The organism is Streptomyces sp. NPDC050388 (assembly GCF_040655635.1).
Taxonomy (GTDB): domain Bacteria; phylum Actinomycetota; class Actinomycetes; order Streptomycetales; family Streptomycetaceae; genus Streptomyces.
In genome coordinates this window covers 1-57,671 of the sequence record NZ_JBFAKH010000047.1, presented here as the reverse complement: position 1 = coordinate 57,671, position 57,671 = coordinate 1, and the positions used below count along the sequence as shown (strand labels likewise).

The following is a 57,671-nucleotide window of genomic DNA, read 5'->3' as shown; positions in this document are numbered from 1 at the left end:
AAGCCCGGCCGGGGCCGCGCTGCGGAAGGTCACCGCGAGGGTGTCCACCAGCAGCCCGATCAGCAGGACCCCGCCGATCAGCATCAGCCGGATGCCGTCGGACAACGGCGCCGGTATCGCGTAACGGCCGACGTCGGTGCCGCCCTGTTCGAGCAGCTCGGCGAAGAAGCGGAAGGCGTCAGGCCCCGGAACCAGGCCGGCGAACGCGTGCTCACGCGCGAACACCAGCGTCAGCAGCACGAGCGCGACCAGAGCCTGCACGGCCACGGTCAGCGGGCGGGCCAGCGGCACCCGCCGGGCCAGTGCGCCCGCGCCGGACTGCACGGCCAGGAGAAAGGCCGCCTGCACGATCCAGGAGGCCGGCTTGACCAGGGGCAGCAGCGCGCACGCGGCCAGCAGCGTGGCCGCCCACGAGGCCAGCGTCAGCCGTAGTCGTCCGCTCACCCTGCTCCCTCCCCACCACGCGCCGCCGCCAGACCGAACCGCTCCCGGTCGGCCAGCCGCCACTGCTCCTCCAGGGAGGCGCCCCGCGGCACGCTCACGGCCGTCCAGCCCGCTTCGCGCAGCATCCGCAGCCGCTCCCCGCCCCCCTCCGACGGGTCGTACACGGACGGGTCGTACACGTCCGACGGTTCCCGCAGCCAGGTCCCGCTGTCCAGGACGAAGGCGACGGCGCCCCCGCTGCGCTGCCGCATCCGGGCGAGCACCGCCGCCTGCTCCTCGTCGAGGTCGCCGAGGAAGGCCACCAGCAGCCCCTCGTTCCCCCCGCGGACCATGTCGTACGCCCGGGACAGGCCCGCCCCGTCGGAGTGGTCGACCACGGCGAGGGTGTCCATCATCAGCCCGGCCGCGTCCGCCGACTCCTGGCTCGCGCCCGCGAACCCGTCGGAGCCCTCGCCCGGCACCGAGTTGCCGGTGTCGGTCAGCAGCCGCACCGAGAAGCCCCGCTCCAGCAGGTGCACCAGGACGGAGGCCGCGCCCGACACCGCCCACTCGAACGCCGAGTCGGGCCCCGCGCCGTCGTAGGCGATGGCACGGGTGTCCAGCAGCACCGTGCAGCGGGCCCGTTGCGGCTGCTCCTCGCGGCGCACCATCAGCTCGCCGTAGCGCGCGGTGGAACGCCAGTGCACCCGGCGCAGATCGTCGCCGTAGCGGTAGCCGCGCGGGATCACGTCGTCCTCGCCGGCCAGCGCCAACGAACGCTGCCGTCCGTCGCCGTACCCCTTCGCCTCACCGCTCAGCCGCACCGGCGGCAGCGGCTCCACGCGCGGGATCACCGTCAGCGTGTCGTACGTCGAGAAGGACCGAGTCAGCTCGCACATCCCGAACGGGTCGGACAGGCGCAGCTGCAGCGGGCCGAGCGGATAGCGGCCGCGCAGGTCGGAGCGGACCCGGTAGGACACCTCGCGGCGGCCGCCCGCCTCCACCCGGTCCAGCACGAACCGGGGACGCGGCCCGAGCACGTAGGGCACCCGGTCCTGGAGCATCAGCAGACCCGTGGGCATGCGGGAGACGTTGTCCATCCGCAGATGCACCCGCGCCTCGGAGCCGGCGGGCACCCGCGCGGGGGACAGCCGGCGGCTGCCCGCGACCCGGTAGCGGGTGCGGTAGAGCACGCCCGCGCACATCAGCGGCAGCACCGCCAGCAGCAGCCCGACCCGCAGCAGATCGCTCTGCCCGAGCACGTAGGCGCAGGCCGTGGCGGCCACACCGGCGGCCAGGAAGGAGCGCCCGCGGGTGGTCAACCCGGCCAGAGCCGTGCGCAGGCCGCCCCTGTCACCGCGGTCGCCCTCCGCGCGGGCCGATCCCGCGGTGGTCATCACAGCCTCCGCGGCTGTTGCCGGCCGTACCCGAGACCGCCCCGGCCCAGACCGATGCCGGCCTGCTGCGGGGCGGCGGCGGGCATCGGGGTGCGCTGCAGGATCTCCTGGACCACCTGCTCCGCGGTGCGGCGGTTGAGCTGGGCCTGGGCGGTGGGCAGCAGCCGGTGGGCCAGCACGGCCACGGCGAGCGCCTGCACGTCGTCCGGCAGGGCGTAATCCCGGCCGTTCAGCGCCGCGGACGCCTTCGCCGCGCGCAGCAGGTGCAGTGTCGCGCGCGGCGAGGCGCCGAGTCTGAGGTCGGGGTGCGTGCGGGTGGCGGCGACCAGCTCCACCACGTACCGGCGTATCGGCTCGGCGACATGGACGGCGCGCACCGTCTCGATCAGCTTCAGGATCTCGTGCGCGTGGGCCACCGGCTGGAGGTCCTCCAGCGGGGAGACCCCGCCGTGCACGTCCAGCATCTGCAGTTCGGCCTCCGCGCTCGGGTAGCCGACCGAGACCCGGGCCATGAACCGGTCGCGCTGGGCCTCCGGCAGCGGATAGGTGCCCTCCATCTCGACCGGGTTCTGCGTCGCCACCACCATGAAGGGGCTGGGCAGCTCGTAGGTCCTGCCGTCGATGGTGACCTGGCGCTCCTCCATCGACTCCAGGAGCGCGGACTGCGTCTTCGGCGACGCGCGGTTGATCTCGTCACCGATCACCACCTGCGCGAAGATGGCGCCCGGCTTGAACTCGAAGTCCTGACGCTGCTGGTCCCAGATGGACACACCGGTGATGTCCGACGGCAGCAGGTCCGGTGTGAACTGGATGCGCCGCACCGAGCAGTCGATGGACCGTGCCAGTGCCTTGGACAGCATCGTCTTGCCGACTCCCGGAACGTCCTCGATGAGCAGATGCCCCTCGGCGAGCAGCACGGTCAGCGAGAGCCGTACGACCTCGGGCTTGCCCTCGATCACGCTCTCCACCGAATCCCGCACCCGCTCGGCCACGGCGGTCAGGTCATCCCCCACGCTGGGCCGCGCTCGCGTGGGGGAACCCCCAAGGCTCGCTCGATCGTCATAGGTCGGCACCCGGCCCTCCTCGGCCTTTCCCCCCGCTCCCAAGGAACAAGGGCCCCAAATGTCCGGGCGGCACCTTGCTGTGCGGCCCGGCTCACCCCGAATCACGGACACCGCGCGGGAAAAGTTCCGCGCGGCATCACTCCCGCATTCTTGCCGCCGTTACCGATTCGTGTCACTCGCCTGTGGACAACCGGCGGCGATATGTCAGGTCATGTGACCTTTGTGGGGCCGGAGGTCGGCCGTCCTCGGGGTGGGGCAGCAGGTCAGGCGGGGTCGATCTCGCGCAGCAGGCCGGTCTTCACGTCGAAGACGAACCCGCGTACGTCGTCGGTGTGCAGCAGGAACGGCGAGGTGCGCACCCGCTGCATCGACTGCCGTACGTCCTGGTCGACGTCGCGGAAGGACTCCACGGCCCAGGCCGGACGCTGACCGACCTCCATCTCCAGGTCGTGCCGGAACTCCTCGGTGATGGACTCCAGGCCGCAGTTGGTGTGATGGATGAGCACCACGCTGCGGGTGCCCAGCGCGCGCTGGCTGATGGTCAGCGACCGGATCACGTCGTCGGTGACCACACCGCCCGCGTTGCGGACGGTGTGGCAGTCGCCGAGTTCGAGGCCGAGCGCGGCGTGCAGGTCGAGCCGGGCGTCCATGCAGGCCACCACGGCGACGCGCAGAACGGGGCGGGCGTCCATCCCGGGATCGGTGAAGGCGCCGGCGTACTGCTCGTTGGCGTCGACCAGGCGGTCGGTGACCGTGCCGTGGCCGACCGTCACACTTCCGGAACTCGCGGGAACCGATGCAGAAGTCGTCATAGCCATGACGGTACTGGCCACGTGCTCTCCGGTCCTGCTGTGAGACAGGACAAAGAACGTCATCATGCTTTGGAGTGAGATGACCCACAAGGGTGGCGTGATCCTCCTCGTACGGGTGGTTTCCCTCGACGCGGGGTGTCGTCGGGCCGAGGGCCGCGCCGCACAGGCCGGTTGATTGACCGGGCGAAACCGTGGACTAAAGTGACGCGCAGCGGGGAGGCGAGACTCTCCCCGCTGCACTGATTTCCCCCGGAGACCCGGGCAGCGTCCCGGAGATCTCCCCGCGTGCGCTGCGCGTACGTACGGCTCGGCCCCCTCCCGTTCCCGGCCGGCTGACGCCTCCGGCGCCGGCAGACCGCCCCGTCCACACCGGGGGAGGGGCGGGGACCCGGCGGTGCGTCACGGCCGCGCCGGACCTTGAGAGGGCCCAGATCCAATGGGGCGCGAAGCGTTTGCGAACACGGGCGGGCAGAGTCGGCACGTTCCGGTGATGCTCCAGCGGTGCCTGGACATGCTGGCGCCCGCCCTGGAGCAGCCGGGAGCGGTGGTCGTCGACTGCACCCTCGGTCTCGGCGGCCACAGCGAGGCCCTGCTGACGCGGTTCCCCGAGGTGCGGCTGGTCGCCCTGGACCGGGACAAGGAGGCCCTGCGCCTGTCCGGCGAGCGGCTCGCCCCGTTCGGCGAGCGCGCCACCCTGGTGCACGCCGTCTACGACGAACTCCCCGAGGTGCTCGACCGGCTCGGCATCACGCGCGTGCAAGGCGTCCTGTTCGACCTGGGGGTTTCCTCCATGCAGCTCGACGAGGCCGACCGGGGCTTCGCCTACGCCCAGGACGCCCCGCTCGACATGCGCATGGACCAGACGACCGGCGTCAGCGCCGCCGACGTCCTCAACACCTACCCGCCCGGTGAACTCGTCCGCATCCTGCGCGCCTACGGCGAGGAGAAGCAGGCCAAGCGGATCGTGGCCGCGGTGGTGCGCGAGCGGGAGAAGGAGCCGTTCACCACCAGCGCACGCCTGGTCGAGCTGATCCGGGACGCGCTTCCGCAGGCCGCCAAGCGCACCGGCGGCAATCCGGCGAAGCGCACCTTCCAGGCCCTGCGCATCGAGGTCAACGGCGAACTCTCCGTACTGGAGCGGGCCGTCCCGGCCGCGGTGAAGGCGCTCGACGTCGGTGGCCGGATCGCCGTGCTGTCGTACCACTCCCTGGAGGACCGGCTGGTCAAGCAGGTGTTCGCGGCGGGCGCCGCCACCACCGCGCCCGCCGGGCTGCCCGTCGTCCCCGAGCGCTACCAGCCCCGGCTCAAGCTGCTCACGCGCGGTGCCGAACTTCCCACCGAGGAGGAGATCGCCGAGAACCGGCGGGCCGCACCCGCGCGGCTGCGGGGCGCCCAGCGGATCAGGGAGCACCTTGAATGAGACGTGTGAGGCGGAGGGGGCACGTGAGACGGTCACGACACGTGAGCCTGGCGCCGTGCAGGGCATGCGGGGGCGGAAGGCAGGCGAACCCAGGGGAGCGTGAGTGAGCAGGAAACCCGAACTGAAGGGGAGGGCGGCCCGTCTCGCGAGGCTCCTCCCCACGGGACGGGCCCAGGCGGCCCGCACCCCCTTCGTGCTGCTCGTCGTCCTTCTCCTGGGCGGTGGCCTGATCGGGCTCCTGGTGCTGAACTCGGCCCTCAGCGAGGGCGCGTTCGAACTCGACGACCTCAAGCGGGAGACGAAGAACCTCACCGACGAGGAACAGGCCCTGCAACGGGACATCGACGCCTACTCCGCTCCCGACGCCCTGCAGCGCCGCGCACGCGAACTCGGCATGGTGCCCGGCGGCGACCCCGTCTTCCTGAGCCCCGACGGCAAGGTCAAGGGCGCTCCCGCCCCCGCCCCCGCCTCCGCCGCCCGTGCCCCCCTGGTGATCCCCCCGGAGGCACTGGCCACCGCGACGGCCCCGCCCCCCTACGCGGTACCGAGCATCACAGCCGTTCCCCCGACCACCGCGGTCACGCCCACGCCCGCATCGACTCCCGGCAGGTGACGGAAGTGGCCGACAACCCCGACAACGCCTCCGGACAACCGCCGCGCCGCCGCGTGCCCGGACCCGCCGGGCCCGCCCGCCCGAGCGCCCGGCGGCGCCCCGGGCCCGGCCACCGCCCGGCCCGCCGCCCCGCCCCGCCCCGCCCGGCGGCCCCGAAGGCCCTCCGGCTGGGCAGCCCGCGCCCCCGCCTGCGCCTGGTCGGCCTGGCCCTGACCCTCGTCCTGGGCGTCTTCGTCGTACGCCTGCTCCAGGTGCAGGCCGTCGAGGCCGACACCTATGCGGCGAAGGCCGGACAGAACCTCCAGGTCGGCCAGGTGCTGGACGCCGAGCGCGGCGAGATCACCGACCGCAACGGCGTCGCCCTGGCGACCAGCGAGGACGCCTACGACATCACCGCCGACCCCACGATGTTCGCCCCCGACCAGCTGGAGATCGCCGACGGCCCCGAACAGGCCGCCGCCCTCCTCGCCCCGATCCTCGGCCAGGACCAGGACAAGCTGGTCGAGAAGCTGCGGCCGGACAACAAGGCCCTGCGCTACGTCAAACTCGCGAGCCGGCAGACCCCGCAGGTCTGGAGGCAGATCAAGGACCTGAAGGCCGCGTTGGCGAAGAAGGCGGAGACCGACACCTCCTCCGCCAACGTCCTCGCGGGCGTCCTGTCCGTGCCCACCAGCAAGCGGGTCTACCCGAACAACGAACTCGCCGCCGGGATACTGGGCTGGGTCAACGCCGAGGGCAAGGGCGGCGGCGGCATCGAGCTCCAGCTGGACAAGCGGCTGGCCGGTGAGGACGGCAGCATCCGCTTCGTCCAGTCCGGCGGCCGTCTGGTGCCGACCGCGGGGTCCAGCGAGACACCGGCCGTGCCCGGCAGCGACGTCGAGCTCACCATCGACCGCGACATCCAGTGGGCCGCGCAGAACGCCATCAGCGAGCAGGTCGAGGAGTCCGCGGCCGACCGCGGCTACGTCATCGTCCAGGACACCCGCACCGGTGAGATCCTCGCCATGGCCAACGCGCCCGGGTTCGATCCGGGCGACCTCTCCGAGGCCGATCCGGCGGCGCTCGGCAACGCGGCCCTCCAGGACGCCTTCGAGCCCGGCTCCACCGCCAAGGTCATGTCGATGGCGGCCGTACTGGAGGAGGAGGCGGCCACCCCGCAGACGCACGTCGTCGTGCCCAACCGGCTGCACCGCGGCGACCGGCTGTTCAAGGACGACGTCGACCACCCGACCTGGTACCTGACGCTCAACGGGGTGCTCGCCAAGTCCAGCAACATCGGCACCATCCTGGCCACCGGCCAGCTCGGCAAGACCCAGACCCAGGCCAACAAGGTCCTCTACGACTACCTGCGCAAGTTCGGCCTCGGCAACCACACCGGACTCGGCTTCCCCGGCGAGACCAAGGGCATCCTCGCCCCGCCCGACGCCTGGTCGACCTCGCAGCAGTACACGATTCCTTTCGGCCAGGGCGTGTCCGTCAACGCCATGCAGGCCGCGTCCGTCTACTCGACCATCGCCAACGGCGGCGTACGCATCGAACCCACGCTCGTACGCGGCACCAAGGGACCCGACGGACGCTTCACCCCCGCCCCGGAGCCCGAGAAGTCACGGGTGGTCAGCGAGAAGACGGCGAAGACCCTCGCCCGGATGCTGGAGTCGGTCGTGGACGACGAGGAGGGCACCGGAACCAAGGCGCGCATCCCCGGCTACCGGGTCGCGGGGAAGACGGGGACGGCCAACCGCGTGGATCCGGCCACCGGCAAGTACCACGGCTACACCTCCTCCTTCGCCGGGTTCGCACCCGCCGACAAGCCCCGGATCACCGTCTACTGCGCCATCCAGAACGCCACCGAGGGCAGTTACTTCGGCGGCCAGATCTGCGGACCCGTCTACAAGAAGGTCATGGAGTTCGCCCTCAAGACCCTCCAGGTACCGCCGACCGGTGCCGAACCGGCCAACCTCCCGGTCACCTTCAAACGCTGACCGGCCGCGAACCCCTCGCGTCCGGCCGGCACGGAACCACCCAGGAACAGCCCGTGACAACGATCACCCCCGATCCCGGGAACCGGGACACCCCCCGCCGCGTACCGGACCCCTCGTCCACGCCGCTCCCCCCGTCACCCCCGCCGGACGGGACCGCGGGCGAGCCCCGCTTTGGCTCCGCGACGGGTGCGCCCGGTACGCTCACCGCCGTGCCACACGCTGATCAGTCGCAAACCACTCAGAAGGGTCAACCCGTGACATTTCCCGGGCCGCCCCGGCCGGCGCGGGTGTCCGCCACACCCCTCGCGGAACTCGCCGGTCAACTGGGTGCCACCGCACCGTCCCGGACCGCCGACGTCACGGGCATCACCCATGACTCGCGCGCCGTGCGTCCCGGCGACCTGTACGCCGCCCTCCCCGGCGCCCGCGTGCACGGTGCCGACTTCGTCACCCAGGCCGCGGGCCTCGGCGCGGTCGCCGTGCTCACCGACCCGAGCGGTGCCGAACGCGTCGCCGCGGCCGGGCTGCCCGCGCTGGTGGTCGACGACCCCCGCGGGGAGATGGGCGAACTGGCGGCCACGATCTACGGCCACCCGGGCCGCGAGCTGCTCCAGATCGGCATCACCGGCACCTCCGGCAAGACCACCACCGCCTATCTCGTCGAGGGGGGCCTCAGGTCTGTCCACAGCACGGGGCTGATCGGCACCGTCGAGATGCGCGTGGGGGACGAGCGCATCAAGTCCGAGCGCACCACGCCGGAAGCCACCGACCTCCAGGCCCTGTTCGCCGTCATGCGCGAACGCGGGGTCGACGCGGTCGCCATGGAGGTCTCCAGCCATGCCCTGGTGCTGGGCCGGGTGGACGCCTGTGTCTTCGACATCGCCGTCTTCACCAACCTCAGCCCGGAACACATGGAGTTCCACTCCGACATGGAGGACTACTTCAGGGCCAAGGCACAGCTGTTCACCCCGGAGCGCAGTCGGCTCGCCGTGGTCAACGCCGACGACGAGTACGGCCGCCGCCTCACCAAGGAGGCCGGCGTCCCCGTCATCACCTACTCCGCGGAGGGGCACCCCGACGCCGACTGGCGCGCCGAGGACGTCGAGGTCGGCCCGACCGACTCGACGTTCACCGTGATCGGGCCCGATGACGAGCGGATCACCGCCCGGTCGCCGCTGCCGGGCCCGTTCAACGTGGCCAACACCCTCGCCGCGATCGTCGCCCTCGCCGCCGCCGGACTCGACCCGCAGGCCGCCGCCGACGGTGTCGCCGCCGTCCCCGGCGTGCCCGGCCGGCTGGAGCGGGTGGACGAGGGGCAGCCGTACCTCGCGGTGGTGGACTACGCCCACAAGACCGACGCCGTCGAGTCGGTGCTGCGCGCCCTGCGCAGGGTCACCGAGGGCAAGGTGCACGTGGTGCTCGGCTGCGGCGGCGACCGGGACGTCACCAAGCGTGAGCCGATGGGCGCCGCGGCGGCCCGGCTCGCCGACACCGCCGTACTGACCTCCGACAACCCCCGCTCCGAGGACCCCCTCGCCATCCTCGCCGCCATGCTCCAGGGCGCGGCCTCCGTGCCCGCCCACGAGCGCGGTGAGGTGCAGGTCTTCGAGGACCGGGCTGCGGCGATCGCCGCAGCCGTCGCCCGCGCGCAGCCCGGCGACGCCGTGCTGGTCGCGGGCAAGGGCCACGAGCAGGGGCAGGACATCGCCGGGGTGGTGCGTCCCTTCGACGACCGCCAGGTGCTTCGCGAAGCTATCCAGCAGACCCAGGGATGAACTTGTGATCGCCCTCTCCCTCGCCGAGATCGCCGAAGTCGTCGGCGGGCAGACGCACGACATACCGGATCCGTCCGTCCAGGTCACCGGAGGTGTCGTCCGGGACTCGCGGGAGGCGGGCCCGGGCAGCCTCTTCGTCGCCTTCGTCGGCGAACGCGTGGACGGCCACGACTTCGCGGCCGCGGTCGTCGAGGCGGGCGCGGCCGCCGTGCTCGCCTCCCGCCCCGTGGGCGTGCCCGCGATCGTCGTCGACGACGTCCCAAGAGCGCTGGGCGCCCTCGCCCGGCACGTCGTGCAGCGCCTCGGCGCGACCCTCGTCGCGCTCACCGGCTCGTCCGGCAAGACCAGCACCAAGGACCTCATCGCGCAGGTGCTGCGGCGCAAGGCGCCCACCGTCTTCACCCCCGGATCGCTCAACAACGAGATCGGGCTGCCGCTGACCGCGCTCACCGCCACCGAGGAGACGAAGTTCCTCGTGCTGGAGATGGGCGCCCGCGGGATCGGTCACATCCGGTACCTCGCCGGCCTGACGCCCCCGAAGGTCGGCCTCGTCCTCAATGTCGGCACCTCCCACATCGGCGAGTTCGGCGGCCGGGAGCAGATCGCCCAGGCCAAGGGCGAGATGGTGGAGGCCCTGCCGTCGGCCGAGGAGGGCGGCACCGCGATCCTCAACGCGGACGACCCGCTCGTACGTGCCATGGAGTCCCGTACGAAGGCGAAGGTGCTCCTTTTCGGAGAGACCGACGAAGCGGACGTTCGGGCCGAGAACGTGCGACTCACGGACAGCGGACAGCCCTCGTTCAGGCTTCACACACCCTCCGGTGCAAGCGATGTGACCATGCGCCTGTACGGTGAGCATCACGTGTCGAACGCGCTCGCCGCGGCCGCCGTCGCCCACGAGTTGGGCATGTCCGCAGAAGAGATCGCACTCGCGCTCTCCGAGGCGGGCTCCCTCTCCCGCTGGCGGATGGAGGTCACCGAGCGCCCGGACGGCGTGACGGTCGTCAACGACGCCTACAACGCGAACCCCGAGTCCATGCGAGCCGCCCTGCGCGCGCTCGCGGCCATGGGCAAAGCCTCACAGGCGAAGGGGGGCCGTACGTGGGCGGTGCTCGGCAAGATGGCCGAGCTCGGGGACGAGGCGCTCGCCGAGCACGACGCGGTCGGACGGCTCGCCGTCCGGCTCAACGTCAGCAAGCTCGTCGCGGTCGGGGGCAGGGAAGCCGCCTGGCTGCAACTGGGCGCATATAACGAGGGTTCGTGGGGTGAGGAGTCGGTGCACGTGTCCGACGCACAGGCGGCAGTCGACCTGTTGCGCAGCGAATTGCGCCAGGGAGACGTCGTTCTCGTGAAGGCGTCCCGTTCGGTCGGTCTCGAGAGCGTGGCGCAGGCGCTGCTCGCGACCGGTACCGAGGGTGAGGTCGTCACCCGATGATGAAGCAGATCCTGTTCGCAGGAGTCATTGGCCTCTTCCTGACGCTGGTCGGCACCCCGCTGCTGATCAAGCTGCTCGCACGCAAGGGGTACGGGCAGTACATCCGTGACGACGGCCCGCGCGAGCACGCCAGCAAGCGCGGTACGCCGACCATGGGCGGCATCGCCTTCATCCTGGCGACGGTCGCCGCGTACTTCCTGGCCAAGCTGGTCACGAGCTCCCTGGACCCCGAGGCCGACACGTCGCCGACCTTCTCGGGTCTGCTGGTGCTCGGTCTGATGGTGGGCATGGGCCTGGTCGGCTTCCTGGACGACTACATCAAGATCGTCAAGCGGCGTTCGCTGGGCCTGCGGGCCAAAGCGAAGATGGCCGGCCAGCTGATCGTCGGCATCGCCTTCGCGGTGCTCTCCCTGCAGTTCGCGGACTCCCGCGGCCAGACCCCGGCCTCCACGAAGCTGTCGTTCATCACGGACTTCGGCTGGACCATCGGCCCGGTGCTGTTCGTCGTCTGGGCGCTGTTCATGATCCTCGCGATGTCGAACGGCGTGAACCTGACGGACGGCCTGGACGGTCTGGCCACCGGTGCCTCCGTCCTCGTCTTCGGCGCCTACACCTTCATCGGTGTCTGGCAGTTCCAGGAGTCCTGCGCCAACGCGACGACCCTGACCAACCCGGGCGCCTGCTACGAGGTGAGAGACCCCCTGGACCTCGCGGTGGTCGCCTCCGCGCTGATGGGTTCCTGCCTCGGCTTCCTGTGGTGGAACACCTCGCCGGCCAAGATCTTCATGGGTGACACCGGTTCGCTCGCGCTCGGCGGTGTCCTCGCGGGCCTCGCGATCTGCTCCCGCACCGAGCTGCTGCTCGCCATCCTGGGCGGCCTGTTCGTCCTCATCACCATGTCGGTGGTCATCCAGGTCGGCTCCTTCAAGCTCACCGGGAAGCGCGTCTTCCGGATGGCGCCACTCCAGCACCACTTCGAACTCAAGGGGTGGTCCGAAGTCCTTGTGGTGGTCCGCTTCTGGATCATCCAGGGCATCTGCGTGATCGTCGGACTCGGCATCTTCTACGCGGGATGGGCAGCGGACAAGTGACCGACTGGCAGGGCAAGCACGTCACCGTAGCCGGGCTCGGCGTCTCCGGTGTCCCGGCGGCGAAGGTGCTGCACGGGCTCGGCGCGAGGGTCACCGTCGTCAACGACGGCGACGACGCCCGCGCCCGCGAGCAGGCCGCCGAACTGGAGGCGCTCGGCATCGCCGTGCGCCTCGGTGACGGCGCGACCCTGCCCGACGGCACCGAGCTGATCGTCACCGCCCCCGGATGGAAGCCGGACAAGCCGCTGTTCGCGGCGGCGGAGAAGGCCGGGGTGCCGGTGTGGGGCGACGTCGAACTCGCCTGGCGGCTCAGGAAGCCCGACGCGGCGCCCTGGCTCGCGGTCACCGGCACCAACGGCAAGACCACGACCGTCCAGATGCTCGCGTCGATCCTCCGCGCCGCGGGCCTGCGCACGGCCGCCGTCGGCAACATCGGCGTCTCCCTGCTCGACGTCGTCACCGGCGAGGAGCAGTACGACGTGCTCGCCGTGGAGCTGTCCAGCTACCAGCTCCACTGGGCGCCGTCCCTGCGCGCCCACTCGGCGGCGGTGCTGAACCTCGCCCCCGACCACCTCGACTGGCACGGCTCCATGGAGGCGTACGCCGCCGACAAGGGCCGTGTCTACGAGGGCAATCGGGTCGCCTGCGTCTACAACGCCGACGCCACCGACAAGCCGTCCACCGAGGACCTGGTCCGCGCGGCCGACGTCGAGGAGGGCTGCCGCGCCGTAGGCTTCACCCTCGGCACCCCCGGCCCCTCCCAACTCGGCGTCGTCGAGGGCATCCTGGTCGACCGGGCCTTCGTCGAGGACCGGCACAGGAACGCCCAGGAGCTCGCCGAGGTCACCGACGTCGACCCGCCCGCCCCGCACAACATCGCCAACGCCCTTGCCGCGGCCGCCCTCGCGCGCGCCTTCGGGGTGTCGGCGACGGCCGTACGGGACGGCCTGCGGGCCTTCACCCCGGACGCCCACCGCATCGCGCACGTCGCCGACGTGGACGGGGTCGCCTATGTCGACGACTCCAAGGCGACCAACACCCATGCGGCACAGGCGTCGTTGGCGGCCTACGAGTCGATCGTGTGGATCGCCGGCGGACTCGCCAAGGGCGCCACCTTCGACGAACTGGTCGCGGCGTCGGCGAAGCGGCTCCGCGGCGCCGTCCTGATCGGCCGGGACCGCGAGCTGATCCGCGAAGCCCTGGCGCGACACGCCCCGGAGGTACCCGTGGTCGACCTCGGCCGGACCGACACTGGGGCGATGCTCCAGGCTGTCCAGGAGGCGAAGCGGCTCGCACGGCCCGGCGACACGGTGCTGCTGGCCCCGGCCTGCGCATCGATGGACATGTTCGCCAACTACAACAGGCGCGGTGAGGCGTTCGCACAGGCGGTGCGCGAACTCGGTGCCTGACCCGGCCGCCTGCGCCGGGCGACCTTGGGAGGGACCTGTGGGACCGTCGAGGCACCGTGGGGCGCACAGCGGAGGCCGCCATGCCCAGTAGCCGCACCGGACGGCCGCCCGCGCCACGGGCGCCCCGTCCGCCCGCCGCACCCCGGCCCGCCCGCCGGAACACCGTCCGCACCCTCCACACACGGGTGCGCAGGGCCTGGGACCGGCCGCTGACCGCCTACTACGTGATCCTCGGCGGCAGCGCGCTGATCACCGTGCTCGGCCTGGTGATGGTCTACTCGGCTTCCCAGATCACCGCGCTGCAGATGTCGCTGCCGGGCTCGTACTTCTTCCGCAAGCAGCTCCTGGCCGCCGGCATCGGGGTCGTGCTGCTGCTCGCGGCCGCCCGGATGCCGGTGAAACTGCACCGGGCGCTGGCCTACCCCATCCTCGCGGGCGCCGTCTTCCTGATGGCCCTGGTGCAGGTACCGGGGATAGGGGTGGAGGTCAACGGGAACCAGAACTGGATCGAGCTCGGCGGCTCCTTCCAGATCCAGCCCAGTGAGTTCGGCAAGCTCGCCCTGGTGCTGTGGGGCGCCGATCTGCTCGCCCGCAAGCAGCACAAACGGCTGCTGGCCCAGTGGAAGCACATGCTGGTGCCGCTCGTACCGGCCGCCCTCATGCTGCTCGGACTGATCATGCTGGGCGGCGACATGGGCACGGCGATCATCCTGACGGCGATCCTGTTCGGCCTGCTCTGGCTGGCGGGGGCCCCCACCCGGCTGTTCGCCGGTGTGCTGGCCGTCGCCGCGCTGATCGGCGCGTTCTTCATCAGGAGCAGCCCGAACCGCATGGCGCGGCTCGCCTGCCTCGGCGCCACCGAACCCCAGGAGGGTCCCGTCGACTGCTGGCAGGCCGTGCACGGGATCTACGCCCTCGCGTCCGGTGGGATCTTCGGTTCCGGACTGGGTGCGAGTGTGGAGAAATGGGGTCAACTGCCTGAAGCCCACACCGACTTCATCTTCGCCGTCACCGGTGAGGAACTGGGCCTGGCGGGGACGCTGTCGGTGCTCGCCCTGTTTGCGGCTCTAGGCTATGCGGGTATCCGCGTGGCCGGACGCACGGAGGACCCCTTCGTGAGGTATGCCGCGGGAGGCGTGACCACCTGGATCATGGCGCAGGCCGTGATCAACATCGGTGCGGTCCTCGGACTGCTGCCGATCGCCGGTGTCCCGCTCCCGCTGTTCTCCTACGGGGGATCCGCCCTGTTGCCGACCATGTTCGCCATCGGGCTGCTGATCGCCTTCGCGCGTGACGAACCCGCTGCGCGGGCGGCGCTTGCGATGCGGCAACCTCGCTTTGGTAGAAAGCGGGCCGGGGGTTCTCAGCGGCCCCGGAGATGGAACACGATGCGACGGCGCGCCACGGCGGCACGTTCGTCCGGAGAGCGGTGAATTTCGGTGCATGTCGTACTCGCCGGCGGAGGAACCGCGGGCCACATCGAGCCCGCGCTCGCCCTCGCGGATGCCCTGCGCAGGCAGGATCCGACCGTGGGCATCACGGCCCTGGGCACGGAACGCGGTCTCGAGACACGTCTGGTACCCGAGCGCGGGTACGAACTGGCGCTGATCCCCGCCGTACCGCTGCCGCGCAAGCCCACCCCGGAGCTGATCACCGTCCCGGGCCGGCTGCGCGGCACCATCAAGGCGACGGAGCAGATCCTGGAACGCACCAAGGCGGACGCCGTGGTCGGCTTCGGCGGCTACGTCGCCCTGCCGGGTTACCTCGCCGCCAAGCGGCTCGGTGTGCCGATCGTCGTCCACGAGGCCAACGCCCGTCCCGGCCTGGCCAACAAGATCGGCTCCCGGTACGCGGCCCAGGTCGCCGTCTCCACCCCGGACAGCAAGTTGCGCGACGCCCGCTACATCGGGATCCCGCTGCGCCGCTCCGTGGCCACCCTGGACCGGGCCGCCGTGCGCCCCGAGGCCCGCGCCGCGTTCGGGCTCGACCCCAACCTGCCCACGCTGCTGGTCTCCGGCGGCTCGCAGGGCGCCCGCCGGCTGAACGAGGTCGTCCAGCAGGTAGCGCCGTGGCTGCAGCAGGCCGGGATCCAGATCCTGCACGCGGTCGGCCCGAAGAACGAACTGCCCCAGGTGCAGCAGATGCCGGGAATGCCCCCCTACATCCCGGTAAGTTACCTGGACCGGATGGACCTCGCGTACGCCGCGGCCGACATGATGCTCTGCCGCGCGGGCGCGATGACCGTCGCCGAACTCTCCGCCGTCGGGCTCCCGGCCGCCTACGTTCCGCTGCCGATCGGCAACGGCGAGCAGCGGCTGAACGCCCAGCCGGTGGTCAAGGCCGGCGGTGGCCTGCTGGTCGACGACGCGGAGCTGACGCCGGAGTGGGTGCGGCAGAGCGTGCTGCCGGTGCTGTCCGACCCGCACCGGCTGTACGAGATGTCCCGCGCCGCCGCCGAGTTCGGCCGCCGGGACGCCGACGACCTGCTCGTCAGCATGGTGTACGAGGCGATCGCCGCCCGCGCGCGGCACTAGGACAGGCCCTGGGCGCGTAGGTGAACGCGGATGACGGGAGGCAGGATTCGTGGCCGGAACGACGACCGCCGAGCGCGGTGGACGCCAGCGGGAGTCGTCCGGCCCGCCGCCCGTCAGGGGGTTGAGGCGGCGGCATCTTCGTCTGATCATCATCCTGACGGTCGCCCTGGTGTTCCTCGGGAGCGGGACGTTCTGGCTGCTGTACGGCTCCGATCTGGCCAGGGTGGAGCGGGTCTCCGTGTCGGGGACCCGTGTCCTGACTCCCGGGCAGGTGCGTGAGGTCGCCGACGTTCCCCTCGGGGAGCCGCTGGCCATGGTGGACACCGGGGCGATCGCAACGCGACTCCGCCGGGAAGTGCCCCGAATCGACACGGTTGACGTGATTCGTTCCTGGCCGCACGAAATCAGGTTGGAAATCACCGAGCGCACCCCGGTTCTCCTGATGGAAAAGGGCGGGGAGTTCATCGAGATCGACGCCGAGAGTGTCCGGTACGCCACGGTCTCGAAGGCTCCCCGAGGCGTTCCCCGACTGGAACTGACCGTCCGCCGAAGCGGCGCCACGGCCGCGAGCCTGCGCCGCTTCGGTGAGGCGCGGCTGGTGCGGGAGGCGGTCCGGGTCGTCCGCGAGGTCCCGGACTCCGTCGCCCGGGTCACCCGGAGTGTCAACGTCCGTACCCACGACGACATCTCGCTGAAGTTGACGGACGGCAGGGAGGTCGTCTGGGGAAGCGCCGAGAAGGGTGCCGCGAAGGCCCGCACCCTCACCGCTCTGCTGAAAGTGGCGCCGGACGCACGGCACTTCGACGTGAGTGTTCCCACCGCTCCCGCGTCATCAGGGGGTTGACGTGCATCAGTGCAGGTCAACCCCCTGGTTGGGCGGTGCCACGGCTGATCACATAGGGTGAAAAGAAAAACGGGAGGTTCGGCGTGTTCGTTGAACGCGCGCCACTTGTCGACCTAGTGTCCTGTTCAGAAGACTCCAGAGAGCAGACACACTGGTAACCCTAAACTTCAACGTTAGGGTTCGGGTCGGTGATACGGACCGTCCCCATCGGCATCAGTCGTCGGACCGCGGCAAGGCCGTGAGACGGCGACACGTAACTCGAGGCGAGAGGCCTTCGACGTGGCAGCACCGCAGAACTACCTCGCAGTCATCAAAGTCATCGGTGTCGGCGGCGGTGGTGTCAATGCCATCAACCGGATGATCGAGGTCGGTCTCAAGGGCGTCGAGTTCATCGCCATCAACACCGACGCGCAAGCCCTGTTGATGAGCGACGCCGACGTCAAGCTCGACGTCGGCCGTGAACTCACCCGCGGACTCGGCGCCGGAGCCAACCCGGCTGTCGGCCGCAAGGCGGCCGAGGACCACCGCGAGGAGATCGAGGAGGTCCTCAAGGGGGCCGACATGGTCTTCGTGACGGCCGGTGAAGGCGGCGGCACCGGCACCGGCGGCGCGCCCGTCGTGGCCAACATCGCCCGCTCGCTCGGCGCTCTCACCATCGGTGTGGTCACCCGCCCGTTCACCTTCGAGGGCCGGCGCCGCGCCAACCAGGCGGAAGACGGCATCGCCGAGCTCCGCGAAGAGGTCGACACCCTCATCGTCATCCCCAACGACCGGCTGCTGTCCATCTCGGACCGCCAGGTCTCGGTCCTGGACGCCTTCAAGTCGGCGGACCAGGTCCTGCTCTCCGGTGTCCAGGGCATCACCGACCTCATCACCACGCCCGGTCTGATCAACCTCGACTTCGCCGACGTGAAGTCGGTCATGTCCGAGGCCGGTTCGGCCCTCATGGGCATCGGCTCGGCCCGCGGCGACGACCGCGCGGTGGCGGCGGCCGAGATGGCGATCTCCTCACCGCTGCTGGAAGCCTCCATCGACGGCGCCCGGGGCGTGCTGCTCTCCATCTCCGGCGGCTCCGACCTCGGCCTGTTCGAGATCAACGAGGCCGCTCAGCTGGTCAGCGAGGCCGCCCACCCGGAGGCCAACATCATCTTCGGCGCGGTCATCGACGACGCCCTGGGCGACGAGGTCCGGGTCACCGTGATCGCGGCCGGTTTCGACGGCGGCCAGCCGCCGGCGAAGCGGGACAACGTCCTCGGCTCCTCCTCGGCCAAGCGCGAGGAGCCCGCCCCCGCGCGGCAGCCCGAGAGCCGGCCGTCCTTCGGCTCGCTCGGCAGCGTCACGCCCAAGGAGGAGCCGGAGCCGGCCCCCGAGCCGGTCAGTGACATCCCGGTGGCCCAGCCGCCGGTCCAGCCGACGAGGGCCTACTCGGACAGCGCGGCCGAGGAACTGGACGTCCCGGACTTCCTCAAGTGATAGGGCGGCACGAGAGCGTGCGCGGCGCGCACTTCGCCTTCACCGACCGGTGGGGCGGGGTGAGCGCCGCTCCGTATGCGGAGCTCAACCTCGGCGGAGCGGTCGGCGACGATCCCGGCGCCGTACGCGTCAACCGCGCACTGACCGCGAAGTCCCTGGGTCTCGACCCGGCCCGGGTGGTGTGGATGAACCAGGTGCACGGCGCCGACGCGAAGGTGGTCGACGCGCCGTGGGGCGATCGTCCGGTCCCCGAGGCCGACGCGGTCGTCACCGCGCGGCGGGGTCTCGCCCTCGCCGTGCTCACCGCCGACTGCGTGCCGGTGCTGCTCGCCGACCCCGTCGCCGGCGTGGCCGCGGCGGCCCACGCGGGACGGCCCGGACTGGTCGCGGGGGTGGTCCCCGCCGCCGTGCGGGCCATGACCGAACTCGGCGCCGACCCGGCCCGGATCGTCGCCCGCACCGGGCCCGCCGTCTGCGGCCGGTGCTACGAGGTGCCGAAGGGGATGCGCGCCGACGTGGCCGCCGTAGAACCGGCGGCGCACGCCGAGACGAGCTGGGGTACGCCGGCGGTCGATGTGGCCGGGGGCGTACACGCCCAGCTCGAACGGCTCGGGGTGCGCGACCGCGAGCGGTCGCAGGTGTGCACTCTGGAGTCGGACGATCACTTCTCGTACCGGCGCGACCGCTCCACCGGGCGGCTCGCGGGCTATGTGTGGCTGGACTGATGGGGCATGACGGAACGTAGGGACGAACTCGCCGCGAACCTCGCGGATGTGGAGCGACGGATCGCCGCCGCGTGCGCGGCCGCCGGACGCGGGCGCGACGAGGTGACCCTGATCGTGGTCACCAAGACCTTCCCCGCCAGTGATGTGCGGATCCTGTCGGAACTCGGTGTACGTCATGTCGCCGAGAACCGTGACCAGGACGCCGCCCCCAAGGCGGCCGAATGCTCTGATCTGCCCCTTTCTTGGCACTTTGTCGGACAGCTTCAGACCAACAAGGTGCGATCCGTGGTCGGTTACGCGGATTTCGTGCAGTCCGTCGACCGTGCCCGACTTGTCACGGCCCTCGCCCGGGAGGCCGTGCGGGCCGGACGCGAACTCGGCTGCCTCGTCCAGGTCGCGCTCGACGCCGATGAGCCCGCGGCGGGTGGGGGCCGGGGCGAGCGCGGCGGTGTCGCGCCGGGCGGCGTCGCGGAGTTGGCCGATCTGATCGCCGGGTCCGAAGGGCTGCGGCTGGACGGGCTGATGACCGTCGCCCCGCTCGCCGGGGAGTACGCCGGGCGGCAACAGGCGGCGTTCGAGCGCTTGATGGATTTGTCGACCGACCTGCGGACGTCTCATCCGGCTGCGAAAATGGTTTCTGCGGGGATGAGTACGGATCTCGAACAGGCCGTTGCGGCCGGAGCGACACATGTGCGCGTCGGCAGTGCGGTACTCGGAGTCCGCCCCGGGCTCGGGTAACGTCGCCAGGAAGTCGGACCACAGTAGAAAATATGGTCATTGCCGCTGATGAGCGGACTTGAGGACCTTGTGGATCGCGGGCACTTGGCGGTCGTCAGCGGATCCACCACAGAGGAGGACTCGGAGCATGGCCGGCGCGATGCGCAAGATGGCGGTCTACCTCGGCCTCGTGGAGGACGATGGGTACGACGGCCGCGGATTTGACCCAGACGACGACTTCGAGCCCGAACTCGACCCGGAGCCCGAACGGGACCACCGGCGGCACGAACCGTCGCACCAGTTGCATGGGGCACATCAACTCCAAAGGGACGAAGAGGCGCGAGTGGTGCAACCGCCCCCGCCTCGCGAGCCGGTTGCCCGGTCCGCTTCGCTTCCCGCTGAATCGGCACGCCCGGCGCGCATCGCGCCCGTGGCGTCCATCACACAAGAACGCGCGAACCTGGAGAAGAACGCACCGGTGATCATGCCCAAGGTCGTGTCGGAACGAGAGCCTTACCGGATCACCACACTTCACCCTCGGACCTACAACGAGGCCCGTACCATCGGGGAACACTTCCGTGAGGGCACCCCGGTGATCATGAATCTTACTGAGATGGATGACACGGACGCGAAGCGACTTGTCGACTTTGCGGCCGGTCTGGTGTTTGGTCTTCACGGCAGTATCGAGCGGGTGACGCAGAAGGTGTTCCTGCTGTCTCCTGCTAACGTCGATGTCACGGCGGAGGACAAGGCCCGTATCGCAGAGGGCGGGTTCTTCAACCAGAGCTGAGACGCAGGACCGGACAGAAGCAGGACACAGGGGAGAGGGACCGACAGACCATGAGCGTGTTCGCGCAGGTGATCTACATCGCGCTGATGGTGTTCCTCATCGTGCTCATCTTCCGCCTGGTCATGGACTATGTCTTCCAGTTCGCCCGCTCGTGGCAACCCGGCAAGGTGATGGTGGTCGTCCTGGAGGCCACCTACACTGTCACCGATCCACCGCTCAAGCTTCTGCGGCGGTTCATCCCGCCGCTGCGTCTCGGGGGCGTGGCGCTCGACCTGTCCTTCTTCGTACTGATGATCATTGTCTACATCCTGATCTCCCTCGTGGGCAGTGCGCTGAGGTGACTGTGGACGACATGGGCCTGCCGACTGCCGATGACTACGTTGAGGTGAAGAGATGCCGTTGACCCCCGAGGACGTGCGGAACAAGCAGTTCACGACCGTCCGCCTCCGAGAAGGCTATGACGAGGACGAGGTCGATGCCTTCCTCGACGAGGTCGAAGCCGAACTGACGCGCCTGCTCCGAGAGAACGAGGACCTGCGCGCCAAACTGGCCGCGGCCACGCGCGCTGCTGCCCAGAACCAGCAGAACATGCGCAAGCCTCCTGAACCACAGGACCAGCAGGGGCAGCAGGGACCGCCTCCCCAGGGCATGCCCCAGCAGGGCATGCGAGGTCCCGGCGGACCGGTGCCCGCCGGCATATCGGGCCCGCCGCAGCAGCAGATGGGTGGCCCCATGGGTGGTCCGCCCCAGCTGCCGAGCGGTGCGCCGCAGCTGCCCGCCGGCCCCGGCGGACAGGGCGGCCCGCAGGGTCCCGGCCCCATGGGTCAGGGTCCCGGGCCGATGGGCCAGGGCGGCCCGATGCAGGGGCAGATGGGCCAGGGCGGCCCGATGCAGGGCCAGATGCCGGGCCAGATGGGCCCCGGCGGCCCGATGGGCGGCCCCGGCGGCCCCATGGGCGGTCCTCCCGGGCTCCCCGGCCAGCAGGGCGGCCCCGGTGGTGACAGCGCGGCCCGCGTGCTCTCGCTGGCCCAGCAGACCGCCGACCAGGCGATCGCCGAGGCCCGTTCCGAGGCCAACAAGATCGTCGGCGAGGCGCGTTCGCGTGCCGAGGGTCTCGAGCGGGACGCCCGCGCCAAGGCGGACGCCCTGGAGCGGGACGCGCAGGAGAAGCACCGCGTCGCGATGGGCTCCCTGGAGTCCGCCCGCGCCACGCTGGAGCGCAAGGTCGAGGACCTGCGCGGCTTCGAGCGCGAGTACCGCACGCGGCTGAAGTCCTACCTGGAGTCGCAGCTGCGTCAGCTGGAGACCCAGGCGGACGACTCGCTCGCCCCGCCGCGTCAGCCGGCCGCCGCGTCGCTGCCGCCGTCCCCGGCGCCCTCGATGGCTCCGGCCGGTGCCGGTGCGCCGTCCTACGGCGGCAGCCAGCCGATGGGTGGCGGTCCGGGTGCCCAGCCCGGCCCGTCCTACGGCGGCCAGCAGCAGATGCAGCCGGCGATGACCCAGCCCATGGCGCCGGTGCGCCCGCAGGGGCCGTCGCCGATGGGCCAGGCGCCCTCGCCGATGCGCGGGTTCCTGATCGACGAGGACGACAACTGACGGCCTCACGGCCATGAGTACGGCTTGACGGCCGACGGCGTTCAGGGCGGGGCCCCGGGTTCGACAACCCGGGGCCCCGCCCTTTCGCTGCGCGCGTTCACGGAGTTTGCAGCGTTCGTTCAGGCTTGGGTGCGGTGTCCGACGTACACAACGCCGAAGGTCCGGGCCCACCAAGATCTTTGGTGGGCCCGGACCTTCGGCGTGGATCGCGCCGCCGCATGTCGACACGGCCCCGCGCCTCGAGGGGCGCGGGGCGCACTCGGAGCGTTACGCCTTGCGCAGCCGGAACGTCAGGGACAGGCCCTCGTCCGTGAACGCCTGTCCGTAGGAGTCGTCCGCCTCTCCCTGGGCGAAGTCCGTCGCCAGGACCTCTTCGGCGATCAGGGCGGAGTGCTCGGTCAGGGCCGCGATCGTGGCGGCCTCCGTGGCCGTCCAGCGCAGGGCGATCCGGTCGGCCACGTCGAGGCCGCTGTTCTTGCGGGCCTCCTGGATCAGTCGGATCGCGTCCCGGGCCAGGCCCGCGCGGCGCAGCTCCTCGGTGATCTCCAGATCCAGCGCGACCGTGGCACCCGAGTCGGAGGCCACCGACCAGCCCTCGCGCGGGGTTTCCGTGATGATCACCTCGTCCGGGGAGAGGGTGATCGTCTCACCGTCGACCTCCACCGCGGCGGTGCCCTCGCGCAGCGCCAGGGACAGCGCGGCGGCGTCCGCGTCCGCGACGGCCCGGGCCACGTCCTGGACCCGCTTGCCGAACCGCTTGCCCAGCGCGCGGAAGTTGGCCTTCGCCGTCGTTTCCACCAGTGAGCCGCCCACCTCGGAGAGGGACGCCAGGGACTCGACGTTCAGCTCCTCGGTGATCTGCGCGTGCAGCTCGGGGTGGAGGACGCCGAAGCCGCTCGCAGCGATCAGGGCGCGCTTGAGCGGCTGGCGGGTCTTGACCCCCGACTCCGCGCGGGTGGCCCGTCCCAGCTCCACCAGGCGGCGCACCAGCACCATCTGGGTGGACAGCTCAGGGTCGATCGCCGTCAGGTCCGCCTCGGGCCAGGAGGACAGATGGACCGACTCGGGGGCGCCCGGGGCGACCGGCACGACCAGGTCCTGCCAGACCCGCTCGGTGATGAACGGGGTCAGCGGGGCCATCAGCTTGGTGACCGTCTCCACGACCTCGTGCAGGGTGCGCAGCGCGGCCTTGTCGCCCTGCCAGAAGCGGCGCCGGGAGCGGCGGACGTACCAGTTGGACAGGTCGTCGACGAACGCGGACAGCAGTTTGCCGGCCCGCTGGGTGTCGAAGCCCTCCAGCGCCCGGGTCACCTGGTCGGTGAGCGCGTGCAGTTCGGAGAGCAGCCAGCGGTCCAGCAGCGGACGGTCGGCGGGCGCCGGGTCGGCCTCGGACGGGGCCCAGCCGGAGGTGCGCGCGTACAGGGCCTGGAAGGCGACCGTGTTCCAGTACGTCAGGAGCGTCTTGCGGACGACCTCCTGGATGGTGCCGTGCCCCACCCGGCGGGCCGCCCACGGGGAGCCGCCGGCCGCCATGAACCAGCGGACCGCGTCCGCGCCGTGCCGGTCCATCAGCGGGATCGGCTGCAGGATGTTGCCCAGGTGCTTGGACATCTTGCGGCCGTCCTCGGCCAGGATGTGGCCGAGGCAGACGACGTTCTCGTACGACGACTTGTCGAAGACCAGCGTGCCGACGGCCATCAACGTGTAGAACCAGCCGCGGGTCTGGTCGATGGCCTCGCAGATGAACTGCGCCGGGTAGCGGGCCTCGAACAGTTCCTTGTTCTTGTACGGGTAGCCCCACTGCGCGAACGGCATCGAACCGGAGTCGTACCAGGCGTCGATGACCTCCGGCACGCGCGTGGCGGTCTTCGCGCAGCCGTCCTGCGGGCAGGCGAAGGTGACCTCGTCGATGTACGGGCGGTGCGGGTCGAGGCCCGACTGGTCGGTGCCGGTCAGCCCGGTCAGCTCGGTGAGCGAGCCGACGCAGGTGAGGTGGTCGTCCTCGCAGCGCCAGATCGGCAGCGGGGTGCCCCAGTAGCGGTTGCGGGACAGCGCCCAGTCGATGTTGTTGTTCAGCCAGTCGCCGTACCGGCCGTGCTTGACCGAGTCCGGGAACCAGTTGGTGTTCTCGTTCTCCTCGAGCAGCCGGTCCTTGACGGCCGTGGTCCGGATGTACCAGGACGGCTGCGCGTAGTACAGCAGCGCGGTGTGGCAGCGCCAGCAGTGCGGGTAGCTGTGCTCGTACGGGATGTGCCGGAAGAGCAGGCCGCGGCTGTCCAGGTCCTCCGTCAGCCTCTCGTCGGCCTTCTTGAAGAAGACGCCGCCGACCAGCGGGACGTCCTCCTCGAAGGTGCCGTCCGGACGGACCGGGTTCACCACCGGCAGCCCGTAGGCGCGGCAGACCTTGAGGTCGTCCTCACCGAAGGCGGGGGACTGGTGGACCAGACCCGTGCCGTCCTCGGTGGTGACGTAGTCGGCGTTCACCACGTAGTGGGCCGGCTCGGAGAACGCGACGAGCTCGAAGGGACGCCGGTACGTCCAGCACTCCATCTCGGCGCCGGTGAAGGTCTGCCCGGTGGTCTCCCAGCCCTCGCCGAGGGCCTTGGCGACCAGCGGCTCGGCGACGACCAGCTTCTCTTCGCCGTCAGTGGCGACCACGTAGGTCACCTCGGGGTGCGCGGCGACCGCGGTGTTGGAGACCAGGGTCCAGGGGGTGGTCGTCCACACCAGGAGCGAGGCCTCGCCGGCCAGCGGGCCGGAGGTGAGCGGGAAGCGGACGTAGACGGACGGGTCGACGACCGTCTCGTAGCCCTGCGCCAGCTCGTGGTCGGACAGGCCGGTGCCGCAGCGCGGGCACCAGGGGGCGACACGGTGGTCCTGGACCAGCAGACCCTTGTTGAAGATCTCCTTCAGCGACCACCAGACGGACTCGATGTACTCCGGGTCCATGGTGCGGTAGGGGTCGTTGAGGTCGGCCCAGTAGCCCATACGGGTCGTGAGCTCTTCGAAGGCGTCGGTGTGGCGGGTCACCGACTCACGGCACTTGGCGTTGAACTCGGCGATGCCGTACGCCTCGATGTCCTGCTTTCCGGAGAAGCCGAGCTCCTTCTCCACCGCCAGCTCCACCGGGAGGCCGTGGCAGTCCCAGCCGGCCTTGCGCCCCACGTGGTAGCCCTGCATGGTCCGGAAGCGGGGGAAGACGTCCTTGAAGACGCGCGCCTCGATGTGGTGGGCGCCCGGCATGCCGTTGGCGGTGGGCGGGCCCTCGTAGAACACCCACTCGGGGCGGCCCTCGGACTGCTCGAGGCTCTTGGCGAAGATCTTCTGTTCCCGCCAGAAGTCGAGCACGGCGTGCTCGAGGGCGGGCAGGTCGACCTGGGCTGGCACCTGTCGGTACGTCGGCGTTGTCATCAGCGGGCTTCCTCCGGCGGACTTGCTGCCTTCCGTCCGGAGGGACGAGAGCTGTGTCGATCCCTGCGCCGCCGTCGGCGCGCTCCCGCGGTACCACCCTCCTTGGCCCCCCGGTGCGTCGTGTGCTCCGGTGAGCCCCCTCATTGGGGTCGCGATGCCGGTTCTACTCGTCCGGGTGGGCCCGTGGGCCGAGCCCACTGTCCAGGACTTTCCTCCGGCGGCTCCGGGGTGATCTTCACGTCGGGCTCGCCCCCGGGCTCACACCGTCCCCGGGTCGCTCTGGGCTGCGTACGCCGCTACTCGTCCCCATCCACGCTTCTCGCTGCGCCCAGTGTACGGCGCGGAGGCGACAGCGGCCGACCGGTTATCGGGCGGGCGGCAGGCGGGGACCGTGCGGGTGCCACGGAGACTTCCCATGGGGTGACATACGCCCAAATGGAGTGGTACGGGCGTTCGGATTCGCGGACGTCCGGCTTGATGGCATACCCGGCGGGGAGCTGGGCACAACGCATGCAGGTCCGCCGCGCGGCGTCGGCGGGGCGGGCGGATCGGGCGGTGCGCCCCGTTGCCGCGGGATCCCGAGTCGATTTATCGTCCCAGCACGATTCGCGCGCAAGATCACGGTATGTGAAGGGGCCGCGGCCATGGTGGCGAAGAAGATCGCCGACGAGAAGTCGGCGTCCAGCAGGGCCGCCCCCGTTTCCGGCGGCGGAGCCGAGGGGGAGGGCGGGAGGAGGAGTACCCGGGGGGGCGGGAAGGCGACGGCGGAGAAGGCGGCCGGAAAGGCGGCGGCCGCGAAGGGAGCGACCGCGCGGAAGGCGGCTGCGAAGAAGGCGGCTGCGAAGAAGACGGCGGGAAAGGCCGCGGAAGGGACGGCGGGGAAGAAGGCGGCCGCGAAGAAGGCGGTCTCCGCAGCGGCGGCGGCAGTCGACGGCTCGGGCGGGAAAGCGGCCGGAGCGGGGGCCCGTGTCGGGCGGGCCGGTGTCTCGCAGGGCACCGGGGGGCGGACCGGCCGGGGAGCCGCGCGCAAGGGCACCACCAGCACCAGCGGGGGCACACAGGACATGGCCGGGCGCGGCACGGCCACTGACGCGGACGCGGCCGGGACCGCGACGCAGACGGGAGCGACCACGGTGGGCGCTAAGAAGACTCCTGGTACGGCGACGGCGGCGAAGACCGCCGTGCCCAAGGCGCGGATCGCGGCGGTGGAGCCCGGCGACCTCGCGGTGCGCCCGGGCGAGGATCCCTGGACACCGGAGGAGGTCGAGGAGGCGCGGGCCGAACTGATGACCGAGGTGCTGCGGCTGCGCGAGGAGATCAGCTCGTCCGAGCGATCGCTGGCCGGCCTGATGCGGGACTCCGGTGACGGCGCGGGCGACGACCAGGCCGACACCGGTACGAAGAACATCACGCGGGAGCACGAACTGGCGCTCGCCGCCAACGCGCGCGAGATGCTCACCCAGTACGAGCGCGCCACGCAGCGCCTGGACGCCGGTACCTACGGCCTGTGCGAGAACTGCGGCAACCCCATCGGGAAGGCCCGTATGCAGGCCTTCCCGCGGGCCACGCTGTGCGTCGAGTGCAAGCAGAAGCAGGAGCGCCGCTACTGATCACCTCCACATGCCTCCTGAGCACGAGGGCCGTGCGGGGTGTGTCGTACCCTCGTCCTCAGTCAGGTACCTAGGTTGAGGGACTCACGTGGCAGAGGCGGAGCGCATCATCGGTACGCCGGAGACCCCGGACGCGGACCGGGACGGGCAGGACCGTGCCGAGCACGTCCGGGCCGAGGAGGCCCGGGCCGATGCCCAGGACACAGCGGCCGGGACACCCCGCGGCAAGCGACGGGTGGCCGTGCTGTTCGCCGTCGCCGCCGTCGCCTACGCCCTCGATCTGATCAGCAAGATGATCGTGGTCGCCAAGCTGGAGCACCACGCGCCCATCGAGATCATCGGGGACTGGCTGAGGTTCGAGGCCATCCGCAACGCGGGCGCGGCCTTCGGTTTCGGCGAGGCCTTCACCGTGATCTTCACGGTGATCGCGGCGACGGTGATCGTGGTGATCGTCCGGCTCGCCCGCAAGCTGTACAGCCTGCCCTGGGCGATCGCGCTGGGACTGCTGCTCGGCGGTGCCCTCGGCAACCTCACGGACAGGATCTTCCGCTCCCCGGGCGTCTTCCAGGGCGCGGTCGTGGACTTCATCGCGCCCAAGCACTTCGCCGTCTTCAACCTGGCGGACTCGGCGATCGTCTGCGGTGGCATCCTGATCGTCCTGCTGTCCTTCCGGGGCCTCGACCCGGACGGAACCGTCCACAAGGACTGACCGGCCCGCTGAACGCGCGTACGGGGTTGTCCGACCGGTCCGGCATACTCGACGGGTGAGCACCATTCCCGAGATCCGTACCCTGCCCGTGCCCGACGGCCTGGAGGGCGAGCGCGTCGACGCCGCCATCTCCCGCATGCTCGGCTTCTCCCGGACCAAGGCGGCCGAGCTCGCCGCCGCGGGAAAGGTCACGGTCGACGGGTCGGTGGTCGGCAAGTCGGAGCGGGTCAGCGGCGGCGCCTGGCTCGAGGTGGAGATGCCGCAGGCGCCCGCGCCGGTCCAGGTGGTCGCCGAGCCCGTCGAGGGCATGGAGATCGTGCACGACGACGACGACGTGGTCGTCGTCGTCAAGCCGGTCGGGGTCGCCGCCCACCCCTCGCCCGGCTGGGCCGGACCGACCGTGATCGGCGGTCTCGCCGCCGCCGGGTACCGCATCTCGACCTCCGGCGCCGCCGAGCGCCAGGGCATCGTGCACCGCCTGGACGTCGGCACCTCCGGCCTCATGGTGGTCGCCAAGTCCGAGTACGCGTACACGTCGCTGAAGCGCCAGTTCAAGGAGCGCACGGTCGACAAGCGCTACCACACGCTGGTCCAGGGCCACCCCGACCCGACCAGCGGCACCATCGACGCGCCCATCGGCCGCCATCCGAACCACGACTACAAGTGGGCGGTCATCGCCGAGGGCAAGCCCTCCGTCACGCACTACGACCTCGTCGAGGCCTTCCGCGCCGCCTCCCTCCTCGACGTCAAACTGGAGACCGGCCGCACCCACCAGATCCGCGTCCACATGGCCGCCCACCGGCACCCCTGCGTGGGCGACCTGACCTACGGCGCCGATCCCACGCTCGCCAAGCGGCTCCGCCTGACCCGCCAGTGGCTGCACGCCGTACGGCTCGGCTTCGAGCACCCGGGGGACGGCCGGTGGGCGGAGTTCAGCAGCGACTACCCCGAGGACCTGCAACAGGCGCTGGACCAGGTCCGGGAGGAGACGTACGCGTGAGCACCCCGTACGTGGTCCGCGAGGCGGTGGAACCCGGCGACCGGGAGGCGTGCTTCGCGGTCCGCAAGGAGGTCTTCGTCGCCGAGCAGGGCGTGCCGGAGGACCTGGAGTACGACGCGTACGACGACGGCGCCGTGCATGTGCTCGCGCTCGGTGCGGACGGCGAGGCGCTCGGCACCGGGCGTCTGCTGCACGGCGAGGCCGCCGCAGCGAAGAACGGTGGCGGCCTCGCCGCACAACAGACGCCCGGTTCCCTGGGGCGGCTCGCGGTGACCCGCCGGGCGCGCGGGCTCGGCGTCGGTGCGGCGCTGGTGCGGGGCATCGAGGAGGCGGCCCGGGCGCGCGGGCTCACCGCCGTCGACCTGCACGCGCAGACCCATGCCCTGGGGTTCTACGAGCGGCTGGGGTACGAGGCGTACGGACCGGAGTTCCCGGACGCGGGCATGCCGCACCGGGCCATGCGGCGCGTTCTGTAACCGGGGCATCGAACAGCCTGCCGGGGGCAGGGGCGTGACAGGCTGGAAGCCTGCTGCCCGACCGTCGACCCGCCCGGAGCGCTGACCGTGGATCAGTTGGCCTTGCTGTTCACCGTGTTGCTCGGGGCCGTGGTGAGCGTCCCGGTCGGGGACCGGCTGGGGTTGCCGGCGCCGGTGCTGATGACGGTCTTCGGGATCGCCCTGGCGCTGCTGCCGTTCGTCCCGAACGTCGACATTCCGCCGGACCTGATCCTGCCGCTGCTGTTGCCGCCCCTGCTCTACGCCGCCGTCCGCCGGACGTCCTGGCGCCAGTTCGCCGCGAACGTCAGACCGATCCTCCTGCTGGCCGTGGCGCTGGTGTTCGTCACCACGCTGTGTGTGGCCGTCGTGGCGCACGCGATCGTGCCGGGCCTGCCGCTGGCCGCCGCCGTGGCCCTCGGCGCGCTGGTCGCGCCGCCCGACCCGGTCGCGGCGACCGCCGTCGCCGGGAAGCTGGGGCTGCCGCGCCGGCTGGTGTCGATCCTGGAGGGCGAGGGCCTGTTCAACGACGTGACGGCGATCGTGCTGTACCACGTGGCGATCGCCGCCGCCGTGAGCGGAACCTTCTCGCCCTGGCGGGCGGGGCTGGACCTGGTGCTGTCGGCGGTGGTGGCGGTCGCGGTCGGCCTCGCGCTGGGCTGGGGGGCCAACCACCTGATGGGCCTGCTCGGGGACGCGACCCTGCAGATCGCGATGAGCCTGCTGGTGCCGTTCGCCGCCTACGCCCTGGCCGAGGAACTGCACGGCTCGGGGGTGCTCGCCGTACTCACCACCGCGCTGTTCCTGGTGGAGTACGCCACCGACGCCGACGAGGTCATGACCCGGCTCGCCGGGCACGCCTTCTGGGACATCGTCGACACGCTCGTCACCGGTGTCGCGTTCGGGCTGGTCGGCCTCGAGCTGCACAACGCGCTCAGGACCGCGGCCGGCCACTGGGGCGAGCTGCTCCGCTGGGCGGGGGCGATCGTGGGGGTGGTCGTCCTCGTCCGGCTGCTGTGGCTGCTGCCGGCGACCTGGCTGACGAAGCGGCTGCACTCCGCGCGGGACCTCGACGAGGAGATCCCGGTCGGCTGGCGCGAGGCCGTGGTGATGTGGTGGTCCGGGATGCGCGGGGTGGCCTCCGTGGCGCTGGCGCTGGCGATTCCGCTGCAGACCGATGCCGGGGACGCCTTTCCCGTCCGCAGTGAGATCGTCTTCATCGCGTTCGGTGTGATCATGGCGACGCTGCTGGTCCAGGGGATGACCCTGCCGTGGCTGGTGAAGCGGCTGGGAGTGGAGGCCGACACCGGGCGGGAGAAGGAGTACGAGCGGGATCTCGCGGTACGGGCGGCGCGGGCGGCCAAGCGGCGGCTGCGGGAGATCGAGGAGGTCGAGGAGCTGCCGGAGGAGCTGTCCGAGCAGATGCTGCGGAGCGCCTTCGAGATCGGGATGCAGATCAACCCGGACATGGCGGGCGACGAGCGGAGGGAGTCCCACCGGCAGCGGACCCGGCGGGCGAAGCGGGTGCGGCGGATCCGGAGCGAGATGCTGAGTGCCGCCCGGCACGAGGTGCTGGCGGCGCGCAGTGAGGCGGGGGCCGATCCCGGGGTGGTGGACCGGGTGCTGCGACATCTGGATGTGCGGAGCATGCGGTGAGTTCGTCCCCCGGTGCGCCCTTCTGTTCGTAGGGTCGGGGTATGACGAGAAACGTGGTGATCAGCGGGGGCGGTACGGGGATCGGTCTGGCGGCGGCACGGATGTTCGCCGCGGACGGGGACCGGGTGCTGCTGCTCGGGCGGCGCGGGGACGTGCTGGAACGGGCCGGGGCCGGGGTGCCGGGGGCGTCGGTGTACGCCGCCGACCTCGCCGACCCGGTCGCCGTGCGCGGTGTCAGCGGCTTCGTGGGCCGGGAGTTCGGGGCCGTCGACGTGCTGATCCACAGCGCCGGGGGCAACGGTCTCCTCGAGCCCCCTGCCGGGGGCGACGACCCGCTCGACGCCGTCGCCCGCCACTGGACGGTCAACTTCCGGCTCAACCTGCTGACCGCCGTCCTGCTCACGGAGGCCCTGAAGGACCGGCTCGCCGAGCCCGGCGGGCGGGTGCTGTTCCTGAGCTCCATCGCCGCCTACCGGGGGTCCGGGCAGCTCGCGTACGCGGCGGCCAAGGCCGGACTGCACCCGTACGCCCACGGCCTCGCCCGGAAGCTGGGGCCGCACGGCATCACGGTCAACGTGGTCGCGCCCGGCTACATCGAGGACACCGCCTTCTTCGGCGACGGCCTCGACGAGGAGCGGCGGGCGCGGCTGGTCGCCGAGACGTCCGACGGCCGGGCCGGAAGGCCCGGGGACGTGGCCGCCACCCTGCACTGGCTGGCCTCCCCGGGCGCCGCGCACATCACCTCACAGATCATCCAGGTCAACGGCGGTGCGGAACGAGGTCACTGAGGGGCCGTCAGCGCTTGTCGGTGCTTGGTGTGCTTGTCGGGTTCGCGGGGCCTGCCGGCCCTGTGGGCGTTTCCCGCTTCCCGGTGCTCTCGTGCGGGCCGCGGGCCGCGGGTACGGTGCCGGGGGAGCGACGGTGGCCGTCGAGCTCCGGCGCCGGGCCCGGCGGCGGTTCCGCGGCGGCCGTGCTGACCCGGGGCAGGGCGTAGGGGTGCTCCTCGGCCAGCCAGCGGATCATCTGCTCGCGGACCGTGACCCGTACCGTCCATATGTCGTCCGCGTCCCTGGCCGTCACCAGGGCCCGCACCTCCATGGTGCTGGGCGTGCTGTCCGTCACGGTCAGGTTGTAGGCGCGGCCGTCCCAGGCCGGGCACTCCCGCAGGATGTCGCGGAGCCTGTCCCGCATCGTCTCCAGCGGGGCCGAGTGGTCGAGGTGCCAGAAGACGGTGCCGGTCATCTGCGGTGTGCCGCGCGACCAGTTCTCGAACGGCTTGGACGTGAAGTACGACACCGGCATGGTGATCCGGCGCTCGTCCCAGGTGCGCACGGTCAGGAAGGTCAGGGTGATCTCCTCGACCGTGCCCCACTCGCCGTCCACCACGACCGTGTCGCCGATGCGCACCATGTCGCCGAAGGCGATCTGCAGTCCGGCGAACAGGTTGCCGAGCGTGGACTGGGCGGCGACACCGGCGACGATGCCGAGGACACCGGCCGAGGCCAGCAGTGAGGCGCCGGCCGTGCGCATCGCGGGGAAGGTCAGCAGCATCGCGGCCGCCGCCACCACCCCGACGATCGCCGAGACCACCCGCCTGATCAGCGTCACCTGGGTGCGCACCCGGCGGACCCTGGCCGGGGAGCGTTCGCGGTGCACGTTGGCGTACCGGGTGTACGAGGTCTCGACGACGGCCGCCGCGATCCGGATCACCATCCAGGCGACCGATCCGATCAGCACCAGCGTCAGGATCCGCCCGATGCCTTCCCGGTGGTCCTCGAACAACCGGGCCTGGTCGTACGAACCTCTCAGCAGGGCCGCGCAGATCAGCAGCTGGTAGGGGATGCGGGCGCGGCGGAGCAGCTCCCACAGCGGGGTCTCGGAGTGCTGTTCGTCGGCCTTGCGCAGCAGTCGGTCGGTGGCCCAGCCGAGCACCAGGGTGAGCACGACCGAGCCGCCGACCACGATCAATGGGCGGAGCACGTCTTCCATGCCCTCGAACGTAACCGGCCTCGCGCGGAGTGAACATGTGAGGTTCGCACCGTCGTGGGTACGGTCCCCGGCCCGGTCGGCCCGCCGGGTGCGCCGGCCCGGCCGACCGGGCCTGCACCGGCTGTCACACCCGGCTGGCACCATGGGCGTCATGAACATCATGCTGTTTCACTCGACCTACGGCCTTCGGCCCGCGGTGGCCCGGGCCGCGGACCGGCTGCGCGGCGCCGGACACGAGGTGTGGACGCCCGACCTCTTCGAGGGCCGTACGTTCGACACGGTCGAGGAGGGCATGGCCCACCAGGAGTCGATCGGCAGGGACGAGTTGCTGAGACGGGCCGTCCTCGCCGCCGCGCCCTACTCGGAGCGGGGGCTGGTGTACGCCGGTTTCTCCTTCGGCGCCTCGGTCGCCCAGACGCTGGCCCTCGGCGACGGCAAGGCACGCGGACTGCTGCTTCTGCACGGCACCTCGGACATCGCGGCGAACGCCGAGGTGGACGACCTCCCGGTGCAGCTGCACGTCGCCGAGCCGGACCCGTTCGAGACCGACGACTGGCTGAGCGCCTGGTACCTGCAGATGGGCCGTGCCGGAGCCGACGTCGAGGTGTACCGGTACGCCGGGGCCGGTCACCTCTACACCGACCCCGACCTGCCGGACCACGACGAGGAGGCCGCCGAGGCCACCTGGCGGGTGGCGCTCGGCTTCCTCGACTCGCTGGAGGGCTGATCCGGGGACGTCAGACCGGGGCGGTGGCGCGCTCGACCCGCTGCGTGCCGCTGCGGGTCCGGTACGAGCGGGCCCACGCGGACGTGGCGGCCGGGTCGGTGCGGCCGGACAGCACGTAGTAGTCCATCTGCGCCCGCTCGGCGGTGACGTCCAGCACGCCGTAGCCGTGGCGGTCGGTGTCGACCCAGTGGACATGCCGGTTGGTGGCCCTGATCAGCGGTGAGGCGACCGTGGAGACGGTGCCCTCGGGAACCTTGACGATGTCGTCGAGGTTGTCGGAGGTGACCGAGGTGACGACGAACTCGGTGGCCGCCGACGGGGACAGCGGATAGGTGCCCGCGTTCACCGGTACGTCGTTGGCCCACGCCATGTGGATGTCGCCGGTGAGGAAGACCGTGTTGCCGATCGCGTTCGTCCGCAGATGGGCGAGGAGTTCGCGGCGGTCGTCGGTGTAGCCGTCCCACTGGTCGGTGTTGAGGGCGAGGCCCTCCTGCGGCAGGTCCAGCAGCTCGGCGAGCGGCTTCAGCAGACTGGCGGGGAGCGCGCCGAGGGCGAGCGGCGAGATCATCACCGAGGTGCCGACCAGCCGCCAGGTGGTGTCGGACGCCGACAGTCCCGCCTTCAGCCAGTCGAGCTGGGCGCGGCCGGTGAGCGTGCGGTCCGGATCGTCGACCTCGCCGTCGCCGAGCGAGACCTGCTGGGAGCGGAAGGAACGCAGGTCCAGCAGCGAGAGGTCGGCGAGCCTGCCGAAGCGCAGTCGGCGGTAGGTGGTGCCGGCCAGGGCGGGACGCACCGGCATCCACTCGAAGTAGGCCTGCTTGGCCGCGGCCTGACGCGCGGCCCAGGTGCCCTCCGTGCCCTCGGTGTGGTTCTCGGCGCCGCCCGACCAGGCGTCGTTGGCGAACTCGTGGTCGTCCCAGATCGCCACGACCGGCGCCTTGGCGTGCAGCGCCTGGAGGTCGGGGTCGGTCTTGTACGTCGCGTGCCGGACGCGGTAGTCGGCGAGGGTGACGATCTCGTGGGCGGGCGCGTGCGGGCGGACGGTCCTGCCGCGTGTGCCGTACTCGCCGGCGCCGTACTCGTAGATGTAGTCACCGAGGTGCAGCCAGGCGTCCAGGTCGCCGCGGGCCGCGAGATGGCGGTACGCCGAGAAGTGCCCGGCCTCCCAGTTGGAGCAGGAGACCACGCCGAAGCGCAGACCGGTCACCGCGGCGTCGGCGACCGGGGCGGTGCGGGTGCGGGCGACGGGGGAGTCGGTGCCGCCGGCGGAGAAGCGGAACCAGTAGTCGGTGGCCGGCGCCAGGCCGCGGACGTCGGCCTTGACGGTGTGGTCGGAGGCGGCGGTGGCGCGGGTCGAGCCCTTCGCGACGACGGTGCTGAACGACTTGTCCAGGGCGACGGTCCAGCTGACCTCGGTGTCCGGGCCGAGCCCGGAGCCGGGTATCGCCTCCGGCACCGGTGTCACCCGCGTCCACAGCAGGACGCCGTCAGGCAGCGGGTCGCCGGAGGCCACCCCGTGCAGGAAGGCGGGGGCCTGGGCGGTGGCGGCGCGGGCGGGCGGCGCGGCAACGAGCGGCCCCGCCAGGACCGCGCCGGCGGCGGCTGCCTTGACGACCGTACGGCGGCGCGGAGCAAGGGTGTTGGCGCTCACGGAGGCGGAAGCGGTGCTCTCGGATGATCTGTGTCGACTGGTCACAGCCGATCAGGTTACTGACAGGTACACGTGAGAGCGGGCGAACTCGCAAAAGTTCGCCCGCTCTTCAGCACGGAGTCAGCCGGCCGGGGGTCAGGCCTTGAGGGCCTTGTCGATCGCCGCGGTGAACTCGGGGGCCGTCATGGGAGTGCTCTGCCCGTCGGCCCCGGTGACCTTCTTACCGTCCATCATCAGCGTCGGGGTGCCCTGGACGTCGCTGTCGTCGAACTTCTTGGACATCTCCAGCGCCCACCTGTCGTAGGTGCCGTTCTCCACGGCCGTCTGGAACTTCTTGTTGTCCTTCAGTTCCTCGACGGAGTTCGCCACCTTGATCAGGTAGGAGTCGTCCTTGAACTTGTCCTGGCTCTCCTCGGGGTGGAACTCGGCCGAGTAGAGCGCGGCCTTGTAGGCGAGGAACGCCTCGGGGCTGACGTTCAGCGCGGCACCCATGGCGCTCAGGGCGTTCTTGGAGCCCTCGCCGGTCAGGTTGCGGTCCAGGAACGAGGCACCGATGAACTGGACCTTGTACTTGCCGTCCGCGACGTCCTGCTCGATCGTCTTGCCGACGCCCTGCTCGAACGTGGCGCAGATCGGGCAGCGCGGGTCCTCGTACAGCTCCAGGGTCTTCTTCGCGTCGGCCTTGCCGACGACGACGGTCGTGCCGTTCTCGCCGCTGCTGTTGGCCGGCTTGACGAGCTTGGCGTCCTTTGCGGCCTCCCACGCGCTGGGCTGGTTGGCCTGGACGACGGCGTAGCCGATGCCGCCGGCTATCGCCAGGACGCCGACGATCGAGCCGGCGACGATGAGCTGGCGCTTGACCTTGGCCTTCTTGGCCTCGCGCTCGCGCTCGACGCGCAGACGCTCACGGGCCGCCGTCTTCGCCGCCTGGCTGTTCCGCTTGCTCATGGTGATGCTCTCCACAGGGGACGCGCACAGTGTGTGCGGGATGTGTATGGGGGACTACAGATGCTCGGACTGCGGTCGCCGACGCCGGGGCGGAGGGCCGCCTCAGACGAGGGCGGCGGAGCACGGCGGTCCGCGCCGTCCCAGGGAGCGCACGAGGAACCGGTCCACGGCCGCGGTGGTCCGGAGGGCCGGGGGATGCGGCCGACGGGCCTTCGGGGCCCGGTGCACGGTCACCGCGGCGACCGCCAGCAGCAGCGGCCGGAAGGTGCTCGCCGCCATCGCGCCCAGCAGCTGGGCCAGCGCACGCTCGCCGCGGTGCAGCCAGGCGGCGGCGAACAGGCCGACGCCGATGTGCGCGCCGAGCAGCAGCCAGGCGGTGGCGGGGCCGGCCTGGGCGAGCAGGCCGACGAACCGGTCACCGCCGTCGGCCGCGGTGCCGGCCACCCGGGCCAGCGGGGTGCCCACACTGCCGCCGTCGCCGCACAGCAGGTCGAAGCCGACCGAGCGCAGCGGACCCGCGACCGGGCCGCCCATCCGTCCGTAACAGAGGTGCTGCCCGGTGGTGAACACGGTGTCGGCGGCCAGCTCCAGCGGGATCAGCAGCGCGGCGATCCGCCCGAAGGAGCCTGCCCGGCCCGCGAGCGCGTAGGCCAGGACGAACACGGCGGCGGCGATCACCGTCACCGTGTTCAGCGGCAGCGGGGCCCCGGACAGCAGCACGTGCGACGCGGCGCTGAGGGTCACGACCATGGTCGTGAACAGCGCCGCGCGCAGGGCTCTGAGCGGGGCTCCGGGTATGTCCATGATGGGAACGAGTGTGTCACGTGCTCCGGTAAGGGATCCCTAAAGGGTTCCTGTGGGCTGTGTCTCCCCGGGCGGGAGGGAGGTCACAGGCCCGGGATCCTGCCGTTGCGGAACAGGTCCAGGAAGATCTGGTGGTCACGGCGCGCGCGTGCGCCGTAGGTGTGCGCGAAGTCGACCAGCAGGGGTTCCAGCCCGTCCTCGTCGGCCGCGATCGCCGCGTCGATGGCGCGCTCGGTGGAGAACGGCACCAGGGACTCGCCGGAGGTGTCGTCCGCCGCCGCGTGCATCGTGGCCGTGGCCCGGCCGAGGTCGGCGACGACCTGGGCCATCTCCTCCGGCTCGTCGATGTCGCCCCAGTCCAGGTCCACGGCGTACGGCGAGACCTCGGCGACCAGCTGCCCCGCGCCGTCCAGCTCGGTCCAGCCCAGCCACGGGTCGGCGTGCGCCTGCAGAGCACGCTGGGAGATCACCGTGCGGTGGCCCTCGTGCCGGAAGTAGTCCTGGATCGCCCGATCCGTGATGTGCCGGGAGACGGCCGGGGTCTGGGCCTGCTTGATGTAGATCACGACGTCGTTCTCCAGGGCGTCGCTGTGTCCCTCCAGCAGGATGTTGTACGAGGGCAGCCCGGCCGAGCCGATGCCGATGCCGCGGCGGCCCACGACGTCCTTCACGCGGTAGGAGTCCGGGCGGGCCAGCGAGGCGTCCGGCAGCGTCTCCAGGTAGCCGTCGAAGGCGGCGAGGACCTTGTAGCGCGTGGCGGCGTCGAGCTCGACCGCGCCGCCGCCGGAGGCGAAGCGGCGCTCGAAGTCACGGATGACGGTCATCGAGTCCAGCAGCCCGAAACGGGTCAGCGAGCGGGCGTCGCGCAGTGCGTCGAGCAGCGGCCCCTGCGCGGTGTCCAGCGTGAACGGCGGCACCTCGTCGCTCTTCGCTCCGGTCGCCAGCGCGTGGACGCGCTCCCGGTACGCGGCCGTGTAGATCCGCACCAGCTCGGTGATCTGCTCGTCGCTGAGCGCCTTCGCGTAGCCGATCAGCGCCATGGAGGCGGCGAAGCGCTTGAGGTCCCAGGTGAAGGGGCCGACGTAGGCCTCGTCGAAGTCGTTGACGTTGAAGACCAGACGGCCGTTGGAGTCCATGTACGTGCCGAAGTTCTCCGCGTGCAGATCGCCGTGGATCCACACCCGGGACGTCCGGTCGTCCAGGTACGGCCCGCTGTATGTCCTCCCACCGCCCCGCCCGGCGTTCTCGGTGTTCTCGGCGTTCTTGGTGTTCTCGGCGTTCTGATCATGGTAGAAGAGGCACGCCGTGCCCCGGTAGAACGCGAACGCCGAGGCCGCCATCTTCCGGAACTTCACGCGGAACGCGGCCGGGTCGGCGGCCAGGAGCTCGCCGAAGGCGGTGTCGAGAACGGCGAGGATCTCCTCGCCGCGGTGCTCGTCGTTGAGCTGCGGGACCGACATCGCTGAGTGCCTCCTGGTACGGGACGTCCGGGGACGGCTGATCCGCCCCCGTGCCTAACGCTCGGCGCGTCACGGGAGTGCCCGCGCCACTCGCCAGAAGGTACGACGGAGGAGCCCTGGAGTGTCAGTGCCGGGGCATAGACTTCGACGTTGACCACCGAACCGCCCACCTGCCCGTCACCGATCGCCCACCCGTCGCCCGACCACCACCCCTCACCGAGGCGCTCCGCGCCACAGCGCTCATCCTTGGAGGCCGCACCGTGCCGAAGTCGCCCTTCACGCACCTGCACGTCCACACCCAGTACTCGCTGCTGGACGGTGCCGCGCGGCTGAAGGACATGTTCAACGCCTGCAACGAGATGGGCATGAGCCACATCGCCATGTCCGACCACGGCAACCTGCACGGGGCGTACGACTTCTTCCACAGTGCGGAGAAGGCCGGAGTCACTCCGATCATCGGGATCGAGGCGTATGTCGCGCCCGAGTCGCGGCGCACCAAGCGCAAGATCCAGTGGGGCCAGCCGCACCAGAAGCGGGACGACGTCTCCGGTTCCGGCGGTTACACCCACAAGACCATCTGGGCGGTCGACAGCACGGGCCTGCACAACCTCTTCCGGCTCTCCTCCGACGCGTACGCCGAGGGCTGGCTGCAGAAGTGGCCCCGGATGGACAAGGAGAGCATCGCCCAGTGGTCCACCGGGCTCGTCGCCTCCACCGGCTGCCCCTCCGGCGAGGTACAGACCCGACTGCGCCTCGGCCACTTCGACGAGGCGCTCAAGGCGGCCGCCGACTACCAGGACATCTTCGGCAAGGACCGGTACTTCCTGGAGCTGATGGACCACGGCATCGACATCGAGCACCGGGTCCGCGACGGCCTCCTGGAGATCGGCAAGAAGCTCGGCATCCCGCCCCTGGTCACCAACGACTCGCACTACACGTACGCGCACGAGGCGACCGCCCACGACGCGCTGCTGTGCATCCAGACCGGCAAGAACCTCTCCGACCCCGACCGCTTCAGGTTCGACGGCACCGGCTACTACCTCAAGTCCACCGAGGAGATGTACGCCATCGACTCCTCCGACGCCTGGCAGCAGGGCTGCGACAACACCAGGCTGATCGCCGAGATGGTCGACACCACGGGCATGTTCGAGAAGCGCGACCTGATGCCCAAGTTCGACATTCCGGAGGGGTACACCGAGGTCAGCTGGTTCCGCGAGGAGACCATGCGCGGCATGCACCGCCGCTTCCCGGGCGGCATCCCGGACGACCGCATGAAGCAGGTCGAGTACGAGATGGACACCATCATCTCGATGGGCTTCCCCGGGTACTTCCTCGTCGTCGCCGACTTCATCATGTGGGCCAAGAAGCAGGGCATCGCGGTCGGCCCCGGCCGTGGCTCCGCTGCCGGCTCGATCGTCGCCTACGCCCTCGGCATCACCGACCTCGACCCGATCCCGCACGGCCTGATCTTCGAGCGGTTCCTCAACCCCGAGCGCATCTCCATGCCCGACGTCGACATCGACTTCGACGAGCGCAGGCGCGTCGAGGTGATCCGGTACGTGACGGAGAAGTACGGCGCCGACAAGGTCGCCATGATCGGCACCTACGGCAAGATCAAGGCGAAGAACGCCATCAAGGACTCCGCGCGCGTGCTGGGCTACCCGTACGCCATGGGCGACCGGCTCACCAAGGCCATGCCCGCCGACGTCCTCGGCAAGGGCATCGACCTCGACGGCATCACCAACCCCTCGCACCCGCGTTACAACGAGGCCGGCGAGATCCGCGCGATGTACGAGAACGAGCCGGACGTGAAGAAGGTCATCGACACCGCCAAGGGCGTCGAGGGCCTGGTCCGGCAGATGGGCGTGCACGCGGCCGGCGTGATCATGTCCAGCGAGCCCATCGTCGACCACGCCCCGATCTGGGTGCGGCACACCGACGGCGTGACCATCACACAGTGGGACTACCCCCAGTGCGAGTCGCTCGGCCTCCTGAAGATGGACTTCCTGGGCCTGCGCAACCTCACCATCATGGACGACGCCATCAAGATGGTGAAGGCCAACAAGGGCATCGACCTGGAGATGCTCGCCCTGCCGCTGGACGACCCCAAGACCTTCGAACTGCTCTGCCGCGGTGACACCCTCGGTGTCTTCCAGTTCGACGGCGGCCCGATGCGCTCGCTGCTCCGCCAGATGCAGCCCGACAACTTCGAGGACATCTCCGCCGTCTCGGCCCTCTACCGGCCGGGCCCGATGGGCATGAACTCGCACATCAACTACGCGGAGCGCAAGAACGGCCGCCAGGAGATCACGCCGATCCACAAGGAACTGGAGAAGCCGCTCCAGGAGGTGCTGTCGGTCACCTACGGCCTGATCGTCTATCAGGAGCAGGTGCAGAAGGCCGCCCAGATCATCGCGGGCTACTCGCTCGGCGAGGCCGACATCCTCCGCCGCGTGATGGGCAAGAAGAAGCCGGAGGAGCTGGAGAAGAACTTCGTCATCTTCCAGGCCGGCGCCCGCAAGAACGGCTACAGCGACGAAGCCATCCAGGCGCTCTGGGACGTGCTGGTGCCCTTCGCCGGCTACGCCTTCAACAAGGCGCACTCCGCCGCGTACGGACTGGTCTCGTACTGGACCGCCTACCTCAAGGCCAACCACCCCGCCGAGTACATGGCCGCGCTGCTCACCTCGGTCAAGGACGACAAGGACAAGTCGGCCGTCTACCTCAACGAGTGCCGCCGCATGGGCATCAGGGTGCTCCCGCCGAACGTCAACGAGTCCGAGTCGAACTTCGCCGCGCAGGGCGACGACGTGATCCTCTTCGGCCTGTCCGCGGTCCGCAACGTCGGCACCAACGTGGTCGAGTCGATCATCAAGAGCCGCAAGGCCAAGGGGAAGTACACCTCGTTCCCGGACTACCTCGACAAGGTCGAGGCGGTCGTCTGCAACAAGCGGACCACGGAGTCACTGATCAAGGCGGGCGCCTTCGACTCCATGGGGCACACCCGCAAGGGCCTCACGGCCCAGTACGAGCCGATGATCGACAACGTGGTCGCGGTCAAGCGCAAGGAGGCCGAGGGGCAGTTCGACCTCTTCGGCGGCATGGGCGAGCAGGAGACCAGCGAGCCCGGCTTCGGCCTGGACGTCACCTTCACCGACGACGAGTGGGACAAGACCTACCTGCTCGCGCAGGAGCGGGAGATGCTCGGCCTGTACGTCTCCGACCACCCGCTGTTCGGACTGGAGCACGTCCTGTCCGACAAGGCCGACGCGGGCATCTCCCAGCTCACCGGCGGCGACTTCGGCGACGGCGCGGTGGTCACCATCGGCGGCATCATCTCGGGCCTCCAGCGCAAGATGACCAAGCAGGGCAACGCCTGGGCGATCGCCACCGTGGAGGACCTCGCCGGTTCCCTCGAGTGCATGTTCTTCCCCGCGACCTACCAGCTCGTCTCGACCCAACTCGTCGAGGACGCCGTGGTGTTCGTCAAGGGCCGCCTCGACAAGCGTGAGGACGTGCCGCGCCTGGTCGCCATGGAACTCCAGGTGCCCGACCTGTCCAACGCGGGCACCAACGCGCCCGTCGTGCTCACCATCCCGGCCACCAGGGTCACCCCGCCGATGGTCAGCCGCCTCGGCGAGATCCTCGGCCACCACAAGGGCGACAGCGAGGTCCGCATCAGGCTCCAGGGGCCGACGAAGACGACGGTGCTGCGCCTGGACCGGCACCGGGTCAAGCCGGACCCCGCCCTGTTCGGCGATCTCAAGGTCCTCCTCGGCCCGTCCTGCCTGGCGGGCTAGGGCCCCGAGGGCCGGCGCGCGTCGGGTCGGTCGGCCGACGTGTGTGAGGAGATGCCCAAGACGTAAGAGGGGTGCGCCCGGTGACGGGCGCACCCCTCTGCATGTACCGGGGGCGCTCAACGGCCCCTCACGCGGGTGTCAGTTGTGGCCGAAGCGCTTCTGCCGGCCCTTGCGGGCGACGTCGCCGGGAGTGATCTGCGGGCCGTGCTGCTCGGTCTGCGGCTCCGCAGCGGCCGGCTGGGTCGCCTGCTGGGTGCGCGCGGCCGGCTGCTGCTTCCGTTCACGGTTCTTGTTCTTGGCCATGGTGGTGCCTCCTGTGGGGGATCTAGGGGCCAGGGCCGGGACCAGACTCACATAGCCGAATGATGGTCGCATGTCGGATAATTACCGTGTGTGACAGGGCGAGTGGGCGAAGGAAGTGTGGAAACGCCACGCCGAAGATCGAGTTCGGACCGTTAACCCCGGCACGGTCGGGCAGACTCGAAGCAAGCCCGAAGCAAACCTCCCGGAAAGAGGGTGGATCGCGTGGACCGCTGCATCGTCCTGGTGGACGCCGGGTATCTGCTGGGGGCCGCCGCCAGTCTCCTCGCCGGGGAGCCCTCGCGGTCCCGCATCACCGTCGATCACGCCGCCCTCATCCAGGGGTTGCGCGACCGTGCCGAATCCGATACGAGTCAGCCCCTGCTGCGGATCTACTGGTTCGACGGCGCCCCCGACCGCGTGCCGCAGCCCGAGCACCGTCGGCTGCGGGTGATGCCCAGGGTCACCGTTCGACTCGGAGCCCTCACGCGCAGTGACGGCCGTTGGGCGCAGAAGGGCGTGGACGCCGCCATGCACGCCGAGTTGACCGAGCTGGCCCGCAACCGCGCCTGTTCCGACATCGTCCTGGTCACCGGCGACGGCGACCTGCTGCCCGGCATGATGGCGGCCAAGGAGCACGGCGTCGCCGTCCACCTGTGGGCCGTGCAGGCCGCCGACGGCGACTACAACCAGTCCGAGGACCTGGTCGCCGAGGCCGACGAACGCCGGGTGCTGGACCGCGCGTGGATCACCAAGGCGGTGCGGGCCAAGGACTTCTCCGGGGTGTGCGCCCCGCCGCCCCCCGCCCGTCCCGACATCGCCGCGATCCTCTCCGCCCCGCTGCCGGAGTCCGCGCCGGCCGCCGAGCAGCCCGAGCAGGAACCCCCGCATCCGGTCGGCGCCGGGCACAACGGCACCGGCGAGCGGTCGCCCGCCACCAAGGGCGTACCCACCCCCAAGGATCTGGCGGCCCTCCGCGGCCCCAGTGCCCCGCCCTCCCAGCAGCCGCAGTCCGCCACCCTGCGCTGGTCCTCCGACAAGGGCTGGGTCGACCGGTCCGTCACCGAGCCCGGCGACGCCGCCTCGTTGCCGACGCTCGCCCAGCTGACCTCCGCGGAGCAGCGGTGGGCCGACCGCGAGGAGGACATCACCACGGTCGGCGGGGACCCCTTCGAGGTGGGGCAGGTCTTCGCCCGCCGCTGGGTGGACCGGCTCGGGGACCAGAGCGGCATCCAGCGACTGTCCGCCATGTACCCCCGGATCCCGCACCGCGTCGACGGCGAGCTGCTGCGCTACGCCGCCCGCTTCGGCCTGCTCGCCCACAAGGACGACCAGATCGACGAACGCGACCGGTACGCCATCCGCGCGGGCTTCTGGCGCGAGCTGGACCTGCGCACGGGGACGGAGCGCGCCGCGGCCGCGGAGTGACCGGGGGCCCGCCCGGTGTCCGCGCCGCCGCGCGACGGCGGTGGGTCCGGCGGGTGCGGCGGGTTTGTTGTCCTGACGGCGGTTCTGGGGTGGTCGGCCGACCCGGAAGCGGATCCGGGCCGCGGACCCCGTAGTCTCGTCTCTTGTGAGCACGCGCGCGGTACACGCATTCCGGCACGATGGCGACATCGTGTGCGCGGTGCGCGGGCTGACCAAGACGTATCCGGCGGCCCGCGGGCGCCGCGGAGTCCCGGCGACCCCCGAGGTCCGGGCCACCGACGACGTGACGCTCGACGTCCGGCGCGGTGAGATCTTCGGGCTGCTCGGGCCGAACGGGGCCGGCAAGTCCACCCTGGTACGACAGCTCACCGGTCTGATGCGGCCCGACCACGGCAGCGTGCGGATCCTCGGCCACGACATCGTGCGCCACCCCGAGCGCGCCGCGCGGATCCTCGCCTACCTCGGGCAGGAGTCCACCGCGCTCGACGAGCTGACGGTCTCGCTCGCCGTCGAGACCACCGCGCGGTTGCGCGGCCTCGATGCGAAGCGGGCCCGTACGGACCGGGACGCCGTCCTCGACGAACTGGGGCTCGCCCCGATCGCCGGGCGCCCCCTGAAGAAGCTGTCCGGCGGGCAGCGCCGGCTGGCCTGCTTCGCCACCGCGCTGGTGGGGGAGCGGCCGCTGCTCGTGCTCGACGAACCCACCTCCGGGATGGACCCGGTGGCGCGGCGCGCCGTGTGGTCCGCCGTCGACCGGCGCCGGGTCGAGCACGGCACCACCGTGCTGCTGGTCACCCACAACGTCATCGAGGCCGAGACGGTCCTCGACCGGGTCGCCGTCCTCGACCGGGGCCGGGTGATCGCCTGTGACAGCCCGGCCGGGCTGAAGGAGCGGGTCGCGGGCGAGGTACGGGTCGACCTGGTGTGGCGCGAGGCGGCCCCGTTGCACGTGCCCGAGGTGGCCGCGCTCGTGGACCGCGCCGTCGAGTCGGGCCGCCGCTGGACGCTGCGGCTCGCGCCCGAGGAGGCCCGTACGGTCGTCGCCACCGTCACCGGCGGCGCCGCCTTCGCCGCGCTGGACGACTTCACGCTCGCCACGCCCAGTCTGGAGGACGTGTACCTGGCGCTGGGCGGTGCCGTGCGGCAGGGACTGGTGAAGGCGTGAGCGACGGCGGGGCGCTGAGCGCACCGGGCGCCGCATCCGTACGGAACAGGGCGACTGCCGGAGCGGGTGCGAGCGGATCTCCGGCCGAACCTCCGGGGGAACCTCCGTTGGAATGGGAAGGGGAGCAGCGCGACGTGAGTGTCGTACCCGCCGATGTCCTGCCGGGCGGTGCCCTGGCCGCGGAGGAGGCCGTGCCGGAGCCGGCCGTGCTCGGGCCGCGGGCGCGGCTGTGGCCCTCACTGGCGGCCGTGTACCGGGCGCAGCTGTCCCGGGCGCGGGTGGCGCGGATCCCGTTGCTGTTCGTGGCGACCTTCCAGTCCGTCGGGATCATGATCCTGATGCGCGGGGTCGTGGACGGCGGCGGTGAGGCGCGGGCGGTGGTCGCCGGATCGTCCGTCCTGGTCGTCGCCTTCGTCGCGCTCAACCTGCTCGCGCAGTACTTCGGGCAGCTGCGGGCCGGCGGCGGCCTCGACCACTACGCGACCCTGCCCGTCCCGCCGGCGGCGGTGGTGCTGGGGGCCGCCGGCGCCTACGCCTCGTTCACCGTGCCGGGGACCGTGGTGACCGCGGCCTTCGGATGCGTGCTGTTCGGGCTGCCGCTGACACACCTGTGGGTGCTGGCCGCGGTGATCCCGCTCTCGGGAGCCGCGCTCGCCGGGCTGGGGGCCGCGCTGGGGCTGCTCGCACCGCGGGCCGAGTTCGCCACGCTCCTCGGCCAGCTGGGCATGTCGGCGGCACTGCTGCTGGGCGTGCTGCCGGCGGAGCGGATGCCGGAGGCGGTACGCCTGGCCCGGGATCTGCTGCCGTCGACGTACGGCGTCGAGGCCTTCGCGCGGACCTTCGCGCCGCATCCCGACTGGGCCCTGGTCCTGGGCGATCTCGCCGTGTGCGGGGTGGTCGGTGTGCTCTCGCTGGCCGTGGCGACCTGGGCGTACCGCAGGGCCGCTGTCCGGTGACGCGCCGTACAGCCGGGCCTGGCACGATGTCAGAGTGAGCGCACCTCTGACACCACCACCGCCTCCGCACGAACGTTTCCCGCACGGCGGGTGGCAGCCGCCGTCCGCCGGCCAGGTGGCCGCCGCGTCCGCGGACGGGTCCACCGGCCCCGGCCATACCGGGTCCACCGGGTTCGCCGGCCACGGTGGCCACACCGGCTACGGCTGGTACGGACAGGACGGCCCCGGGATGAGGACGGAACTGCGCGAGGCCGCCGTGACCGCGGTGGCGGTGGCGCTCGGCGGGGTGCTGCTCGGCGTGCTGTGGTGGTGGCTGGCGCCGCGCGTGCCGCTGACGGGCGACGTCGTGGGCGACAACTGGGTCGTCTACCTCAAGGACACCGAGGGTGAGCAGGCCATCGGGGTGGACGGGACGTTCACCCTGCTCGCCCTGGGGCTCGGCGCGGTGAGCGCGCTCGCCGTGTTCCTGGTGCGGCGGCGCGGGGGCGTGCCGCTGGTGGTGGCGCTCGGGGTCGGCGGGCTGCTCGGGTCGTTGCTGGCGTGGCGGCTCGGGGTGTGGCTCGGGCCCGCGCAGGACGTCGTCGCCCACGCGAAGGACGTGGGCAAGGGGGTGACGTTCGACGCGCCGCTGAAGCTGAACGCCAAAGGAGCGCTGCTGGCCTGGCCGCTCGCCGGGCTGGTCGTCCACCTGGGCCTGACCGCGCTCTTCGGCCCCCGTGACCCCGACCCCTTCCCGCCGGTGGACCCCTACGTCCCACAGCGGCCGGACGGCGGGGCCCCGGGGGCGTAGTGCCCCAACAGGCACCGTTCGCCCCGTCGCGACGCCCGCACACGCCCCCGAGCTCTCGGCTTTTCCCCGAGTTCTCGGCTCTGCTCCAACAGGGGACCCCATGATCAGGGAGGCACCCCCTTCGCCGCACCGCCCGAAAGCCCGAGTACGTCCAGTACGAGGGCTTCCGGGCGGCACGCCGAGAGCACACGCCCCCGAGTTCTCGGCTTCTTCCCCCTCCGAGTTCTCGGCTTCGCTCGAACAGGGGGACCCCCATGAGCAGGGGGCACCCCCATGACGCCGCTCCTTGACGGGCTGACGTGGCCCGCCGGGGCACCGGCTCCCCGGTGGGCCGGGGCGGGGCGTGCGGGGGCCCGGTTCGGGCGGGGCGCCCGTCGTGGTTCGCGCGGCCCTTCCTGGTGAGCCACTTGCGTTTACGGACGCTCTTCGACGTGACTCGTCTGATCAGCCGAAGAAGTGGGACTCGTCGAGGGCTCAGGCTCGCCCGATCGGGGCGAGTACCGCCGCGGTCAGCTCGGCCAGGTCGCCCGGGGCGAGCTCGACCTCCAAGCCGCGGCGGCCGGCCGAGACACAGATCGTCTCGTGCCGGCCTGCTGAGTCGTCCAGCACCGTGCGGAGCCTCTTGCGCTGGCCCAGGGGCGAGATGCCGCCGCGGACGTAGCCCGTGGTGCGTTCCGCGAGGGCTGGGTCGGCCATCGCGGCCCGCTTGCCGCCGACCGCCGCCGCCAGACCCTTCAGGTCCAGCTGCCCCGCCACCGGGACCACCGCCACCGTCAGCGCGCCGTCGACGTCCGCCACCAGCGTCTTGAAGACGCGGTCCGGGGAGACGCCCATCGCCTCGGCCGCCTCCTCGCCGTAGGACGGGTGCGCGGGGTCGTGGTCGTAGGAGTGGACCGTGAACGGCACCCCCGCCGCGGTGAGTGCCACCGTCGCGGGCGTACCGCCCGGCTGCTGCTTCTTGGACTTCTTCGCCATTCCTGCCCCTGCCCCTGGACCTGCCGCTGCCTCTGTTGCCTCAGTTGAGATTCGTCGGTCCGCGGGTCAGCTCTGCCGCGGGCAACGACGGCAGGTGGCGGATGATGGCCGTCTCCGTGCGCAGGAGCCTCAGCTCGTCGCGGAGCCGGGACGCCGTGTCCGGTGCCTGCAGCAGGCGCTGCTTCGTCGGCGTGTCGAGCATCATCGCGGCGGCGACCAGATACGACACCACCCCCGGCTCGTCCGGCAGTTCCGCGCCGGTCGCCAGCGACCGCTCCCGCGCCCCCGCCAGCCGCTTCTGGTACTGGCGGAACGCCCGCAGCACCCCCTCCGCGAGGGCCCCCGCCTCCTCACCGGGCTCCTCGGCCACCGGTTCCAGCTCGGCCGTCAGGAACGGTCCGGAGGCGTCGACCGACAGCAGGCGCATCCGGGTCGTCCCGGTCGCCAGCACCTCGAAGGTGCCGTCGGGCCGCTCCCGGATCGTGGCCGCGTCGGCCACACAGCCCACCTTGTGGAAGGCCCGCAGCGGGTCCGGACCGAAGCCCGCCGCCGGGCCCCGCTCGGGTACGGCCGTCGGGTCGGGCATGCCGGGGGCGCTCGGGGCGACCTCGTGGCCGTCGCGGATCGTCACGACGACGAACCGGCGTGGCTCGTCCTCGGGGGTCTTCAGAAGCTCGCGCATCATGGCGCGGTAGCGCTCCTCGAAGATGTTGAGCGGAAGCACGAGCCCCGGGAACAGCACCGAGTTCAGGGGGAAGAGCGGGAGCCGGACGGTGGTCACGACGTAAAAGCCTAATGGTCGCCGGAGCGGACCCGGCCGCCCCGTTCACTCCGTGGATGCCCGGAGCCCGGTGTGAAGGCGCCGGAGAGGGTGGCGGCGGGACCGGCGGCCACCGCCGCGTACACGTCCCGGCGCACCTCCAGGAACCGGCCGAGGGGATCGTCCGCGTCCCGGTCCCAGGGCGAGGAGGTGGCGTACGGGCCGGTGAGGCGCAGTTGCTCCAGGGCGTCCGGCCATCGCTCCAGGCGCAGGAGGACGTAGACCAGCAGGTTGCGCAGCTCGGCCGAGCGGGGGTGGGACGCCGGAAGCCGGGCGGACAGGGACGCGGCGCGGTCGGCCGCCGCCTCGAGCCGGGCGCGCGGTACCTCGGGGCCGCAGCCGTCGGTGAGGTAACCGAAGGTCGCCCACAGCGGCAGCGCCTGCGTGAGCGAGCCCTCCGGCGCGTCCTGCGCGGCCTGGTCGGCGAAGTCGAAGCACTCGCGGTGCGCGCCGTGCCAGGAGGACGCCAGGTAGCGCAGGGCCGCCACATGGCAGCCGTAGTGGTGCGGGGCGCGGCGGACCGCCGCCTCCCACAGCTCCTGGAAGTACCGGTGTCCGGCGCGTGCGCCGCGGGCGTGGTCCAGGGCGAGCCGCCACGGCACGGGGTCGCGGTGGTCGGCCCGGGCGGCTGCCGTGATCAGCGGGCTCACCTCGCGCAGCGCTTCGGCGCGCGCCGGTGAGTCCCAGGCGCGGTGCACCGCCCGCTGGGCGTCCACGAGCAGCCCGTCGGGGTCGTGCGGGTCGAGGGCACGCCAGGTGTCCAGCCACTCGGGGCGCGAGAGCGCGAAGGCCGCGAGCTTCCGCACCTTCCGGTCGCGGTGCTCCCAGGCCCCGCTGTGCCGGGTGGCGGCGAGCAGTTCGGCGGCGGGCGTGGGATCGCCGGCGGCGGCCCCGACCAGTGCCGGACCCAGCTCCTCGTCGGGCGCGTCGAGGAGCACCTCGTCGTCGGCGGGCAGCGCAGGGACGATGGGCGAGGCGGTGCCCGTCTTTCCTCGCACCCGGGACACGCGGGTGAACGCATACAGCAGAGCCATGGTGTCGACCATTGAAAGACCGCAGGTCACAGCAGCGCCAGACCCTTCACGGAAGTCGCGGAAAGTTGTACGCCAACCGGTCAAGGCCGGGTAAAAAGCCCCGGGCCCGCCGGGACTGCCGGAGCCGCGGGGAGTGCTGTCGGGACTGCGCCGGGCAGGGCCGGTCAGAGGCGGCGCAGGGTTCGGGTGGCCCCCGCCGCCACCGTGGTGGCGAGGATCCAGCCCAGCAGGATGAACGCCGCCGCGAGCCACTGCCAGCCGCCGCGCAGCTGCCAGAACCCCACCTGGCCCAGATCGATCACCGGCAACAGCAGGTCCAGGGCGAAAAGGGCGGGATTCCACGTCGGATGCTCGCCGTCCTTGATGGGCGGATGGTGCGCGTGTGCGAACGCCAGTGAGCCACCCGCCCACAGCACCGCCATCCACACCGCGGCCCGCCCCGGCCGGTAGCCGTAGGCGACCGTCCAGTCCTGCGCGTAGCCCCACAGCTTGGCCGCCACCGGCAGGCTCTCGCGGCGCCTGCGCTGCTTGGCGAGCAGCACCTCGCGGGCGTCCTCGTCCTCGCCGCCCGCCCGCAGCACGGCGGCCAGCCGCTCGTACGGCTCCGGGGTGTACTCGGCGCTCGCCGCGGCCACCCACTCCAGCCGCTCCGCCAGCGAGAACGGCCCGCGCGGCACGAGGGTCTCGTAGGCGAAGCCGCCCATGTGCAACCGACCGGGCCCCGGCCAGCTGTCCGCCCGGTCCACCAGGTTGACCACCCGCGCTCCCGACAGCGTCACCCGCCCGCGGGCCGGCCGCTCCCCGAGGAACCGCAGCTCCGGCGTCTGCACCCGGCGCAGCGACAGCTCCTGGTCGTCGGTCAGGGTGAACCGGGCCCGCTCGAAGTCGACCGCGTCCCCGAACCGCCCGTCGTCCAGCCGCACCCCGCCCCGGCACTCGAACCGCTGTATCCGCGTCCCGCGCGCCGGTGTCATCCCGCTCCTCGCCTGGGCACCGACCCCGGCGGGCGTCAGGTACAGCGACCGCTCGACGGTCAGCTGGGGCGCGTTCAGCGCGAGCCGGGCGGACGGATTGTCCAGCAGGGCCCCGCGCAGGCTCAGCGAGACACCTATCTGCGCGGTCCGCAGGCTCAGTTCGCCGTGCGACTCCAGCAGCTCGGCCTGGAGGTCCTGGCCGACGGTCATGCCGTCCGCGGCGATCGAGCGGCCGCTGCGGTCGCGGTGCACGATCGCCTGGTTGAGCAGCAGATCCGTACCGATCTGGGCGTCGGTCAGCCGTATGCCGCCCGGGAACCGGCAGCGCGGCAGATGCAGATCGCCCTCCGTCTGCAACCGGGCCGCCTCCAGGCGCGGCACCGAGCAGTCCACCAGCCGCATCGTGGTGAACCGGGCCTCCGGCAGCAGCACGTCCCGCTCGAAGCGGCAGTCGCGCATCTCGACGTACGGCGCCACCGTGCCGCCCGCGAGGTCCAGCACACCGCTGATCCGCACTCCGACCAGCTTCAGTGAGGAGACCCGCCCGGCCAGCGGGGGCGGTCCGTCCAGCAGGAGCCAGCACACGACGCGGGCCCGCACGGTCCGCTCGGGCCCCCACGGGTGCCCTCCGTGCGGATCGTCGACGACGCCGTCCCCGCTGCTCAGGTCGTACACGCTGCCGTTGCGGAAGGCCTGCCACATACCCGCCTCCACGGCGGTCAGGTCGTCCGGCGGCTCCCCGGTGCGCGGCCCCGCCCCCTCGGTCACGTCCTTCACCCTTCCTCGAGTATTTCCTCGGGTGTCTCCTCGGGCTCTTCCCTCGGATACGTGCGAGTTCGTCTCTTCGCGCAACTCGTACAACGGGTCATGCCCACCCGGTGACCTTTCGAACACAGAAAGTAAGGAGGATCTTCTCGGTGTGCACAATGCGTCACCACGAGGGACTCGTATCAGCCACTGGAACGCTCACACGGCGTCGGGCGCGGGTCTGAGAGAATTGACCCCGTGATCTCCCGAATCGATCTGCGCGGCGACGCCCTCCCCGAGGGCCCCGCCCTGCGCGACCTGCTGCCCCGAGCCGACTTCGACGTCGCGGCCGCCCTGGAGAAGGTGCGGCCCATCTGCGAGGACGTGCATCATCGGGGCGACGCGGCGCTGATCGACTTCGCCGAGCGGTTCGACGGCGTGCGTCTGGAGTCCGTCCGGGTACCGGCGCGGGCCCTCGCCGACGCGCTGGAGCAGCTGGACCCGGCCGTGCGCGCGGCCCTCGAGGAGTCCATCCGCCGTGCCCGCCTCGTCCACCGCGCGCAGCGCCGCACCGCCCACACCACCCAGGTCGTGCCCGGCGGCACGGTCACCGAGAAGTGGGTGCCCGTCGACCGCGTGGGCCTGTACGCGCCCGGCGGCCGGTCCGTCTACCCGTCCTCCGTGATCATGAACGTCGTCCCGGCCCAGGAGGCCGGCGTCGAGTCGATCGCCCTGGCCTCGCCGGCCCAGAAGGAGTTCGGCGGCCTGCCGCACCCGACGATCCTCGCCGCGTGCGCGCTGCTCGGCGTCGACGAGGTGTACGCCGCGGGCGGCGCCACCGCCGTCGCGATGTTCGCGTACGGCACCGAGTCCTGCCCGCCCGCCCCCATGGTCACCGGCCCCGGCAACATCTGGGTCGCCGCCGCCAAGCGCTACTTCACCGGCAAGATCGGCATCGACGCCGAGGCCGGCCCGACCGAGATCGCGATCCTCGCCGACGCCACGGCCGACCCGGTGCACGTCGCCTCCGACCTGATCAGCCAGGCCGAGCACGACCCGCTGGCCGCCGCCGTCCTCGTCACCGACTCCGCGGACCTCGCGGACGCAGTGGAGAAGGAACTGGAGCCGCAGGTCAAGGCCACCAAGCACATCGAGGACCGGATCGTCCCGGCGCTCGCCGGTCGGCAGTCCGCGATCGTGCTGGTCGACGGCCTCGACGAGGGCCTGCGCGTGGTCGACGCCTACGGCGCCGAGCACCTGGAGATCCAGACCGCCGACGCCGCCGCGCTCGCCGAACGGGTGCGCAACGCCGGCGCGATCTTCGTCGGCCCCTGGTCCCCCGTCTCCCTGGGCGACTACGCGGCCGGCTCCAACCACGTCCTGCCCACCGGCGGCTGCGCCTGCCACTCCTCGGGCCTGTCCGTCCAGTCCTTCCTGCGCGGCATCCACATCGTCGACTACACCGAGGACGCGCTGGCCGACGTCGCGCACCACGTGGTCACGCTGGCCGAGGCGGAGGACCTGCCCGCGCACGGCGCGGCGATCAAGGCGAGGTTCGGCTGGAAGGTGCCCGAGAGCAAGTGAACGAAACGAACGTCACCATCGACGATCTCCCCGTACGGGACGAGCTGCGCGGCAAGTCTCCCTACGGCGCGCCCCAACTGGACGTCCCCGTACGGCTGAACACCAACGAGAACCCCTACCCGCTGCCCGAGCCGCTCGTCGAGCGGATCGCCGAGCGGGTCCGCGAGGCCGCCCGGCACCTCAACCGCTACCCCGACCGGGACGCGGTCGAGCTGCGCACCAGGCTGGCCGAGTACCTGACGAAGACCGGCTCGCACCCCGTCGACGTCCGGAACGTCTGGGCGGCCAACGGCTCCAACGAGGTCATCCAGCAACTGCTGCAGACCTTCGGCGGGCCCGGCCGCAGGGCGATCGGCTTCGAGCCGTCGTACTCGATGCACGGACTCATCGCGCGCGGCACCGGCACCGAATGGATCTCCGGCCCCCGGGGCGACGACTTCACCGTCGACGTGCCCGCCGCCGAGAAGGCGATCGCCGAACACCGCCCGGACGTCGTCTTCGTCACCACCCCCAACAACCCCACCGGCAACGCGGTCCCGGCCGAGACGGTCCTCGCCCTGTACGAGGCCGCCCAGGCGGCCAAGCCGTCGATGCTGGTCGTGGACGAGGCGTACGTCGAGTTCAGCCACGGCGACTCACTGCTGCCGCTGCTCGAGGGACGCCCGAACCTCGTCGTCTCCCGCACCATGTCGAAGGCGTTCGGCGCGGCCGGCCTGCGCCTCGGCTACCTCGCCGCGCATCCGGCGGTCGTGGACGCCGTGCAGCTCGTCCGGCTGCCCTACCACCTGTCGGCGATCACCCAGGCGACCGCGCTGGCCGCCCTGGAGCACACCGACACGCTGCTGAAGTACGTCGAGCAGCTGAAGCGGGAGCGGGACCGGCTGGTCACCGAACTGCGCGGCCTCGGCTACGACGTGACCGCGTCCGACGCGAACTTCGTCCAGTTCGGCACGTTCGCGGACGCCCACGTGGTCTGGCAGAAGATCCTCGACCGGGGCGTCCTGGTCCGGGACAACGGCGTACCGGGACGGCTGCGGGTCACCGCGGGCACCCCGGCCGAGAACGACGCGTTCCTCGACGCGGCCCGTGAACTGGTCAGTTACGTGGGGGCCACCCCCACACCCCCTAAGGAGCAGAGCGAATGAGCCGCGTAGGACGCGTGCAGCGGACGACGAAGGAGACGTCGGTCCTCGTCGAGATCGACCTCGACGGCACCGGAAAGACGGAGATCTCCACCGGGGTCGGTTTCTACGACCACATGCTCGACCAGATCGGCCGGCACGGTCTGTTCGACCTGACCGTGAAGACCGAGGGCGACCTGCACATCGACTCCCACCACACCATCGAGGACACCGCCCTCGCCCTCGGCGCCGCCTTCAAGCAGGCGCTCGGCGACAAGACGGGCATCTACCGCTTCGGCAACTGCACGGTCCCCCTGGACGAGTCCCTCGCCCAGGTCACCGTCGACCTGTCCGGCCGCCCCTACCTCGTGCACACCGAGCCCGAGAAGATGGCGCCGATGATCGGCGAGTACGACACCACGATGACCCGGCACATCCTGGAGTCCTTCGTCGCCCAGGCCCAGGTCGCCCTGCACGTGCACGTGCCCTACGGGCGCAACGCGCACCACATCGTGGAGTGCCAGTTCAAGGCGCTGGCCCGGGCCCTGCGGTACGCGTCCGAACGCGACCCCCGCGCGGCGGGCATCCTGCCCTCCACGAAGGGCGCCCTGTAAGCATGAACGGCCTGTCCACCGCCCTGATCGTCGTCGGCCTGTTCTTCGTCGGCGGGGTCGTCTCGTTCATCAAGCAGAAGATGCCCAAGGGTGTCGTCGTGGTGCTCGCGATCGGCGCCGCGATGTGTCTCGCCGCCGGCGTCCTGCGGCTGGAGGTGTGACCGTGAGCTCCACCAAGCGGGTCGTCGTCTTCGACTACGGCTTCGGCAACGTCCGCTCCGCCGAACGCGCCCTCGCACGTGCGGGCGCCGACGTGGAGATCACCCGCGACTTCGACACGGCGATGAACGCCGACGGCCTGCTCGTCCCCGGCGTCGGCGCCTTCGCCGCCTGCATGAAGGGCCTCAGGGAGGCCAGGGGCGACTGGATCATCGACCGCCGGCTGGCCGGCGGCCGGCCCGTGATGGGCATCTGCGTCGGCATGCAGATCCTGTTCGCGCGGGGCATCGAACACGGCGTCGAGACCGAGGGCATGGACGAGTGGCCCGGCTCGGTCGAGCCGCTGCGGGCCGACATCGTGCCCCACATGGGCTGGAACACCGTGGACGTGCCGGCCGGCTCCGAGCTGTTCGCCGGCCTGGACGCGGACGCCCGCTTCTACTTCGTGCACTCCTACGCCGTCCACGACTGGACCCTCCCGGCGGACAACCCGGTGATGCGGGCGCCGACGGTCACCTGGTCCACGCACGGCAAACCGTTCGTCGCCGCGGTGGAGAACGGTGCCCTGTGGGCGACGCAGTTCCACCCCGAGAAGTCCGGCGACGCCGGCGCCCAGCTCCTCACCAACTGGATCGGAACCCTGTAGCGACATGGCCAAGCTCGAACTCCTCCCCGCCGTCGACGTCCGCGACGGCCAGGCCGTCCGCCTCGTGCACGGCGAGTCCGGCACCGAGACCTCCTACGGATCCCCCCTGGAGGCCGCGCTCGCCTGGCAGCGCTCGGGTGCCGAGTGGCTGCACCTGGTCGACCTGGACGCCGCGTTCGGCACCGGCGACAACCGCGAGCTGATCGCCGAGGTCGCCCGCGCCATGGACATCAAGGTGGAACTGTCCGGCGGCATCCGCGACGACGCCTCCCTGGCCGCCGCCCTGGCCACCGGCTGCACCCGCGTGAACCTCGGCACCGCCGCCCTGGAGACCCCCGAATGGGTCGCCAAGGTCATCGCCGAGCACGGCGACAAGATCGCCGTCGGCCTCGACGTGCGCGGCACCACCCTCCGCGGACGCGGCTGGACCCGGGACGGCGGCGACCTCTACGAGACGCTGGAGCGCCTCAACAAGGAGGGCTGCGCGCGGTACGTCGTCACCGACATCGCCAAGGACGGCACCCTCCAGGGCCCGAACCTGGAGCTGCTGAAGAACGTCTGCGCCGCCACCGACCGCCCCGTGGTGGCCTCCGGCGGTGTGTCCTCGCTGGACGACCTGCGGGCCATCGCCGAGCTCGTCCCGCTCGGCGTCGAGGGCTCCATCGTGGGTAAGGCCCTGTACGCGAAGGCGTTCACCCTGGAAGAGGCCCTGGAGGCCACGTCGTGAAGAAGGACGCGGTGCGATGACGGCCGAAGCCGTACGGCGCGTGCGGGGCGAGAGCCCCTGGGAGGACTCCTTCGGCTGCGCACGCGCCGTCGCGGCGGGCGACCGCGTCCTGGTGGGCGGCACCACCGCGTTCAAGGGCGACGTGCTGTACGGGGAGGGCGACCCGTACGAACAGGCCAGGGTCGCCTTCGGCACCGCCCTGGAGGCGATCGCCGAGTTCGGGCTCGGCGTCGACTCCGTGATCCGCACGCGCGTGCACATCGCGCACTCGCGGGACATCGACGCGGTGGGCCGCGCCCACAAAGAGCTGTTCGACCCGGTGCGCCCGGTGACCAGCCTCCTGGTGGTGGAGGGCTTCATGGACTCGCGCGTACTGGTGTCGGTCGAAGTGGAAGCATTCCGAGGACAGCAGAGGCACTCGGCGGACATAGAGGAGCACGGTTCATGACCCTGGCGGTCCGAGTCATCCCCTGCCTGGACGTGGACGGCGGCCGGGTCGTCAAGGGCGTCAACTTCCAGAACCTGCGGGACGCGGGCGACCCCGTCGAGATGGCCAAGGTGTACGACACCGAGGGCGCCGACGAACTGACGTTCCTGGACATCACCGCCTCGTCGGGCAACCGCGAGACGACCTACGACGTGGTGCGCCGCACCGCCGAGCAGGTGTTCATCCCACTGACCGTGGGCGGCGGCGTCCGCACCGTCGAGGACGTGGACAAGCTGCTGCGGGCGGGCGCCGACAAGGTCGGCGTCAACACCGCGGCGATCGCCCGCCCGGACCTCATCCGGGAGATCGCCGAACGCTTCGGCCGCCAGGTCCTCGTCCTGTCGGTCGACGCCTGCCGCACCGGGTCCACCGAGTCCGGTGAGCCCGGCGGTTCCTTCGAGGTCACCACGCACGGCGGCCGCCGGGGCACCGGCATCGACGCCGTGGAGTGGGCGCACCGGGCCGCGGAGCTGGGCGCGGGCGAGATCCTGCTCAACTCCATGGATGCGGACGGCACCAAGGACGGCTACGACCTGGAGATGATCGCCGCCGTCCGCAAGCACGTCACCGTGCCGGTGATCGCCTCGGGCGGCGCCGGCCGGCTCACCGACTTCCCGCCCGCGGTCGCCGCGGGCGCCGACGCGGTCCTCGCCGCCTCGGTGTTCCACTTCGGCGACCTGCGCATCGGCCAGGTGAAGCAGACGCTGCGGGAAGCGGGTCACCCGGTCCGGTGACACCCCGCCCCGTAGGGCAGTTGGCCCCGGCCCCATTCAGGGGGCCGGGGC

51 protein-coding genes (1 of these 51 running past the window's edge) are annotated in these 57,671 nt (G+C 71.4%); 36 read left to right on the top strand and 15 right to left on the bottom strand.

What is annotated here, in order from left to right:
- From AB0I73_RS25340 to AB0I73_RS25325, 4 genes are all read right to left on the bottom strand, one after another.
- Positions 1-444, bottom strand: partial view of a DUF3488 and transglutaminase-like domain-containing protein gene (locus AB0I73_RS25340; RefSeq protein ID WP_363040954.1) — the start only. 1,950 nt of this gene lie to the left of the window's left edge; the window shows 444 of its 2,394 coding nt (coding positions 1-444); it begins with the start codon at positions 442-444; its stop codon lies beyond the left edge, outside the window.
- Positions 441-1,820 (bottom strand): DUF58 domain-containing protein, encoded by a 1,380-nt coding sequence (locus tag AB0I73_RS25335; protein ID WP_363040952.1) that lies wholly within the window; start codon positions 1,818-1,820, stop codon positions 441-443. The genes AB0I73_RS25340 and AB0I73_RS25335 overlap by 4 nt, the downstream gene beginning before the upstream one ends.
- A complete protein-coding gene (locus AB0I73_RS25330; protein WP_363040950.1) occupies positions 1,820-2,833 on the bottom strand; it encodes a MoxR family ATPase in 1,014 nt (337 codons plus the stop codon). Before AB0I73_RS25330 ends, AB0I73_RS25335 begins: the two co-directional genes overlap by 1 nt.
- Positions 2,834-3,147: 314 nt before the next feature.
- A complete protein-coding gene (locus AB0I73_RS25325; RefSeq protein WP_363040948.1) occupies positions 3,148-3,696 on the bottom strand; it encodes a carbonic anhydrase in 549 nt (182 codons plus the stop codon).
- A gap of 436 nt (positions 3,697-4,132) precedes the next feature.
- Between AB0I73_RS25325 and rsmH the strand changes: the two genes are divergently transcribed.
- From rsmH to AB0I73_RS25245, 16 genes are all read left to right on the top strand, one after another.
- Entirely contained in the window at positions 4,133-5,116 is a 984-nt protein-coding gene (gene rsmH, locus AB0I73_RS25320) for a 16S rRNA (cytosine(1402)-N(4))-methyltransferase RsmH (protein ID WP_109377874.1), read from the top strand.
- A 103-nt stretch (positions 5,117-5,219) separates the two neighbouring features.
- Positions 5,220-5,729, top strand: a complete 510-nt coding sequence (locus AB0I73_RS25315) for a septum formation initiator family protein (RefSeq protein WP_363040945.1) — start codon at positions 5,220-5,222, stop codon at positions 5,727-5,729.
- A gap of 5 nt (positions 5,730-5,734) precedes the next feature.
- The gene (locus AB0I73_RS25310) at positions 5,735-7,711 is read left to right on the top strand and encodes a penicillin-binding protein 2 (RefSeq protein ID WP_363040943.1); all 1,977 of its coding nucleotides are present in this window, start codon (positions 5,735-5,737) and stop codon (positions 7,709-7,711) included.
- Positions 7,712-7,965: 254 nt separating this feature from the next.
- Positions 7,966-9,486, top strand: a complete 1,521-nt coding sequence (locus AB0I73_RS25305; RefSeq protein WP_363040941.1) for a UDP-N-acetylmuramoyl-L-alanyl-D-glutamate--2,6-diaminopimelate ligase — start codon at positions 7,966-7,968, stop codon at positions 9,484-9,486.
- A 4-nt stretch (positions 9,487-9,490) separates the two neighbouring features.
- Positions 9,491-10,921 (top strand): UDP-N-acetylmuramoyl-tripeptide--D-alanyl-D-alanine ligase, encoded by a 1,431-nt coding sequence (murF, locus tag AB0I73_RS25300; protein WP_363040939.1) that lies wholly within the window; start codon positions 9,491-9,493, stop codon positions 10,919-10,921.
- Complete coding sequence (gene mraY, locus AB0I73_RS25295) at positions 10,921-12,012, top strand: phospho-N-acetylmuramoyl-pentapeptide-transferase (RefSeq protein ID WP_363040958.1); 1,092 nt, start codon at positions 10,921-10,923, stop codon at positions 12,010-12,012. The genes murF and mraY overlap by 1 nt, the downstream gene beginning before the upstream one ends.
- Positions 11,994-13,421: a UDP-N-acetylmuramoyl-L-alanine--D-glutamate ligase gene (gene murD, locus AB0I73_RS25290; protein ID WP_363040937.1), complete on the top strand. Its 1,428-nt coding sequence runs from the start codon at positions 11,994-11,996 to the stop codon at positions 13,419-13,421. The genes mraY and murD overlap by 19 nt, the downstream gene beginning before the upstream one ends.
- An 80-nt stretch (positions 13,422-13,501) precedes the next feature.
- Positions 13,502-14,854 (top strand): putative lipid II flippase FtsW, encoded by a 1,353-nt coding sequence (gene ftsW, locus AB0I73_RS25285; RefSeq protein WP_363040935.1) that lies wholly within the window; start codon positions 13,502-13,504, stop codon positions 14,852-14,854.
- A gap of 6 nt (positions 14,855-14,860) precedes the next feature.
- On the top strand, positions 14,861-15,955 hold the full coding sequence (murG, locus tag AB0I73_RS25280) for an undecaprenyldiphospho-muramoylpentapeptide beta-N-acetylglucosaminyltransferase (RefSeq protein ID WP_202280742.1): 1,095 nt from the start codon (positions 14,861-14,863) through the stop codon (positions 15,953-15,955).
- Positions 15,956-16,004: 49 nt separating this feature from the next.
- Positions 16,005-16,799 (top strand): FtsQ-type POTRA domain-containing protein, encoded by a 795-nt coding sequence (locus AB0I73_RS25275; protein WP_363040933.1) that lies wholly within the window; start codon positions 16,005-16,007, stop codon positions 16,797-16,799.
- A gap of 279 nt (positions 16,800-17,078) precedes the next feature.
- On the top strand, positions 17,079-18,272 hold the full coding sequence (gene ftsZ / locus AB0I73_RS25270; protein WP_109383516.1) for a cell division protein FtsZ: 1,194 nt from the start codon (positions 17,079-17,081) through the stop codon (positions 18,270-18,272).
- Positions 18,269-18,997 carry a peptidoglycan editing factor PgeF gene (gene pgeF, locus AB0I73_RS25265; RefSeq protein WP_363040930.1) on the top strand — a complete coding sequence of 243 codons (729 nt, stop codon included), beginning with the start codon at positions 18,269-18,271 and terminating at the stop codon, positions 18,995-18,997. The genes ftsZ and pgeF overlap by 4 nt, the downstream gene beginning before the upstream one ends.
- 6 nt (positions 18,998-19,003) lie before the next feature.
- Positions 19,004-19,735 (top strand): YggS family pyridoxal phosphate-dependent enzyme, encoded by a 732-nt coding sequence (locus AB0I73_RS25260; protein WP_109383518.1) that lies wholly within the window; start codon positions 19,004-19,006, stop codon positions 19,733-19,735.
- Positions 19,736-19,862: 127 nt separating this feature from the next.
- Positions 19,863-20,504 (top strand): cell division protein SepF, encoded by a 642-nt coding sequence (gene sepF / locus AB0I73_RS25255; RefSeq protein WP_363040928.1) that lies wholly within the window; start codon positions 19,863-19,865, stop codon positions 20,502-20,504.
- Positions 20,505-20,554: 50 nt separating this feature from the next.
- The gene (locus tag AB0I73_RS25250; protein WP_257849533.1) at positions 20,555-20,845 is read left to right on the top strand and encodes a YggT family protein; all 291 of its coding nucleotides are present in this window, start codon (positions 20,555-20,557) and stop codon (positions 20,843-20,845) included.
- Positions 20,846-20,897: 52 nt separating this feature from the next.
- Positions 20,898-22,100, top strand: a complete 1,203-nt coding sequence (locus tag AB0I73_RS25245; protein WP_363040926.1) for a DivIVA domain-containing protein — start codon at positions 20,898-20,900, stop codon at positions 22,098-22,100.
- A gap of 267 nt (positions 22,101-22,367) precedes the next feature.
- Here the strand turns inward: AB0I73_RS25245 and ileS are convergent, their stop codons facing one another.
- The gene (ileS, locus tag AB0I73_RS25240; RefSeq protein ID WP_363040924.1) at positions 22,368-25,511 is read right to left on the bottom strand and encodes an isoleucine--tRNA ligase; all 3,144 of its coding nucleotides are present in this window, start codon (positions 25,509-25,511) and stop codon (positions 22,368-22,370) included.
- Between the two features lie 644 nt (positions 25,512-26,155).
- Between ileS and AB0I73_RS25235 the strand changes: the two genes are divergently transcribed.
- The 6 genes from AB0I73_RS25235 (at position 26,156) to AB0I73_RS25210 (ending at position 31,768) form a co-directional block, all read left to right on the top strand.
- Positions 26,156-27,121 (top strand): TraR/DksA family transcriptional regulator, encoded by a 966-nt coding sequence (locus AB0I73_RS25235; protein ID WP_363040922.1) that lies wholly within the window; start codon positions 26,156-26,158, stop codon positions 27,119-27,121.
- Positions 27,122-27,209: 88 nt separating this feature from the next.
- The gene (gene lspA, locus AB0I73_RS25230; RefSeq protein WP_363040920.1) at positions 27,210-27,830 is read left to right on the top strand and encodes a signal peptidase II; all 621 of its coding nucleotides are present in this window, start codon (positions 27,210-27,212) and stop codon (positions 27,828-27,830) included.
- A 55-nt stretch (positions 27,831-27,885) separates the two neighbouring features.
- Positions 27,886-28,830, top strand: coding sequence for an RluA family pseudouridine synthase (locus AB0I73_RS25225; RefSeq protein ID WP_363040916.1), 945 nt, complete (start codon positions 27,886-27,888; stop codon positions 28,828-28,830).
- The gene (locus AB0I73_RS25220; protein ID WP_363040914.1) at positions 28,827-29,306 is read left to right on the top strand and encodes a GNAT family N-acetyltransferase; all 480 of its coding nucleotides are present in this window, start codon (positions 28,827-28,829) and stop codon (positions 29,304-29,306) included. Before AB0I73_RS25225 ends, AB0I73_RS25220 begins: the two co-directional genes overlap by 4 nt.
- Before the next feature lie 87 nt (positions 29,307-29,393).
- On the top strand, positions 29,394-30,980 hold the full coding sequence (locus tag AB0I73_RS25215) for a Na+/H+ antiporter (RefSeq protein WP_363040912.1): 1,587 nt from the start codon (positions 29,394-29,396) through the stop codon (positions 30,978-30,980).
- Between the two features lie 41 nt (positions 30,981-31,021).
- Positions 31,022-31,768 (top strand): SDR family oxidoreductase, encoded by a 747-nt coding sequence (locus AB0I73_RS25210; RefSeq protein ID WP_363040910.1) that lies wholly within the window; start codon positions 31,022-31,024, stop codon positions 31,766-31,768.
- Positions 31,769-31,775: 7 nt separating this feature from the next.
- Here AB0I73_RS25210 and AB0I73_RS25205 read toward each other — a convergent pair whose 3' ends face one another.
- On the bottom strand, positions 31,776-32,969 hold the full coding sequence (locus AB0I73_RS25205) for a mechanosensitive ion channel domain-containing protein (RefSeq protein WP_363040908.1): 1,194 nt from the start codon (positions 32,967-32,969) through the stop codon (positions 31,776-31,778).
- 151 nt (positions 32,970-33,120) lie between these two features.
- Here AB0I73_RS25205 and AB0I73_RS25200 point away from each other — a divergent pair, with 151 nt between their 5' ends.
- Positions 33,121-33,696, top strand: a complete 576-nt coding sequence (locus AB0I73_RS25200; protein WP_363040906.1) for a dienelactone hydrolase family protein — start codon at positions 33,121-33,123, stop codon at positions 33,694-33,696.
- Between the two features lie 10 nt (positions 33,697-33,706).
- On the opposite strand, the gene AB0I73_RS25195 is transcribed toward AB0I73_RS25200, so the two are convergent.
- From AB0I73_RS25195 to AB0I73_RS25180, 4 genes are all read right to left on the bottom strand, one after another.
- Positions 33,707-35,392, bottom strand: a complete 1,686-nt coding sequence (locus tag AB0I73_RS25195) for an alkaline phosphatase D family protein (protein WP_363040904.1) — start codon at positions 35,390-35,392, stop codon at positions 33,707-33,709.
- 90 nt (positions 35,393-35,482) lie between these two features.
- Positions 35,483-36,295, bottom strand: a complete 813-nt coding sequence (locus AB0I73_RS25190) for a DsbA family protein (RefSeq protein WP_363040902.1) — start codon at positions 36,293-36,295, stop codon at positions 35,483-35,485.
- A 102-nt stretch (positions 36,296-36,397) separates the two neighbouring features.
- Positions 36,398-37,099 (bottom strand): hypothetical protein, encoded by a 702-nt coding sequence (locus AB0I73_RS25185; RefSeq protein WP_363040900.1) that lies wholly within the window; start codon positions 37,097-37,099, stop codon positions 36,398-36,400.
- Between the two features lie 83 nt (positions 37,100-37,182).
- Positions 37,183-38,559: a DUF2252 domain-containing protein gene (locus AB0I73_RS25180; protein WP_363040898.1), complete on the bottom strand. Its 1,377-nt coding sequence runs from the start codon at positions 38,557-38,559 to the stop codon at positions 37,183-37,185.
- A gap of 260 nt (positions 38,560-38,819) precedes the next feature.
- Here AB0I73_RS25180 and dnaE point away from each other — a divergent pair, with 260 nt between their 5' ends.
- Complete coding sequence (gene dnaE / locus AB0I73_RS25175; protein ID WP_363040896.1) at positions 38,820-42,359, top strand: DNA polymerase III subunit alpha; 3,540 nt, start codon at positions 38,820-38,822, stop codon at positions 42,357-42,359.
- Between the two features lie 138 nt (positions 42,360-42,497).
- On the opposite strand, the gene AB0I73_RS25170 is transcribed toward dnaE, so the two are convergent.
- Positions 42,498-42,662 carry a hypothetical protein gene (locus AB0I73_RS25170; RefSeq protein ID WP_363040894.1) on the bottom strand — a complete coding sequence of 55 codons (165 nt, stop codon included), beginning with the start codon at positions 42,660-42,662 and terminating at the stop codon, positions 42,498-42,500.
- A 222-nt stretch (positions 42,663-42,884) separates the two neighbouring features.
- Between AB0I73_RS25170 and AB0I73_RS25165 the strand changes: the two genes are divergently transcribed.
- From AB0I73_RS25165 to AB0I73_RS25150, 4 genes are all read left to right on the top strand, one after another.
- The gene (locus tag AB0I73_RS25165) at positions 42,885-44,087 is read left to right on the top strand and encodes an NYN domain-containing protein (RefSeq protein ID WP_363040892.1); all 1,203 of its coding nucleotides are present in this window, start codon (positions 42,885-42,887) and stop codon (positions 44,085-44,087) included.
- Between the two features lie 190 nt (positions 44,088-44,277).
- On the top strand, positions 44,278-45,252 hold the full coding sequence (locus AB0I73_RS25160; protein WP_363040956.1) for an ABC transporter ATP-binding protein: 975 nt from the start codon (positions 44,278-44,280) through the stop codon (positions 45,250-45,252).
- 134 nt (positions 45,253-45,386) lie between these two features.
- Entirely contained in the window at positions 45,387-46,208 is an 822-nt protein-coding gene (locus tag AB0I73_RS25155) for an ABC transporter permease (RefSeq protein ID WP_363040890.1), read from the top strand.
- 34 nt (positions 46,209-46,242) lie between these two features.
- On the top strand, positions 46,243-46,998 hold the full coding sequence (locus AB0I73_RS25150; protein ID WP_363040888.1) for an AAA family ATPase: 756 nt from the start codon (positions 46,243-46,245) through the stop codon (positions 46,996-46,998).
- 474 nt (positions 46,999-47,472) lie between these two features.
- On the opposite strand, the gene ybaK is transcribed toward AB0I73_RS25150, so the two are convergent.
- The 4 genes from ybaK to AB0I73_RS25130 form a co-directional block, all read right to left on the bottom strand.
- Positions 47,473-47,973, bottom strand: a complete 501-nt coding sequence (gene ybaK / locus AB0I73_RS25145) for a Cys-tRNA(Pro) deacylase (RefSeq protein WP_363040886.1) — start codon at positions 47,971-47,973, stop codon at positions 47,473-47,475.
- A 40-nt stretch (positions 47,974-48,013) separates the two neighbouring features.
- Positions 48,014-48,754, bottom strand: a complete 741-nt coding sequence (locus tag AB0I73_RS25140) for an LON peptidase substrate-binding domain-containing protein (RefSeq protein WP_363040884.1) — start codon at positions 48,752-48,754, stop codon at positions 48,014-48,016.
- A gap of 11 nt (positions 48,755-48,765) precedes the next feature.
- Positions 48,766-49,839 (bottom strand): hypothetical protein, encoded by a 1,074-nt coding sequence (locus AB0I73_RS25135; protein ID WP_363040882.1) that lies wholly within the window; start codon positions 49,837-49,839, stop codon positions 48,766-48,768.
- A gap of 152 nt (positions 49,840-49,991) precedes the next feature.
- Positions 49,992-51,569 carry an oxidoreductase gene (locus AB0I73_RS25130; RefSeq protein ID WP_363040880.1) on the bottom strand — a complete coding sequence of 526 codons (1,578 nt, stop codon included), beginning with the start codon at positions 51,567-51,569 and terminating at the stop codon, positions 49,992-49,994.
- A gap of 237 nt (positions 51,570-51,806) precedes the next feature.
- Here AB0I73_RS25130 and hisD point away from each other — a divergent pair, with 237 nt between their 5' ends.
- From hisD to hisF, 8 genes are read left to right on the top strand one after another with little or no spacing between them, the layout of a single operon-like run.
- A complete protein-coding gene (gene hisD, locus AB0I73_RS25125; protein WP_363040878.1) occupies positions 51,807-53,132 on the top strand; it encodes a histidinol dehydrogenase in 1,326 nt (441 codons plus the stop codon).
- Positions 53,129-54,277, top strand: coding sequence for a histidinol-phosphate transaminase (locus tag AB0I73_RS25120; protein WP_363040876.1), 1,149 nt, complete (start codon positions 53,129-53,131; stop codon positions 54,275-54,277). Before hisD ends, AB0I73_RS25120 begins: the two co-directional genes overlap by 4 nt.
- On the top strand, positions 54,274-54,867 hold the full coding sequence (gene hisB, locus AB0I73_RS25115) for an imidazoleglycerol-phosphate dehydratase HisB (protein WP_109380568.1): 594 nt from the start codon (positions 54,274-54,276) through the stop codon (positions 54,865-54,867). Before AB0I73_RS25120 ends, hisB begins: the two co-directional genes overlap by 4 nt.
- 2 nt (positions 54,868-54,869) lie before the next feature.
- Positions 54,870-55,028 (top strand): hypothetical protein, encoded by a 159-nt coding sequence (locus tag AB0I73_RS25110; RefSeq protein ID WP_363040874.1) that lies wholly within the window; start codon positions 54,870-54,872, stop codon positions 55,026-55,028.
- On the top strand, positions 55,025-55,672 hold the full coding sequence (gene hisH, locus AB0I73_RS25105; RefSeq protein ID WP_363040872.1) for an imidazole glycerol phosphate synthase subunit HisH: 648 nt from the start codon (positions 55,025-55,027) through the stop codon (positions 55,670-55,672). The genes AB0I73_RS25110 and hisH overlap by 4 nt, the downstream gene beginning before the upstream one ends.
- 4 nt (positions 55,673-55,676) lie before the next feature.
- Positions 55,677-56,399 (top strand): bifunctional 1-(5-phosphoribosyl)-5-((5-phosphoribosylamino)methylideneamino)imidazole-4-carboxamide isomerase/phosphoribosylanthranilate isomerase PriA, encoded by a 723-nt coding sequence (gene priA / locus AB0I73_RS25100; RefSeq protein WP_109380570.1) that lies wholly within the window; start codon positions 55,677-55,679, stop codon positions 56,397-56,399.
- 16 nt (positions 56,400-56,415) lie between these two features.
- A complete protein-coding gene (locus AB0I73_RS25095) occupies positions 56,416-56,847 on the top strand; it encodes a Rid family hydrolase (protein ID WP_363040869.1) in 432 nt (143 codons plus the stop codon).
- A complete protein-coding gene (gene hisF / locus AB0I73_RS25090) occupies positions 56,844-57,620 on the top strand; it encodes an imidazole glycerol phosphate synthase subunit HisF (RefSeq protein ID WP_363040867.1) in 777 nt (258 codons plus the stop codon). Before AB0I73_RS25095 ends, hisF begins: the two co-directional genes overlap by 4 nt.
- Positions 57,621-57,671 lie beyond the last annotated feature (51 nt).

Excerpts from the sequence above, each read along its gene's own strand:
- AB0I73_RS25325 (WP_363040948.1), bottom strand. The coding sequence starts at position 3,696 with ATGACGACTTCTGCATCGGTTCCCGCGAGTTCCGGAAGTGTGACGGTC.
- AB0I73_RS25200 (WP_363040906.1), top strand. The coding sequence starts at position 33,121 with ATGAACATCATGCTGTTTCACTCGACCTACGGCCTTCGGCCCGCGGTG.
- hisF (WP_363040867.1), top strand. The coding sequence starts at position 56,844 with ATGACCCTGGCGGTCCGAGTCATCCCCTGCCTGGACGTGGACGGCGGC.
- AB0I73_RS25205 (WP_363040908.1), bottom strand. The coding sequence starts at position 32,969 with ATGGAAGACGTGCTCCGCCCATTGATCGTGGTCGGCGGCTCGGTCGTG.
- AB0I73_RS25180 (WP_363040898.1), bottom strand. The coding sequence starts at position 38,559 with ATGTCGGTCCCGCAGCTCAACGACGAGCACCGCGGCGAGGAGATCCTC.
- AB0I73_RS25210 (WP_363040910.1), top strand. The coding sequence starts at position 31,022 with ATGACGAGAAACGTGGTGATCAGCGGGGGCGGTACGGGGATCGGTCTG.
- ybaK (WP_363040886.1), bottom strand. The coding sequence starts at position 47,973 with ATGGCGAAGAAGTCCAAGAAGCAGCAGCCGGGCGGTACGCCCGCGACG.
- AB0I73_RS25185 (WP_363040900.1), bottom strand. The coding sequence starts at position 37,099 with ATGGACATACCCGGAGCCCCGCTCAGAGCCCTGCGCGCGGCGCTGTTC.
- ftsW (WP_363040935.1), top strand. The coding sequence starts at position 13,502 with ATGCCCAGTAGCCGCACCGGACGGCCGCCCGCGCCACGGGCGCCCCGT.
- ileS (WP_363040924.1), bottom strand. The coding sequence starts at position 25,511 with ATGACAACGCCGACGTACCGACAGGTGCCAGCCCAGGTCGACCTGCCC.
- AB0I73_RS25260 (WP_109383518.1), top strand. The coding sequence starts at position 19,004 with ATGACGGAACGTAGGGACGAACTCGCCGCGAACCTCGCGGATGTGGAG.
- priA (WP_109380570.1), top strand. The coding sequence starts at position 55,677 with ATGGCCAAGCTCGAACTCCTCCCCGCCGTCGACGTCCGCGACGGCCAG.
- AB0I73_RS25335 (WP_363040952.1), bottom strand. The coding sequence starts at position 1,820 with ATGACCACCGCGGGATCGGCCCGCGCGGAGGGCGACCGCGGTGACAGG.
- AB0I73_RS25135 (WP_363040882.1), bottom strand. The coding sequence starts at position 49,839 with ATGGTCGACACCATGGCTCTGCTGTATGCGTTCACCCGCGTGTCCCGG.
- AB0I73_RS25245 (WP_363040926.1), top strand. The coding sequence starts at position 20,898 with ATGCCGTTGACCCCCGAGGACGTGCGGAACAAGCAGTTCACGACCGTC.
- AB0I73_RS25170 (WP_363040894.1), bottom strand. The coding sequence starts at position 42,662 with ATGGCCAAGAACAAGAACCGTGAACGGAAGCAGCAGCCGGCCGCGCGC.
- mraY (WP_363040958.1), top strand. The coding sequence starts at position 10,921 with ATGAAGCAGATCCTGTTCGCAGGAGTCATTGGCCTCTTCCTGACGCTG.
- AB0I73_RS25110 (WP_363040874.1), top strand. The coding sequence starts at position 54,870 with ATGAACGGCCTGTCCACCGCCCTGATCGTCGTCGGCCTGTTCTTCGTC.
- AB0I73_RS25095 (WP_363040869.1), top strand. The coding sequence starts at position 56,416 with ATGACGGCCGAAGCCGTACGGCGCGTGCGGGGCGAGAGCCCCTGGGAG.
- rsmH (WP_109377874.1), top strand. The coding sequence starts at position 4,133 with ATGGGGCGCGAAGCGTTTGCGAACACGGGCGGGCAGAGTCGGCACGTT.
- murD (WP_363040937.1), top strand. The coding sequence starts at position 11,994 with ATGGGCAGCGGACAAGTGACCGACTGGCAGGGCAAGCACGTCACCGTA.
- hisB (WP_109380568.1), top strand. The coding sequence starts at position 54,274 with ATGAGCCGCGTAGGACGCGTGCAGCGGACGACGAAGGAGACGTCGGTC.
- sepF (WP_363040928.1), top strand. The coding sequence starts at position 19,863 with ATGGCCGGCGCGATGCGCAAGATGGCGGTCTACCTCGGCCTCGTGGAG.
- AB0I73_RS25235 (WP_363040922.1), top strand. The coding sequence starts at position 26,156 with ATGGTGGCGAAGAAGATCGCCGACGAGAAGTCGGCGTCCAGCAGGGCC.
- AB0I73_RS25250 (WP_257849533.1), top strand. The coding sequence starts at position 20,555 with ATGAGCGTGTTCGCGCAGGTGATCTACATCGCGCTGATGGTGTTCCTC.
- AB0I73_RS25190 (WP_363040902.1), bottom strand. The coding sequence starts at position 36,295 with ATGAGCAAGCGGAACAGCCAGGCGGCGAAGACGGCGGCCCGTGAGCGT.